This window comes from Aliiroseovarius salicola (assembly GCF_027891095.1).
Classification (GTDB): Bacteria; Pseudomonadota; Alphaproteobacteria; order Rhodobacterales; family Rhodobacteraceae; genus Aliiroseovarius; species Aliiroseovarius salicola.
Genome location: NZ_JAQIIO010000002.1, coordinates 393,813 through 449,786, shown reverse-complemented (window position 1 = coordinate 449,786; position 55,974 = coordinate 393,813). Strand labels below are relative to the sequence as shown.

Genomic DNA, 55,974 nt, shown 5'->3' with positions numbered 1-55,974 from the left:
GGCGCTATATTTCAACGCCGACTATCATCTGGTGCAGCTGTCCGTGGCTTTGTATCTCTTTATGAATGGCGCGCTGCAGATTGTGGTCGGGCCCCTGTCGGATCGGTTTGGGCGCAGACCAGTGATCCTGTCCGGCTTTGCCATCTACATCCTTGCGACAATGGGATGTATCTTTGCACCAACCATTCAGATCTTTCTTGGCTTTCGAATGCTACAGGCCACGGTTGCCGTTGGCATGGTGATCTCGCGCGCAGCGATCCGCGACATGGTGCCGGGTGAGCGAGCGGCTTCGATGATCGGCTACGTGACCATGGGCATGTCACTGGTGCCAATGCTGGCCCCGACACTGGGTGGCTTTCTGGATCAACTCTATGGTTGGAAAGCGAATTTCTGGCTTCAAAGTCTCACAGGGCTGCTGGCTCTTGCGTTGATATGGCGCGATATGGGTGAAACCTCACAACGCCAGTTCGGCGGCTTTCGTGCTCAATTCCGGGCCTATCCTGCGCTACTGACTTCTCCCCGATTCTGGGGCTATTGCCTGAGCGCCACCTTCACCTCCGGCGCATTTTTCGCCTATCTCGGCGGCGCACCATACGTGGGAAGTGAGATCTATGGGATGGAGCCTTCGCGTCTTGGGATATTCTTTGGAGCCCCTGCTGCGGGTTATTTGATCGGCAATTTTCTATCTGGGCGCTTCTCAATCCGCATGGGCATGACGCGAATGATCATGGGAGGATGCCTGATCACTGCGGCAGGCATGGCCTTGTCGATCGCAATATTCGCCCTTGGTGCCGGTAATGAATACGTGTTTTTTGGCGTCATGATCCTGGTTGGCGTCGGCAACGGGCTGACCCTCCCCTCAGCAAACGCGGGCATGATGAGTGTTCGCCCGGAGCTGGCAGGAAGCGCTGCGGGTCTTGGCGGCACGCTGATGATGTGCGGCGGCGGCGGCATTTCCGCATTGGCAGGGATGGTTCTGGGGGACGGTCAGTCGGCCATGCCGCTGTTATGGCTGATGTTTTTCTCAACCTCCATCGCAGTCTTGTCGATGCTAGTGGTCTTGAGACGGGAACGAACACTTGGCTTGAGATAGCAATGCCGGGTCACTTTCTGTTTTGACGAACCTGCTTTGCAAATGTTAGGAAATTCGCAAGAAACATTTGCAAACTCGTCAATTCCCGAATGCGACAGGAGGGACAATCATGGCCACCCAAAAACTCTACGCTGGGGTCAAACTGCGTGAAATCCGGTCGCGGTTGGGACTTACACAGAAAGTGTTTGCCGAAAAACTCGGGGTCAGCCTGCCCTACCTGAACCAGATGGAGAACAACAATCGCCCCGTATCGACCGGTGTGGTTCTGGCGCTGGCGCAGGAGTTTGGATTCGATGTTGCAGAGCTGTCCACCGGGGACGCCGAGCGGTTGGTCAGCGATATGCGTGAGGCGTTTGCGGATCCTGTCTTTTCAGACGCCCCTCCGCTCGCGGATCTGCGCCTCGCGGCATCAAATGCCCCCGCACTTGCGCACGCCCTTCTGGAATTGCACCGGGCCTATCGCATGGGGCACGAACGGCTGGCCGCCCTTGATGAAAGTATGGGCGAAGAGCAATTGGGGGAATTGCGATCCACCCAGGCCTCTCCCTGGGACGAGGTGCGTGACTTCTTTCACTATTGCGACAATTACATTGACGCGGTCGACCGCGCCGCAGAACATTTTGTAACAAATGCGATTTCTCGTGGTTTGGGCAAATATGCAATGGCCGAAGAAACCCTGACCGAGCGCGGGATCACAATTCGGCGCGAAGACAGCAATACCACCCGTCAATACGACCCTGAAAACAAGGTCCTCACCCTGTCGACCCGCCCTCCACGTGCCACGCAGGAGTTTCAGCTCTTGATGCAGGTCGCTCTGATTACTCAAGATGCTCTGCTTGAGGCCACGCTGGATTTTGCCCGGTTCCAGACCGACGAGGCGCGCTCGATCGCCAAACTGGGGTTGGCCAATTACTTTGCAGGGGCAACCCTTCTGCCCTATAGCACCTTTCTTGAGGCAGCCCATGAGACGCGGCACGATCTGGAGCGTTTGGCCGACCGGTTTGGGGCGTCAATTGAACAGGTTGCCCACCGGTTGTCGACACTTCAGCGACCGGGTGCAAAAGGTATCCCGTTTTTCTTTGTGCGTGTGGATCAGGCGGGCACCATCACCAAGCGCCACTCAGCCACACGGCTGCAATTTGCCCGTTTCGGCGGCGCCTGCCCGCTTTGGAATGTGCATCAGGCTTTTGAAACCCCCGGCCGCTTCCTGCGTCAGCTGGCCCAAACCCCGGATGGGGTGAAATACTTCTGCCTTGCTCGCAATGTCACAAAATCCGGCGGCACCTTTGCCTCGCCCGTTCGACGCTATGCCATCGGTCTTGGCTGCGAGGTGAAACATGCAGGTGCCTTGGTCTACGCGGACGATTTCGACATCTCAAATGACGCCGCCTATGAACCGATTGGAGTCAGTTGCCGAATCTGCGAACGAGCGCATTGTCACCAACGCTCGGTTCCTCCCCTTGAACGCAAACTCAGGGTCGATCCATACTCCAGGGGAGTTTTACCCTATGAGATCGAGCGATAATGAAACGATTGCCTGCCGCCCTTCTGATTTTGTTTCTTGCAACTTCACTGACCTCTCTGCCAGCATCCGCAGGACCATCACCGTTTGAAGCAGTACTGTTTCAATTTGACAAAAGCCGCACAGACCCGGCCCGTAGCAAAAGCAAGCATGTTGCAAAATACATGCGTGAAGAACAGCTGGATGGTCTGGTGCTTTGGGTGTCCGAAGCGCGCCGCCCTGGTCCCTGCTTTCTTTTTTTCCCCGGCTCGATTGGAAATCTGGACGACAGGGCGTGGAAGCTCAATTGGTTTGCCGAGAAGGGTTATGGCGTCGTGGCCATGGGCTATCCCGGATCATCGGGCAGCAAAGGGCGCGCCAGCTCTACTGCAATCATGCGGGCTGCGCATAAAACCTGGAAGGCTGTTCCGTCGCTATTGGGAGAGTGTCCGGTTGTGGTGGTGGGCGCGAGCCTGGGCTCTGGTGTGGCCACCCGCCTCAGCTATGAGTTAACGCAGAAAGGAACCCCACCCGCGGGTCTGGTTTTGCAAGCCCCGTACCGCTCGATCCATGCGCTGGTGTCCCACCAAGCCCCTAGTCTGGCACCGTTTTTTCGCGGCAATTTTGATCCGTGGCCGACAGAGAGGTTTATCAAACATTTAAAACTGCCCCTTTTCATAATGCATGGCGGGCGCGACACAGCGGTTCCGGTGGCGCAGGGGCGGGCTGTTTTCAAAACCTCACCATCAAAAAACAAACAATTGGAAATCCGGAAAAAACTGTCTCATGGCAAAATCTGGGCGGGCAAGGGCGTTTTGAAAAAAATGGAGCGTTGGTCGAAAGACCTTCAATAGCCCCGGCAAAAAAGACCCCGCTGCAAGCAGCGGGGCAAGGGAGGTATTCTTCTGTGCTAGACGCTTGCGCAATCAGGCGCTGAGCATCCGGTATATCTCGTCCTTCAGCGCGGCTCGTTTTTTGCGCATGTCCTCTTCGGTGAACTGGTCTGTCGGCTCCACGTTGGTTTCTGCACGGTGTACCGCGCGGTTCACCTCATGATAGTCATCTGCCAGCTTGGAAAAATGGGCATCCGACGCCTTCATGTCCGAGATCTTGTCTGCGTGTTCCGGAAATTCTTCATGCAACTCGTGGGGGGTGTGGGACATTCGCGGCTCTCCTCTCGCTTTGGTCAAATAGAGTGTGCGCCGAAGGGCGAGTCGGGACTTTGACGCGGATCAAAAAAACGAATTATCGTTGATTTTGAAAGTGACGGATTTAAGGGGCGCTGCCCCTCGGCCTGAAGGCCTCACCCCGAGGTATTTCCGGCAAGAAAAAAGGGCGGCCGATAAAAGCCGCCCTGTTTTGTCATCGCTTAGATCATCGCTGGCTGGTTTCCCAGTCGGGATTGATCCAGGGACCTTCGTTGGCGCGTGGCAACTTGCGGCCCAGAATGTGATCTGAGGCTTTTTCTCCCACCATGATTGAGGGCGCATTGAGGTTGCCATTGGTGATGCGTGGGAAAACTGAGCTGTCAGCAAGCCTCAGCCCCTCGACACCAATCACGCGCATTTCCGGATCAACCACCGCAGTGGGGTCATCCGCGCGCCCCATGCGGCAGGTGCCACATGGGTGATAGGCGCTTTCGGCATGTTCGCGGATGAAATCATCCAGTTCGTCGTCCGACTGATAGTTCACCCCCGGCTGGATTTCGTGTTTCACGAAAGGCTCAAACGCGTCTTGTGCAAAGATCTCGCGCGTCAAGCGCAAACAGGTGCGGAAATCTTCCCAATCCTGATCGGTCGACATGTAGTTGAAGAAGATGCGCGGTGCTTCCTTCGGGTCAGACGATTTGAGCGTGATTTCACCGCGAGAAGGCGAGCGCATCGGGCCGACATGGGCCTGGAACCCATGCCCCTCGGCCGCCGCCTGCCCGTCATAGCGCACGGCGATGGGCAGGAAGTGATACTGGATATCTGGGTATTCGATGCCCTCACGCGAGCGGATGAAAGCAGCGCTTTCGAACTGGTTCGATGCCCCCAGGCCTTTCTTGGTGAACAGCCATTGAGCACCCAGCACCCCTTTCCAAAAGAGGTTCCAGTATCTGAACAGCGTGATTGGCTGTTTCGAGGCATATTGCATATAGACCTCGAGGTGGTCCTGAAGGTTCTGGCCTACTCCAGCGCGATCCGCCACAACCTCGATCCCATGTTCTTTCAGATGCGCCGCCGGACCGATGCCGGAAAGCATCAGGAGTTTCGGCGAGTTGATCGAGCTGGCAGCGATGATCACTTCGCCCTGCGCCTTGATCACTTCGATTTTGCCACCACGTTCCACTTCAACCCCGGTGGCGCGACCGTCTTCGATCACAACCTTGCGGGCAAAGGCTCGCACGACCTCGCAATTTCCAGTCTTCTGCGCAGGGCGGACATAGGCATTGGCAGCGGACCAACGACGGCCTTGCCAGACAGTCTGCTCCATCGGGCCAAAGCCTTCTTGTTGCTGGCCGTTATAGTCGCCTGTCACCGGGTAGCCTGCTTGTTGACCTGCCTCGACAAAGGCATGGAACAGCGGGTTTTTACGCGGACCGCGGGTAACATGAAGCGGGCCATCGGATCCGCGCCAGTCACTGTCTCCGCCATGGCCCCCATCATGCCAGGATTCCTGCCGTTTGAAATAAGGCAGCACATCGGCATAGGACCAGCCATCCGCCCCCTGTTCAGCCCAATGGTCAAAGTCGCGCGCATGGCCGCGCACATAGACCATCCCGTTGATCGAACTCGACCCGCCGATCACCTTGCCGCGCGGGGTCACAAGTGTACGCCCACCCAAATGCGGCTCGGGTTCGGTCATGAAGCCCCAATCATAGGTCTTCATGTTCATCGGGTAACTCAGGGCCGCCGGCATCTGGATGAAGGGACCTGCATCCGTGCCACCATGCTCGATCACGATCACCTTTTTCCCCGCTTCTGCGAGGCGATATGCCATGGCGCAACCTGCGCTTCCAGCCCCAACGATCACGTATTCTGCTTGCATTATCTGATCCTTAGAACGGCGCTTCGATCTGGCTCATCCGCACATAGACGGTTTTGAGCTCGGAATAGTGGTTGATCGCGGCTTTGGAGTTTTCACGGCCCACGCCCGACATTTTCGACCCACCAAACGGGGCCTCTACGGGCGCGTCGTTGTAGGAGTTGATGAAGCAGGTACCGGCTTCGAATCCGGCCACAACGCGGTGGGCGCGGGTGATGTCTTGGGTAAAGACACCCGCGGCGAGACCAAACTCAGTATCATTGGCGCGCGCCATCACTTCCTCTTCGTTGTCGAAATCCAACACCGCCATGACTGGGCCGAAAATCTCCTCGCGGGCGATGGTCATGTCGTCGGTCACATCGGCAAAGACTGTGGGTTTCAGATAGAACCCGTCGCCCTCGATCCGCTCACCACCAAAGGCCACGCGCGCGCCTTCTTCTTTGCCCTTGGCAATATAGTTCATCACGATGTTAAGTTGCCCTTCGCTGACCATCGGACCGAACGAGGTATCGGGGTCCAGCGGATCGCCGATCACCGCGTTTTCCAGACGTTCTGCCAGACGCTTGAGGAAAGCTTCCTTGATGCCTTTCTGCACAAACACGCGGGTGCCGTTTGAGCAAACCTGACCGGTGGAGTAGAAGTTGCCCAGAATAGCCCCAGACACGGCGTCATCCACATTGGCGTCATCAAAGACGATCATCGGGGATTTGCCACCCAACTCCATGGTCACATGTTTCATACCTTCGGCGGCGGCGGCGTAAACCTTGCGACCGGTTGGCACCGATCCGGTGAGAGAGACTTTATTGACACCCGGATGCGACACCAGTGCTGCGCCCACATCGCCATATCCCTGCACGACGTTGTAAACACCTGCAGGCGCCCCCGCCTCGACGAGAATTTCGGCCATTTTCAATGCACAGAGAGGCGTGGTTTCCGAAGGTTTGAACACCATCGTGTTGCCGCAAGCCAGTGCAGGCGCACCTTTCCAGCAGGCGATCTGAGTCGGATAGTTCCACGCCCCAATGCCCACGCACACGCCCAGCGCCTCGCGTCGGGTATAGACAAAATCGCCCCCAGGAAGCTGGATATGCTCACCAGTCAGCGAACCCGCCAGGCCGCCGAAATATTCCAAAGCATCTGCCCCCGAAGTGGCATCCGCCACCGAGGTTTCCTGATAGGGCTTGCCGGTGTCATAGGTTTCCAAGACTGACAGTTCGTGGTTGCGCTCGCGGATAATGTCGGCGGCACGGCGCAGGATACGGCCGCGTTCAGTGCCTGACATGGCTTCCCATTCCTTCTGGGCTGCGCGCGCTGCCGCCAAGGCTTTCTCCACAATTTCATGGGTGGCGGAATGCAGCTTTGCGACCACTTCGCCGGTGGCGGGGTAAATCACTTCGATCGGCGCACCATTGGTGTCTTCAACATATTCGCCGCCAATGAAGTGGCTGGCTTTGGGTTGGATTTCGATATTCATTTTTTTGCCTCCGGCGGGGATATTTGGGGTCAGAAGAAAAGACGTTCAGGGTCACTCGCCGCGCGGGAACCGTTTGCTTTCTTCCAGATTGTCGAGATTCATGTGGTTGCGCATGTAGCGTTCGGATGCTTGTTGCAGCGGCTGGTAATCCCAAGGGAAATAGGCGCCATTGCGGAGCGCCTCATAGACCACCCAGCGGCGGGCCTGACTTTCACGCACTTCGTTATCGTAAGCGGCCAGATCCCAGCGCGCTTCGGATTTCGCCCGCAGAGTTGTGAGCGTGCCTTGATGGGCCGGTTCATCGGCCAGATTGTTCAGCTCATGCGGGTCGGCTTCGAGATCGAACAGTTGATCCGGGTCGAGCGCACAGCGGTTGTATTTCCACTTGCCATAGCGCAGCGAGACCAGCGGCGCATAAGATGCCTCAGCAGCATATTCCATTGCCACGGGGCTTGTGCGCGCTTCGCCTCTGGCGAGCGGCAGCAGGGTTTCACCATCCACCCAGGGCATGACTTCATCCAACGACACGCCTGCCAGATCGGCAAGGGTTGGAGTGACATCGAGCGTGGAGACCGGCGTTTCGATCAGACCCGGTTCCAGTCCCGGCGCCGAGACCATCAGCGGCACACGCGCCGAGCCTTCGTAGAAGTTCATCTTGAACCACAGGCCTCGTTCGCCCAGCATATCACCGTGATCCGAGACAAAGACGATGACCGCCTCTTGCCGGGTGGCTTCGAGGATGTCGAGCATCTCGCCTACCTTGTCGTCGAGGTAGGAAATATTGGCGAAATAGGCGCGGCGAGACTTGCGAATGTCTTCTTCGGTGATGTCGAAACTACGCCAGTCATTGGCATCAAAGATGCGTTTCGCATGCGGGTCGTGATCTTCGTAATCCCATGCGGGAATTTCCGGCAGAAGATGTTCGCAATCTTCGTAAAGATCCAAGTATTTGCGGCGTGCCACATAGGGGTCATGCGGGTGGGTGAAGCTCGCGGTCAGGCACCACGGACGGTCGTCATTACCGCGCGACAAATCATAAAGCTTGGCGCAGGCGTTATAGGCAACCTCGTCGTCATATTCCATCTGGTTGGAAATCTCGGCGACCCCAGCACCCGTCACGGATCCCATATTGTGATACCACCAGTCGATCCGCTCGCCGGGCTTGCGATAGTCGGGCGTCCAGCCGAAATCGGCGGGATAGATATCGGTCGTCAGTCGCTCCTCGAAACCATGCATCTGGTCGGGGCCAACGAAGTGCATCTTGCCGGACAGCGCGGTGTAGTAGCCTGCACGGCGCAGATGGTGGGCATAGGTCGGAATGTCCGAGCGGAACTCAGCGGCGTTGTCATAAACGCCCGTTCGCTGTGGAAGTTGGCCTGACATGAAGCTGGCCCGGCCCGGCGCGCAGAGCGGCGAGGCGGTATAGCTGTTCTTGAACCGCACCGATTTTTCGGCAAGCTTTTTCAGGTTTGGCGCGTGCAGCCAATCAGCAGGCCCGTCTGGGAAGAGCGTGCCATTACATTGATCCACCATGATGATGAGTATGTTTGGTTTGGACATCGGAGCACCTCCCTATCTTGTTGAGTTTTTAGAATTACAGATCAATTCCCGCGGGCTTTCAGCATCGCGTCGACAAAGTCGAGCACCTGTGCAGTGGCGCGTTTGCCGCTTGGCGTTTCTTCACGCAGAGCATGCCGAATGAACTGACCGTCAATCTGGGCGGCGATCATGTCGGCCAGATCATGGGCATCTTGAAGCGCGTCTTCGCCGAGAATCGGTCTTAGCCCGTGCACGAGATTTGAATGAAGCCGGTGTTGATAGACCGTCAGGAGGCGCCGCGCGCCGTCCATCGACTGGCTGAGCACATAGAAATTCAACCACGCTGCAATGACTTCGGGGCGAAAGTTGCCAGCTTCGAAATTTGCGCGAATGATTGCTTCTACCCGATCACGCGGGGTTTTGGCTCCCAATAAAGCTGCGCGCACCTGCGCCCCGTAAACCGAGAGAATATGGCGCATTGCGGCAAGGAAAATCTGGTCTTTCCCACCAAAGTAGTGATGCGCCAAAGCCGAAGACATGCCCGCCCGTTTGGCGATCTGGCTAACCGTCACGTCCAGAGAACCCACGCGCCCGATCTCACTTATCGTTGCGTTTACAAGGGCTTCCCGCCGAATTGGTTCCATTCCCACCTTGGGCATTTCACGATCCTCGAAAGATTTCTTTTGACAGGCTTGCGTTTTTTTAATTGACTCGTCAATCAATAAAAAACAGAAATCAATGCCAATGAACGCGGTTTCACCCCGGCTAACGCTGGGATAGGGTCGCAATCAGGCGCAAAGGAGACGTTTTCCTCCTTTCTCTTGAACGACATACGAAACCGCACAAACACTGGGAGTGAAAAATGAAATTGAAATCCACCCTCTCCGCCCTGGCCCTGATGGCCACCGCGAGCACCGCCATGGCCGATTGCGGCACAGTGACTTTCTCTGATGTCGGCTGGACCGACATTACCGCCACCACCGCCGCGACCACCGTGGTGCTGGATGCACTGGGATACGAGACCGACATCAAAGTTCTGTCGGTACCGGTGACCTACACGTCGCTGGCCAAAGGTGACATCGATGTTTTCCTTGGCAACTGGATGCCGACCATGGAAGCCGACATCGCCCCATATCGTGAAGCTGGCACCGTCGACACCGTGCGCACCAATCTTGAAGGCGCGAAATATACGCTGGCGGTGAACAAGGTTGCAGCGGATCTTGGCATCAAGGATTTTGCGGATATCGCAGCACAAGCCGACGCTCTGGACGGCAAGATCTACGGCATCGAGCCGGGCAATGACGGCAACCGCCTGATCCAGTCGATGATCGATGGCGACGCGTTTGGTCTGAACGGATTTGAAGTGGCTGAGAGCTCGGAACAGGGGATGCTGGCCCAAGTGGCGCGTGCAGACAAGAAAGAAGAACCGATTGTCTTCCTTGGCTGGGAACCACACCCGATGAACGCCAACTTTGAAATGTCCTACCTGACCGGTGGTGACGATTACTTTGGCCCCAACCTGGGTGGTGCCGTGGTCGATACCAACACCCGTGCAGGCTACGCGACCGAATGTGCAAACACCGGTAAACTGCTGCAAAATCTGGCATTCTCGCTTGCTATGGAAAATGAGATCATGGGAGCGATCCTGAATGATGGTCAGGATCCGACTGAGGCTGCCAAAGCTTGGCTCGCAGCCAACCCGGATGCCTTCATGGGCTGGCTTGATGGTGTGACCACCAAAGACGGTGGCGATGCCGTGGCTGCTGTAAAAGGCGCACTGGGCCTCTGATCCAGCTTGAAACCTGCCCCCTTCCACCTTTCATCCTGACTGGTGGAAGGGGGTATTCTTTGCTCTTCCAAAGTTAGCGCCCCAATGACCCTCACGATGCTCGCCTTGTTTCTTCCAGCCTGTTTTGCGCTGAATGTGGCCCCCGGGCCGAACAATGTGCTGGCTTTCGCCAACGCGTCGCGTCTGGATTTCTGGACAGCTTTTGCGGGGGGGATGGGACGGATGCTTCCGTTTGCACTGATGATTGCGCTTGTGGGGCTTGGGCTGGGGGCAATCCTTGCCGCATCTACGGCTGCATTTACCGCAGTTAAATATCTAGGGGCCGCGTATCTGGCCTATGTGGGTTGGCGCATGTGGCGCGCGCCAAAACCCGAGACCGACATCACTGCGGCGGGCAGTTCCGTTAGCACGTTGATACGTCGTGATTTCCTGATTGCGATCGGCAATCCAAAAGCGATTGCGATCTTCACCGCTTTCTTCCCGCAATTCACCGACCTCAGCCAGCCACTTGCGCCACAATATGTGACGTTGGGCGCTTTGTTTCTGGGGTTGGAGGTTCTGGCCGTGGCGCTTTACGCTGGCCTTGGCGCGGGCATGAAGGGCTTTCTCACTCCCATCCGCCTCTATCGTCTGAACCGAGGTGTCGGTGGGTTTCTCATCTTCTCCGGCCTGACAATGGCCCTCAGCGAAAGGCCCTGACCCTTGGAATGGTTGACCGACGCTAAAATCCCCGTTGGCAAGAGCATTGCCAACGCCTTCGACTGGCTGACCGACGCGTTCGGCCCGTTCTTCGACACTGTGGACGATGTGCTGGGAAATGGCATTGACGGGTTTCTCTGGCTGTTACAAGCCCCACCCGCGATCCTGATTGTGGCACTTTTTGCGGCCCTCACCTGGTATCTTCAACGCAGCTGGGGCCGGGTGGCCGTGGTGGTAATCTGTTTCGCCTATGTGCTCAATCAAGGATATTGGGAAGAAACCACTGAAAGCCTGACCCTAATCGTATTTGCGGTGATCTTCTGTATGGGGGTTGGGGTGCCGATTGGTATCTACGCCGCCCACCGGCCCCGGTTCTTCAAAGCAATCCTGCCGGTTCTGGACATGATGCAAACCATCCCCACGTTCGTTTACCTGATCCCGATGATCGTGCTTTTTGGTATCGGCATGGTGCCGGGCCTTGTGGCGACTTTCATCTTCGTGCTCCCCGCCCCTATCCGTTTGACCCAATTGGGTGTCAGCCAGGTGCCAACTGCCCTGACCGAAGCGGGTGAAGCCTTTGGCGCGACAAAGATGCAGACTTTGCTGAAAATCGAACTTCCATCAGCCTTTCCACAAATCATGACCGGCCTGAACCAGACCATCATGCTATCGCTCTCGATGGTGGTAATTGCCGCCCTTGTGGGTGCGGATGGTCTTGGTGTGCCGGTGGTCCGGGCTCTTAATACCGTGAACGCCTCATTGGGATTTGAAAGTGGGCTTGTCATTGTGGCGGTCGCCATCGCCCTTGACCGTATGCTGCGTGTGGAGAGCTGATCATGACTGCTGTAGAATTCGATAACGTTTCGATCGTCTTTGGTGACAAACCACACTCGGCCTTGCCAGCCATGGATGAAGGTAAAGAACGCAATGAGGTGAAGGCCGAAACCGGTCAGGTTCTGGGCGTCCACAATTGCTCGCTCTCGGTGGATGAAGGCGAAATCCTGGTGCTTATGGGCCTGTCGGGATCCGGCAAATCCACCCTATTGCGCGGGGTGAATGCTCTGAACCCCGTTGTGCGCGGTTGCGTGCGCGTCAATGATGGCAACGGGCTGGTGGATGTCACAAATGCCGGTGCAAATACCCTACGCCGCATCCGCCAGAACCACGTCGCCATGGTGTTTCAGCAGTTCGGACTTCTGCCTTGGCGCACTGTGCGCGAAAATGTCGGGCTGGGGCTGGAACTGGCCCGCTTGGACAAGGCCGAACACAAAGCCCGTGTGGATGAACAGCTCGAACTGGTGCATCTCAGCGACTGGGCCGACCGCAAAGTTGGGGAACTTTCTGGCGGGATGCAGCAGCGTGTGGGTCTTGCCCGTGCCTTTGCTACACAAGCGCCGATCCTTTTGATGGACGAACCCTTCTCGGCGCTTGATCCGCTCATTCGGGCCCGTCTTCAAGACGAGCTTATCGAGCTTCAGGAAAAGCTGAAACGCACCATCATCTTCGTGTCCCACGACCTTGATGAAGCGTTCAAGCTGGGGGATCGGATTGCCATCATGGAAGGCGGACGCATTGTGCAGTGCGGCACTCCGCGTGATATTTTCACCGGTCCGGTAAATGAATATGTGGCCGATTTCGTTGCCCATATGAACCCCCTTGGTGTGCTGACGGCCCGTGACGTGATGGAACCCGCCACTGAAACCCTACCCCTTCAGGTCGGCAAATTCACCCCGGTGCGAGAGATCCTCGAAATAATGACCGACACGGAAAACCGGGTCTCGGTCCTACACCAAGGTGAATTGATTGGAGAGGTCAGCCGCGCCCAGGCAATCACCGGCATTCTGGACCCGCGCGGCGTCGGCGCGTGAAACTAGTAGCCACAGGCGGTCCTGCATTGGCAGGCCACCGCCTGTCTGGCTGGGCCTTCGATAATCAGGATTTCTGCCCTCCTTACTAGCTGTTATGGTGCAGATGTCTATCGGGGGCCCCACATGTATCGTCCTATATCCGTTCTCCTGTCTCTTCTGGTTCTGGCTGCCTGCGCGACTCCTCAAAAACAATGCATAGCCAAGGCATCGCTGCCCCTTCGCAAAGCCGAACGCAAGGCCAAGGAAATTGAAGGCAATCTTGAGCGCGGCTATGCGGTGCATCGTCAGACCATTCTGGTTCCCACCGTCGATTTATGCAAAACGCGAGACGGGGCAGCCTATCGCTGCTTCGAACACAAACATCGCATCATTGAGACCCCGGTGGCGATCGACGCTGAAGAGGAACGGCGCAAGCTGGCAGCCTTGAAAATAATGATCGCAGAAGAGGTGCCGAAGGTGGCATTGGCCACTGAAACCTGCATCGCCCAATACCCAGAATGAATTCAGCACCGAGCCGATCCACACCTCGGGTGGCCCTTGTGCTCGGTGCGGCATTGCGCCCTGACGGGCTCCCCTCCCCTGCCCTAATGCGGCGCGCACGTCACGCGGCGGAGCTATGGCATCAAGGCAAAGCAGAGCAGATCATCGCAAGTGGGGGGATGGAGCAATCGGGGCGCAGCGAAGCAGAGGCCATGCAAGAGGTTTTGATCGCTGAGGGGGTGCCCGAGAGCAATATCATCTGCGAAAAATTAGCCCGGAATACGTGGGAGAACCTCTCCCTGTCTCGTGAATTGCTACCGGATGGGGCCATGGTGGTTCTGGTGACGGATCGGTATCATGCTTTCAGGGCAGGTCTGATGGCACAAAGATTGAGAATGGACGTTGAGTTTGACTGTCCGCGCACGCCCCGAACCCCTGTATGGGTACGCTTCAAAGGGTATACTCGGGAGGCCTTTGCCCTTCTTGTTTTCCTGTTCCGACTGGCTGTTGGGAAGTTCTGAAAGCAGGCCTGAGAGAATTCAATCTTGAGACTATTTCGCCACCGTTACGTGCACAGATGTACCAAGGCTACCACGCCCGTAGATACGCACAAAGACCGTTGCCCCACCTTCGACCAGATTGCGTGCGGCACGCGGATCGATCTTGCCATTCATAACCATCTTTTCCATTACGGCCCGATTGTCGATCGACCCGAAAAACGGGTCCCATTCGTCGCCGGATTGGCTAATTCCATAACGGTGATAATTGGCCCGGTCCTGCCGTAAAATCTGCCAGGGCTCTCTCAGCCGCGCACCCTTGGAGTTGGTCAAATCCTGTGGTCCGATATAGGCAACATATGCGCCAATCAAATCGTCAGCGTGAGCCTGCTGCGTTCCCCCGAATAAAACCGCGGCGAACAGAGAGACAAAGCATATGGATTTAAAGATGCGCATACTGTTTCCTTTTCCCGTTACCTTGAAGCGCCCGACCGTCTGCGTCAATCACCAGCCGCGTCATTCAAGCTCTGTAAGTGGAGCAATTTAACCTGCGTCAGGATAACCGCTTCTCAGCCTCCGGTCACGGTCAGGCCCAGCAATCTCCAGGCTTGCATTCCTCCACGATAATAGTGGATCCGATCCGCTGGATATCCGGCCTTGATCATACGACGAATGGCGGTCGGAGACTGGCCACACCAATTGCCGTTGCAAAACAGCGCAACGGTTGTGGCCTCGTTACAGTCGAACCCATCAAAATCAAGCTCGCATCCCAGCTCATCCAACCGGTCAGCCGCTTCATTGTAAGGGATCGAAATGGCTCCGGGTATGGTGCCGCTTGCATGGTGATCTGGCACTCGGCTATCGACGACGACCACGTCGGGATCCTGAAGAAAGCCCAGCATTTCAAGCTCACCAATTGGTGTCACACCCGGCGCCGGGATCATCGGCTGCACACAGAAATTTGGACAATTGCGTGAGGTCCGCGCCCATTCTCCGACAATCTGATTGCCCGTGTCCTGAATACGCTCAATCACCACATTGCCTTCGCCGGCGGGTACCGTAACCGAAGGCAGATCACGTTGAATATTTACCTCACCTGCAGTGGCCGGGGCCGTTGCCAAAACCAAGGCTGTTGCAAGAAAAATCTTATTCATAAAGCTGTCCTGATGTTTTCGAGCAAATCACGTCAGTTGTAGGTTTCAATTACGTCGTACATCACCGGTTCGAAATTCTTGCAAAGCTCCGCAATCTTGCGATTGCGCTCCCGCATTTCTGGGGTGCGTAGCATGGCTTGAAAATCTTCACGCTTTTGCCATTGCGAATAATTAGCGATCCGGGTCTGAGCGTCATTCACATGCAGGCCCGCGCCCATGAAACCGGGTTGTTTCGAGATGAAATTCTCATAGGCATCGGTCAGGGCATCCAATAGGTCCTGACAGGTGCCGGGGGTCATTTCAAACGTGGTGATGACGGTTTGATAGTCGGGGGCTTTGCTGATCTTCGGCATGGCTTCCTCCTTGTTATAAGGAAAGCCTAGCGCGGGTCTTCAAAGATATGAACAGTTTATTCGCCACATGGAACAAAACACTGGCCTGATCAGACGGGATCAGTCGAACACATCAAAGATTTCCTTCAGGATCGATTTGCGCTTTTTCTTGCGATAATATTTTTCGCGTTTGTCGTATTTATCGTCATAGCGGCGTGTGTCGTCGCGATCCTCACGCCATTTCTTTTCTGAGCGTGGCTCGTGATGCCGTTCCGATCGCGAGTCAGAGTGCCGTTCGCCCTGATGGTCCGATGCGGGTGGCGGTGGCGGGGTGGGTTCCCCCAAATAGGGGTCGGGATCATCCAGTTCCACAGCCGGGGTGGCTTTTTCTATGATCTTGTCCAGCTCACCTCGATCAAGCCACACGCCACGACATTTCGGGCAATAGTCAATCTCGACACCATGGCGCTCGGCCATCAACAACTCGGCTCCGTCAACGGGACATTTCATCAGATGATCCTCCTTTGCACGCCATATGGGCATGCAAAAGGCGGGTCACAAGAACCCGCCTTTTGCAATTTTCAAAGTTGTGAAACCCGCTTAGCGCGTCACATGCACGCAACAGGGTGCATGGCGTACCACTCTGGCTGCAGTCGACCCCAAGAAGAAATCCGTCAGTCCCGGACGGTGAGAGGCCACCACGATGCAATCAATCTCATTATGCGTGGCGTAATCTACAATTGCATGCCCTGCATGACCTGAGATGACCTTGGTTTCGACCCCTTCCAGATCGCCTAGCTCCGATTGCAACCGGGCTTGGAGTTGACGTGCATTGTCCTCAATCTGGCCTTCCGGCAGGTATTGCGCCACATAGGACGGGATTTCTTCCATGATGTGAAGAGCAGTGATCTTAGCCCCTTCATCCGCCAATACCTTTGCAATTTTCAGCGACTGATTGCTGTCACGTTCGTGATCAAGTGCAATGGGGACGAGAATATTCTTGTACATGGCAGCACTCCTTTTCTGCGCGTGGTTCCTTGTTCGATACAAGTTTAGGAGTCACCAGGAAGCATCACCATGATCGAAGTCAAAGATTGATCCGAGCAGCACCCCCGCAACCATCTGTATCACAGCGTAAATCAAACCCACTTGCGGTTTCGCCCACTCCTCTACTGCTGCACCCACAATCACCTTGTTTGCTTGACTCTGTGGATAAGACTCACTACATCCAGCCCGAACTCCGGGAGTCCTGTCGCTTCCGGTCCCTTGGCTCATGCCGGGATCGCCCCCTGTCAGCGCGTTGCGCCCACAGGGGCAACTCGCGTTGACCTATTGGGAACCCGCTTGGATATGCACCCGCACGCCCTTATCTAGGGGCTAACGAAACGGCGAAAGGAGCCGCAAATGTTTGAGAGCCTGTCAGATCGCCTCTCCGGTGTCTTTGACCGCCTGACGAAACAGGGTGCGCTGTCCGAAGATGACGTGAAAACCGCATTGCGCGAAGTGCGTGTGGCGCTGCTTGAGGCGGACGTCTCGCTGCCCGTTGCCCGTGACTTCATCAAGAAAGTACAAGAGGCTGCCACCGGTCAGGCCGTGACCAAGTCGGTCACCCCCGGTCAGCAAGTCGTCAAGATCGTGCATGACGCGTTGGTGGATGTGCTGACTGGCGAAGGTGAGCCCGGAGCGCTGAAGATCGACAGCCCGCCTGCCCCGATCCTGATGGTTGGCCTGCAGGGGGGCGGCAAGACCACCACCACCGCCAAGCTCGCCAAACGGCTCAAGGAAAAAGACGGCAAGCGCGTTCTCATGGCGTCACTCGACATCTATCGCCCGGCTGCGATGGACCAGCTGGCTGTGCTTGGCACACAGGTTGGCGTGGACACATTGCCGATCGTGAAGGGCCAGAAGCCCGCTGACATCGCAAAGCGCGCCAAGCAACAGGCCACCATGGGCGGTTACGACGTCTACATGCTCGACACCGCAGGTCGTTTGCATATCGACGAAGTACTGATGGGCGAAGTCGAGGAAGTCTCCAAGATTGTCGATCCACGCGAAACCCTTCTGGTGGTCGACGGTCTGACCGGTCAGGTCGCCGTTGAGGTCGCACAGGAATTTGACGACAAGGTCGGCATTTCGGGCGTAGTCCTGACCCGGATGGATGGTGACGGGCGCGGCGGTGCGGCCCTGTCGATGCGCGCGGTAACCGGCAAGCCGATCAAATTTGTCGGTCTGGGCGAGAAGATGGACGCGCTCGAAACCTTCGAGCCAGACCGGATCGCAGGCCGCATCCTTGGCATGGGCGACATCGTGTCCCTCGTTGAGAAAGCCCAGGAGACTATCGAAGCCGAACAAGCCGAGCGCATGATGAAGCGCTTTGCCAAAGGTCAGTTCAACATGAACGACCTGAAGATGCAGCTTGAGCAGATGATCAAGATGGGCGGCATGCAGGGCATCATGGGGATGATGCCGGGCATGAAGAAGATGGCCAAACAGGCCGAAGCCTCTGGCATGGATGACAAGGTGTTGAAACAGCAGATCGCCCTCATCCAGTCGATGACCAAACGCGAACGCGCCAACCCAGGCTTGCTTCAAGCCAGCCGCAAGAAACGCATTGCCGCCGGTGCAGGCATGCAGGTCAGCGATCTGAACAAGCTTTTGAAAATGCAGCGCCAGATGTCCGACATGATGAAAAAGATGGGCAAGATGGGCAAAGGCAAAATGCTGAAACAGGCCATGGGTGGCATGTTTGGCAAAGGTGGTGGCATGCCCGACATGGGCGGCATGGATCCATCCAACATGGACCCGAAAGCTCTGGAAGCGGCCGCCAAGGCCATGGGTGGCAAACTGCCCGGTGGTTTGGGTGGTCCGGTTGGTCTGCCCGGTGGTCTCTCTGGTTTTGGCAAAAAGAAGTAAGCCCGGATGAGCGTCATGATCGAAACCCCGCGCCTGTTGTTGCGCCAGCCCGAAATGGGTGACTGGGAGGCCTTTGCGGCCTTCCTGGGGTCTGATCGTGCGGGTTTCATCGGCGGTCCCTACAGCGACCGCAACGCTTGGCGCGCCTTTGGGCATATGGCCGGACATTGGACACTTCTGGGATTTGGCTTGTTTGTAGGTGTCGACAAAAGCACTGACAAACCCGTGCTCTCCGCAGGCCCTTGGAAACCTGTTGGCTGGCCGGAACCTGAAATTGGTTGGTCGGTCTGGAACAAAGAGATCGAAGGCAAGGGGCTTGCGTTTGAGGCTACTCTGGCCACACGCAGCTGGGCCTATGAGACCTTGGGCTGGGAAACCTGTGTCAGCTATATTGACAACGACAACACCCGTTCAAACGCCCTTGCCGAACGGCTTGGTTGTGTGATCGATCCAAAGGCACCGCGATTTGAAGATGAAGGCGACGACTATCAGGTCTGGCGCCACCCCGCCCCCGATGCCGATGGCAATCCGGAGGCTTACGCATGACTCGCCTCACGAACATCCCCACCCTCTCCACCGAACGTCTGACCCTGCGTGTGCCGGTGGAAGCGGATTTTGAACATGTCGCTACCTTCTTTGCCTCAAAAAAGCACAGCTGGGGCTTTGGCGGTCCACTGGATCGTACTGAGGCATGGCGTTGGTTTGCAACTAACCTCGGTCATTTTGCGCTGAAGGGATTCGGCTTCTGGTTCCTCGACACCGCCGAAGGTGAGACTGTCGGCATGGTGGGCCTTTGGGGGCCGGAAGGCTGGAACGAAACCGAGCTGGGCTGGGTCATGTTCGAAGGTGCGGAAGGCAAAGGCTACGCCCGTGAGGCCGCAGCGGCCGTGCGTGCTTACGCCTATGACACGCTGGGCTGGGGGCCTCTTTGCTCCAACATCTTCCCAGGCAACGACCGTTCCGTCGTGCTGGCCGAGCGTCTGGGCGCCAAGCTGGAAGCTGAATGGGAAAGCCCGACCCACGGGACTGAATTGGTATATCGCCATCCTTCAAAACAGGATCTGGCGGGCATGAAGGAGATGACCGAATGAGTGACGCCGTGACCCGCGCCGCCGAGCTGCTCAAGGAACATCGCGAGTCGATTGATCGGCTGGATGCAATCCTGGTCTACACGTTGGGGGAACGATTCAAACACACGCAGGCCGTGGGAAAGTTGAAAGCCAGCCACGATCTGCCCCCGTCAGATCCGACACGGGAAGCGAAACAAATTGAACGGTTGGAAGATCTGGCGAAACGCGCCGATCTCGATCCCGAATTCGCCAAGAAATTCCTGAACTTCATCATTGATGAGGTCATCAGGCACCACAAGAAACACCAAGAATAACCGGGGATACCAACCTCGGGAACCGAAACAACAAACACTGAAATTGGGGCCGCGCTGACCGTTCAGACAACGCCTCTCAATAGCTAAAAAAGGAAAACTCTCATGGCTATGAAAATCCGTCTTGCCCGTGGTGGCTCGAAAAAACGTCCCTTCTACCGCGTTGTGGCTGCTGACTCGCGTATGCCGCGCGATGGTCGCTTCATCGAAAAGCTGGGCACCTACAACCCGCTGCTGCCGAAAGACAGCGAAGATCGCGTAAAACTGGACATGGAACGTGTTCAGCACTGGCTCGATCAAGGCGCTCAGCCGTCGGACCGTGTGTCGCGCTTCCTCGAAGCTGCTGGCGTTCTGGCCAAGAAAGAGCGTAACAACGCCAAGAAAGCCGTTCCTGGCAAAAAAGCCCAAGAGCGCGCTGAAGAAAAAGCTGCCAAGGCTGCTGAAGCCGCCGAAGCAGCTGCTGCTCCGGCCGAGGAATAATCCCTCACACGGACTTGGGTGGAGAGATCTGGGATGCACGCCTTTTCAGACGAGTTTCAATCGGATCTCGAAACCCTGATGCGGTGGCGGCGCGACGTGCGCCGCTTCCGTCCAGACCCGGTGGATGAGGTGCTCTTGAACGAGTGCCTCGACGCCTTTTTGATGGCCCCCTCGGTGGGGCTTTCAGAACCCTGGCGGGTGATCAGGGTGGAAAGTGACGCGGCACGGGCCGCAGCACTTGCCAATTATCAGGCAGCAAACATGACTGCCCTTGCCGGATATTCCGGTGAAAAAGCAAAGATTTACGCAGGATTGAAACTGTCTGGGATGCAAGATGCCCCGGTGCAGTTGGCAATCTTCTGCGACGAAACCACCGAAAAAGGGTCTGGTCTTGGTTCAGGAACCATGCCCGAGATGCGACGCTATTCGGTGGTCTCTGCCATCATGCTCTTCTGGCTGGCGGCACGGGCGCGAGGACTGGGACTGGGCTGGGTTTCGATCCTGGATCCAGAGCAGATATGCCGCGATCTTGATGTGCCTGCCAATTACAGTCTGGTTGGGTATTTCTGCCTGGGCTGGCCGGAAGACGTGGCCGAAAGCCCGGAGCTGGAAGGCACCGGCTGGGAGGCGCGCCGAGGCAATCTTCCTCTGGAAGTAAGGTGATGAAATGGGTTTGATTTTCCGGCCTTTCCGAACCATCCTCTTGCTGGGAACTATGTTCCTTGCAGGCTTCTATTTCGAACGCTTCTTGAAATGGGATGCATGTCTTGATGCCGGAGGTGTTGTTCGGAACGGTATTTGCACGGGTGTAGAATGAAAAACGATCGGATATGTGTTGGGGTGCTTGCAGGTGCCTTTGGTGTACATGGAGAAGTGCGCCTGAAGAGCTATTGTGCCGAACCGACCGACATCGCGGATTACGGCCCGCTTTGGAGCAAGGACGGCAGCAAAAGCTATCAAGTCACCCTGACCCGTCCAATCAAGAATGGATTTGCAGCACGTGTCAGCGGGATCTCAAACAAGGAAGACGCCGACGCCGCCCTTGGGGTCGAACTTTTTGCCGACCGCGATGCCCTGCCCTCGCTGCCGGATGACGAGTTTTACCACGCCGATTTGATTGGCATGATTGTGCAGGACACCGGAGGACAAGAGCTTGGCCGGGTCAAAGCCGTGCACAATCATGGTGCGGGTGATGTGCTGGAGGTGCTTGGACCGGGGATGCGCACCGGCGCCCTTCTCCCCTTTACACGCGCTGCCGTGCCCACGGTTGATCTGGCCTCGGGACGAATTGTGGCGGACCCGCCAGAAGGTGTGTTTCCCGAAAGCGAAAACGACGCTTCGGAACCGTCTTAAAGATCAAACAGATCCTGCGCGAGCCGCAAGGTTCCCTTCAGCCGGCGCTGCTGGCGAGGGCTCCGATCTTCGCGCCGTTTCGGGATCGCTTTCCAATCATCCAGTAGAATGATCGGCAAAATGTAAGCTAGTGCCGGGTCTTCCCGGTGCTCTTCGCCGTAACCGCGCCAGAACGCCTCCAGCGGATCTTTTCCCGGCAATGCGTCGAAGTGATTGGCATAGCGCACCAGCAACCGTGCCAAATCATGCGCGGGCGGGACAAAGGACAGTGGAGCGAAATCGATCGCCCAACACTGGGTGTCGGACAAAAGCAGATTGCGCAAATGCATGTCCCCATGGCTTGCACAAACACGTGTGGTCTGACCTCGCACAGCTTCGCCCATGCCGGGCAGTTGATCCGAGCAGGAGAAAAAAAGGTCACGACGGGGCACGTCCGGGTCGCGCGCCGTGACTAGCTCTTGCATCTGCGCGCCCCAGTTCAGCATGGCGTCCGGGTTGATCGCCCGCGTTTCCTTCAGGGTTTGGGCATGAAACTTTCCAAGCCATACGCCACAGCGTTCCACGATGGACGCGCTGTCCTCCAGACCTATCTCAGCCAACTCCAACAACTCATGCGCGGGTCTACCCGGCACATAGTTCATGACGGCCAAACGCTGCTCAGGATCTGCGGCGAGGATGTCGGGCACAGACGTCTCTCCAAGAACCGAAAACGCAAATTTCTGCGCGTCCACCTCAGCGGCAAATGCGTCAACCGACTTGCCCCGCATTTCATGTTTCAAAACCACTTTCCGATCAGGAAGCGTCAGGCACAGCACAATCCGCTCGGCATGGGCGTCAGATCGAGACGCCAGAATTTGGTGGGGCACCTCTGTGGGCCAACCGTTATGTCGGGCGAGATCAGGCCAGTGTGCCAGCGCTGACCGGAGCAGGTCCTCTTCACTGTTCACTACATCATTCACCACTGATCCACCTACCTTGCCCACCGCGCGCTTCACGGTTTGCATTCCTTCCGATCTGTCGTAGACAGCGCCCATGTCCGACGTCAACAAAAATACCCCGCCCGAAGGCTCTGCCAGCAAGACCGGCAAATCCAACGCCAAATCGCATGGCCGCCTGTCGATTTCGGCCAGCGTGCAACCGCGCGAGTTGATGAGCCATTCACCAAGGTTGGCGGGGGCCTGGACCGCAAAGATCATCACCCTGTTTCCCGACGCCTTTCCCGGCGTGCTTGGGGAAAGCTTAACAGGAAAGGCATTGAAGGACGGGAAATGGGCGCTTGAAACCGTTGATCTGCGCACATTTGGTGTCGGCAAACATCGCAACGTGGACGACACACCGGCAGGTGGTGGCGCGGGCATGGTTCTGCGCCCCGATGTGTTGGGACGCGCAATTGAGGTTGCGCAATCCGGCGCGCCGCTTGATCGCGCGCAATGGCCGATCCTTTACATGTCGCCACGCGGCAAACCGCTTGATCAAGCCATGGCGCATCGTTTTTCTCAAGCTCGCGGTATGACGGTTCTTTGTGGTCGCTTTGAGGGCGTCGACGAACGCGTTCTGGAACATTACGGCATCGAAGAGGTGAGCCTCGGCGATTTTGTCCTGACCGGGGGCGAAATTGCCGCACAGGCGATGCTTGATGCCACTGTGCGCCTGATCCCCGAAGTCTTGGGCAACGCGGAAAGCATCGAAGACGAGAGCTTCTCTCATGGACTTCTGGAACATCCGCAATACACCCGCCCGGCCGAATGGAAAGGACGCAAGATCCCCGACGTTCTGATGTCGGGCCACCATGGCAAGATCGCTGAATGGCGCCGCGAAATGAGCGAAGAGATCACCCGCACGCGCCGCGCCGACCTTTGGGATGCGCATCAGGCGCGCAAGGATAAGAAATAAGCAGATCCAGATCTGTCAGCCGGTGCGGTGGTATTTCCGCCGTGCTTCCTGTTCGATCGACAGACGCAATTGCAGATCCGCAAGCTTTGCCATCGCGGATTTGCGCGCGTCCGGATCTTTGGCTCTGCCCAACGCCTTCTTTGCAGCATCGACGGCTTTCTTGAGTTCGATCTCGCGCGGGAGCACACAAGCCTCCGCCATGATGCGAAAGCCCGCTGCATCGGTGGTATTGCCATCGTCCATCGACAACGGTTTGCCAGCACCTTTCAGGTCGTCCAGTGGCCTTCAGCCTGAGCCTTCAGGATCTGCCATTCCGATATGTCACGCCACTTCATCACACCCTCCTTGCGCTTCTAATATGGCATATGGAATATGCGGCACTAATCTCCAGTTCCATTTATAACCACCCCAAGGCAACCTCAATCTACCCGACGCAAATTGGTTGCAGCCTCATTCTATTCCCCCGCAGTGACCGCCTCCATATTGCCGCGCAGCTCCGTCTCCCATTCCGACTGCATGTCGCGAACCCGCGCCACATAGGGTTCATTCTCCTGAGGAGGAATGTTGATGTCATAAAGGTCTGCAAGTTCCAGCATCGTCTTTCGATCCATATCATTGAACGCATCAACCAACCCCTGTGCCGTTGTACGTGAATGGCCCAACGCTTCGAAAGCCGACCGGGTGGCGCGCAGCGAACTGTCAAAGACCTCCCGGATGATGTCGCGACATCCCACGGACCAAAGATCATACACGTGCCAACGGTCGATGGCGCGGGCAATCACATGCACATTTGGATGGTGTTCCGTCACATAACGCACCAATCCGGTGATCGCTTCCTTGTCATCGATTGCAACAACCAGCACCTTGGCTTCGTCGATCCCCGCAGCATGTAGAAGGTCAGGGCGGGTAGCGTCGCCAAAGAACACGTGCAGCCCAAAACGGCGCAGTATGGCAAGCTGTTCGGCGCTGTAATCCACCACAGTTGTCTCATACCCCGCACCGCGCAGCGCCCGGTTTACAATGCCGCCAAATCGCCCGTGCCCTGCGACGACAATCTGTGCTTCGCTGTCAATCTCATCCGCTTCCTGTTCCTGTTGGCGCGAATAACGCGGCGCGATGACCCGGTCATAGAGAATGAAAAGTGCAGGAGTGAGCAGCATGGTCAGCGCCACCACCAAAAGCAGAAGGTCAGCGATATGCCCTGGCAGCACAAAATTCGCCACAGAATAGGAAATCAACACAAAGCCGAACTCCCCCGCCTGCGCCATCCCCAGACCAAACAGCCACTTGTCTCCTCCTGTCAGGCGAAACGCACGTGCCAACGACAAAAGCACAATCGCCTTGAGTGCAATCAACCCGAAGGTCAGCCCCAACACCAACCCGAGGTTTTCCCAAAGCAGGGCAAAGTCGATGCTCGCGCCCACCGTGATAAAAAAGACGCCAAGGAAAATGCCGCGAAACGGGTCAATATCGCTTTCCAACTCATGCCGGAACTCATTCCCTGCCAGAACGACGCCTGCAAGGAAGGTGCCCAGCGCAGGTGACAGGCCAACCATGGTCATCAACAGCGCGATCCCCAGTACGATCATCAAGGCCGTGGTCACGTAAAGCTCGCGCAGACGGGCACGCGCCACAAAGCGAAAGATCGGCCCCACCAGATATTGACCAGCCGCGATCACCCCACCGATGGCGGCAAGCGTGACCAGAGCGGTTTGCCAACCGTTCAGCCCTTCGACCAGAGACAGGTTCAGTCCCGACCCGTGATCATCATGCCCGGCCCCGAGATGCGCCGCCTCCATCAGCTCCGGTAGCGCAAGCAGCGGCACCAATGCGAGCATAGGTATCACTGCAATGTCCTGAAACAGGAGCACCGCAAAACTCGACTGACCCCCATCACTTTTCAATAACCCCTTTTCCTTGAGGGTCTGGTTCACGATCGCAGTGGAGGAAAGTGCGAAGATCAAACCTATTGCGAGACCCACGGTCCAGGTCTGCCCAAAAGCCATAGCCACAGCCATGACCAGCGCCGTTGTAACCCCGACCTGTAGCCCTCCCAACACAAAGATCCGTCCGCGCATCTGCCACAGCGCTTTCGGGTTCATCTCGAGGCCCACGATAAACAGCATCATCACCACGCCGAATTCGGCAAAATGTTGAAGCGACACGACGTCGGCACCCACCCATGTGAGAAATGGACCGATCAGGATACCAGCGATCAAATAGCCCAGGACAGACCCCAGTCCAAATCGGCTGGCAATTGGAACCGCCAGTACCCCCGCCAGAAACAAAACAAAAGTTATCAGCATGAACTCAGGTGTCATCGCGCACTTCCCTCGCTTATTTAGGGAAGGTTAGCGCAGTTTTTCCGTTGCAACGTCACCTTTTCGCCCACAGGAACCGTGCAATGACGCGCAATAAGTCCGACCTGTCCTTTAGGACACGCTCGAATTTTAACACCCCTGACCACTTTCGGGCGTTGGATAAAACAAACTTTGATTAGATTTTTGTTTGCAATCAGCCATTTACCGCGGCGTCAATTCGCGGATACAAGCGCCCTTGGCGCTGCACTTCTCTGGCCGACATCCAAATGAAGGATAAGGTTGCACCCCCTCAACTATTGCCTACTCCTCAATAGGTTTTTGCCCAGATAAAAAAGGGGTCTGGCAAGACGCAGAACACTTGATCCCCCGCCGCCATTGGCCTATACCGCCTCTGTTCACCGGTTCAATGAGTCGTGTGGACCTGTTTTGTTTGGGCCACGTTCTTTCCGTGGGTAGATCCGGCGAGGCAGCAAAAAGAAACGACGACGTATTCTCCCGCGGGCGCATATGCGAACCCGATGAAGGCGCGGAGCTCTGGGCGGCAGAAACCTTTGCGGAAAAACCGCAAGCAGATTTAGGAGAGATCAGATGGACCTGATCGCACAGCTCGAAGCGGAACAGATCGCTTCGCTGGGGAAAGACATCCCCGACTTCAAAGCCGGCGACACTATTCGCGTAGGCTTCAAGGTGACCGAAGGCACCCGCACCCGTGTGCAGAACTACGAAGGCGTTTGCATTGCCCGTAACAACGGCAAAGGCATCGCTGGCTCGTTCACCGTTCGCAAAATTTCCTTCGGTGAAGGTGTGGAACGTGTGTTCCCGCTGTTTTCGACCAACATCGATTCAATCACCGTTGTACGCCGTGGCCGTGTGCGCCGCGCCAAACTGTACTATCTGCGTTCGCGTCGCGGCAAATCTGCCCGTATCGCAGAAGACACCAACTACAAGCCCAAGAAAGCCTGAGGAGCGTCATTATGAAAAAGGATATCCATCCCGATTACCACATGATCGACGTGAAAATGACCGACGGCACGATCATCCAGATGAAATCGACCTGGGGTGCCGAAGGCGACACGCTCGCTCTCGACATCGACCCGACTGCCCACCCGGCATGGAACGGCGGCAGCTCGAAACTGCTCGACACCGGCGGCCGCGTGTCGAAGTTCAAATCAAAATACGAAGGTTTTGGCTTCTAAGTCAGACTTCTTTCGAACAGAAAACGCCGTCCCTCGGGGCGGCGTTTTTTGTTGCATTCACCCCGTGAGTGCAACCACACGCCAATATGATTATGAAAAAACCTCTTTCCGTTTCCGCAATCTTGGCATGCCCCCAGGCCGCACATTCAACTGAGATTTCAGCCAACGGACATGAAGACCCTGTCATGCACATAAGCGTTTGACGAAAGCGAAGTGTCCCAAACTCTCAAACCGCAACCGCAACCGCGAACAGGTTTCCAAGTTACTCGTGGTGACCACATAAGAGCTGGCAAAATCGCCTCAATCTTCCGGGAGCCGTGTCTTACACCAGCCGATATTTTCCCGCCTGATCCGGCAACCAAGCTTCGACCGCTGCCGTGGCCACCACATGCAGTTGATCGCCGCTTTGCGTGTTCATACCACCTTTGACCGCGACCACTTCTGCGCGACCGCGGGGCAGTTCGGCGCGGACCACCTCCAAATCCACCTTTTCGGGTTCGGCCACGCCAATCGTTACCGCCACACGCATTTCCGTGTGATCAATACCAAGGTTTGAAAACAGGGTAATCGACGAGTGATGCAGCGCATCCTGCACAGCCCGGCAGGCCGCTTTGGTATAATCCTGCCCGTAAAGATCATTGCCGGTGCCCATTTCGAGAATCATGCGTTTCTCAGCCATCACACAGCCTCCATGTCAAAAGAAACCGCAATGGCTGCATTGGCAATCACCGTGTGCCCGGCAGAGGGTCCATTTGCCGGTTTTGGCACGTCCAACCCACCATGTTTGGCGGTCACACTGATTTGGCCATAGGGGAAAATCGCTGCCAGTTTGGATGTATCCACCTGATCCGGAGCCTGCACGGCCACCTCGACATCCACGATCATGTTTTCTTTTTCAAAGCCAAACAACTCGGCCATATTGACCGAATTGTGCCACAGCGCATCCTTGATCGCGCGGGCGCACGCCTCGGTGTAATCCATCCGACGCAGGGAGGACCCCATGCCGAATTCCACCAGAACTCTTGTCTTCGCCATGACGCCCCTCCTCGGTTTTCCAAGGTCTACTCGATATCAGCCCTCATCATAGGGCCACATTCCTGCAATCAAAGGGGGATTTGGCCTGCATTCCCCCTCTTCCCCCGGTCTCATAACGCAATTATAGTCCCCTTAACCTGACGAAGCTGCAGGCATAACAACCGGGGATACAGGCGTGGCACATATTATTGTTGTGGGGAATGAAAAAGGCGGGGCCGGCAAGTCGACCGTCTCGATGCATGTGGCTACCGCACTGGCACGATTAGGAAAATCGGTTGGTGTTCTGGACCTGGATCTGCGTCAGAAAACTTTCGGCCGGTACATGGAAAACCGCCGCGCCACGATGGAGCGGATTGGTCTGGATTTGCCGACACCACATTATCAGGACTTGCCTGAGATTGATCAGTCTGCGCTGCAACCCGGAGAAAACCCCTACGATCGACGTCTTTCGATTGCGGTGTCCGGCATGGAAGTGGATCGCGATTTTATTGTGATTGACTGCCCTGGATCGCATACACGCCTCAGCCAAGTGGCCCACTCGCTGGCTGACACTTTGATCACTCCGATGAATGACAGTTTTGTCGATTTTGACCTCCTGGCGCATATCGACCCTGAGACAAACAAAGTGATCGGGCCATCGGTCTATTCGGAAATGGTCTGGAACGCCAGGCAACTGCGCGCACAAGCGGGGCTGAAGCCGATTGATTGGGTGGTCGTGCGCAACCGCCTTGGCGCACAGATGATGCACAACAAAAAGAAAGTTGGTGCCGCACTGGATGATCTGTCGAAACGGATCGGTTTCCGCGTCGCCCCCGGCTTTAATGAGCGGGTGATCTTTCGCGAGCTTTTCCCCCGTGGCCTGACATTGCTGGATTTGCGGGATGTTGGGGTAATTGGACAAATGAACATCTCGAACGTCGCGGCGCGTCAAGAACTGCGCGAGCTTCTTAAATCACTCAACCTGCCGGATGTCGAAGTTCGGATCTAAGGTCGGGTGGCTTCATCCAATTGCATGAGTGGGGACAAAGGCGTGGGTTTTCCGCGCCTTTTCTCTCTTTGATCAGACGGCGCTCGGTTTCGCGAGGCAAATAGAGCTTTCAAGGGGTGCGATGCGCGGCTAACCTCCTCACATGTTTCGTTATCTCGCTTTGCGTGCCCTATCTCTGGGGCTCAGCCTCGTGGTCGCCTCCTGGGTGATTTTCGCGATGATCGAGCTTGTACCAGGTGACCCGGCATCTTTCATGCTTGGCTTAAATGCCGAGCCAGACACGGTGGCAGCTCTGCGCGAGGAACTTGGGTTAAGCGGATCCGCCCCGACCCGGTATCTGAACTGGGTTTCCGGGATGGTCACAGGGGATTTCGGCAGGTCATATACCTATCGCGTTGAAGTGTCCGAACTGGTCTGGGAACGCATGCAGGTCTCATTGCCGCTTGCGCTTTTTGCTCTCATCCTGTCGACGACTATCGCCATACCCGTCGGGATGCTGGCCGCAAGCCGACGGGGCGGCATTGCGGATTACGGTATCATGGGGGCAACACAGTTGGGCATCGCGGTGCCAAACTTCTGGTTTGCAATGTTGCTTGTGCTGATCTTTTCCATTCAACTTCGTTGGTTTTCCGCTGGTGGATTTCCCGGGTGGGACCAAGGGTTTTGGCCGGGAGTGAAAGCTTTGACCCTGCCAGCTGTGGCGCTCGCACTGCCGCAGGCATCCATTCTGTCACGTGTAATGCGGTCATCGCTATTGGAGGTGCTGCATCAGGACTATATCCGCACAGCCCGCGCCAAAGGTCTAAGCATGGGACAGGCCACGCGCCGCCATGCGCTGCGCAATGCGCTGATCCCGGTGCTGACCATCCTTGGGCTGCAATTTTCTTTCCTTCTTGCTGGCGCCATCATCATCGAGAACGTGTTTTTCCTTCCCGGTCTGGGTCGGCTCATTTTTCAGGCGATCACTCAACGCGACCTGATTGTGGTGGAAAGCGTGGTGATGCTGTTGGTCTTTGCGGTGATCCTTGTGACCTTTCTTGTGGATCTGGCCTATGCGTTGGTCGACCCCCGGCTAAGGAGGCGCCCATGACCCGCCTGCCCCCTCAGCTTTGGTTGGGTGCCGCGCTGACTGCCGTCTTTCTGGCCGCAGCCCTTCTGTCATTTCTCTGGGTGCCACATGATCCTAACGCGTTGAACATTGCCGCTAAACTGCGCGCACCCTCGACTACACACTGGCTGGGCACGGATCATTTTGGTCGCGACCTTGTATCGATGTTGATGGTCGGTGCACGCACTTCGATGGCCGTCGCCTTGATCGCTGTTGGGATCGGGATTGGAATTGGTGTTCCGCTTGGTCTGGCCGCGGCCGCCCGACGCGGATCTTGGCTGGATGAGCTGATCATGCGTGGCAACGACCTGATTTTCGCCTTCCCCTCACTGGTCATCGCCATCCTGATCACAGCGATTTTCGGCCCGTCCGCCACCAACGCAATCCTCGCCATCGGCATCTTCAATATCCCGGTCTTTGCCCGTGTGGCCCGTGGCAGTGCGCTGACGATCTGGACACAGGATTTCATTCTGGCTGCCCGTGTGGCGGGAAAAGGTGCGGCAAGGATCAACGTGGAGCACATCCTTCCCAACATTACAAATTTGCTGATTGTTCAGGGCACAATCCAGTTTTCCCTAGGCATATTGGCCGAAGCCGGGCTGAGCTATGTCGGACTTGGCGCGCAACCTCCCACCCCCAGCTGGGGACGGATGCTGGCGGATGCACAAACCATGATCTACACCGAACCACGTCTGGCGATGGTGCCCGGGCTGACCATTGTCCTGATGGTTCTTGGGCTTAATCTGATGGGAGACGGGTTGCGCGATATGCTTGACCCCCGTCTACGCCGTCTGCGCGAGGGGGCCGCATGATTGAGATCCGCGATCTGTCGCTGACCATCCACGGCACCCCCATTCTGCGGGACGTAGACCTGTCCATTGCGTCTGGACAGGTGGTTGGCCTCGTTGGTGAAAGTGGGTCTGGCAAGTCGTTGACGGCGCTTGCCTTGATGGATCTTCTGCCTCACGGATCCAAGGCAGGTGGGCAGATCTTGATTGATGATACTCCCTTGCCGACACAGGCAGCCGAGGGTCACGATCGCGCCATGTGTAAGATCCGGGGCAACCGGATTTCGATGATCTTTCAAGAGCCGATGACCGCCCTGAACCCGGTCAAGACCATTGGCGAACAGGTGGCGGAAACGCTGATCCTGCACGGGGCTGCCACTCGTAAAGACGCCCTGCGGATCGCGTCAGAGAAACTCACCCGGGTGGGGCTTTCCCCCGATCGCTTTCCGCTAGACCGCTATCCCCATGAACTGTCGGGAGGGCAGAGACAGCGGGTCTGCATCGCGCAAGCCATTGCGCTGCACCCGGATCTGCTGATCGCGGACGAGCCCACAACCGCGCTGGATGTGACCACGCAGGCACAAATCCTTGACCTTCTGCGTGAACTGGTGGCCGAAGAAGAGATGGGATTGCTTTTGATCACCCATGATCTTGCCGTGGTCGCTGGCATGGCCGATCAGGTGGCAGTGATGAAGGCGGGTGAAATCGTCGAGCAAGGTCCGACGGAAGGCCTCTTCCGGACCATGTCCCACCCCTACACGCGGCAACTCCTATCCGCATCCGAACATCAACCGGATCGCGTCGACAGGGCGCAAGACATTCCGCTTCTTGAGGTGCGGAAAGCGATCCGCGACTACCCCCTACCCCGAACACGCCTATTCGAACCCCGCCCACAGTTTCGTGCCGTGAATGGGGTGAGCTTTCATCTGAACAAAGGCGAAAGCTTGGGGCTGGTAGGGGAAAGTGGCTGCGGAAAATCCACTCTGACCCGCGCAATTTTGGGGCTTGAACCATTGCAAGGTGGAGATACCCGCCTGAATGGAAAAACGGTAGGGCCGGATATGGATCCCGCGCGCCGAAGTGGAATGCAGGTTGTGTTTCAAGACCCCTATGCCAGCTTCAACCCGCGCTGGACCGTGGAGCGGATCGTGTCCGAGCCTTATCACCTGACAGGGCGCCCAGAGAACTGGCGCGATCATGTCGCGGATGCGCTGTCGGATGTGGGACTGACCGAAGAGGCCATGCACCGATACCCACACGAGTTTTCGGGGGGACAGCGCCAGCGCATCGCCATTGCCCGCGCCCTGATATTGGAACCCGAACTGATTGTGCTGGATGAGGCCGTATCCGCTCTGGATGTCTCGGTGCGCGCCCAGATCCTTGACCTTTTGGCAGATCTTCAACGTCGCAAGGGGCTGGGGTTTCTCTTCATCAGCCATGACCTAAGTGTGGTCCGCAACATCACCGATAGGGTTCTGGTGATGCGTGCAGGTGAAATCGTTGAAGAGGGGCCAACCGAGACAGTCTTCGCAAATCCGACCCACCCCTATACAAAATCACTGATCGACGCCGCCCCAGTGATCCCACCAGACTGGAAGGAAAACCCATATGGAACAGCTTTGGTTTGACCCAACCGAGATCCTGATTGGCGGAGAATGGCGCCCAGCCGCAGGGGGTGTTCTGCCCGTAGAAGATCCTTCTACAGGTCGGAAGTTTGCTGAGATCGGTCGCGGGAATGAGCGCGACATTGATGATGCGGTCAAGGCAGCTCAACATGCCCGAGACAGTGCGTGGGGGCGTTTGACCGCCGCCGAAAGGGGCCGCATCCTGACCCGGATCGGGCAGTTGGTACTGGAACGCATTGACACCCTTGCCGCGCTGGAAGCCACGGATGTGGGCAAACCGCTGACTCAGGCCCGCAATGATGCCATCGCTCTGGCACGTTACATGGAATTTTATGGCGGCGCGGCAGACAAGGTGATGGGCGAAACCATCCCATACCTCGATGGCTACACCGTCTACACCCTGCGCGAACCTCATGGGGTGACTGGGCATATCATCCCGTGGAATTACCCAATGCAGATCATTGGCCGCTCGGTGGGGGCGGCGCTTGCCATGGGCAACGCCTGCGTGTTGAAACCCGCCGAAGAGGCTTGTTTGACGGCTCTGGGTTTTGCCCGGATCGCGGAAGAGGCCGGGCTTCCTGCCGGGGCTTTGAATGTGGTGACCGGGTTGGGGCGTGAGGCTGGAGCCGCCCTCGCGGCACACCAAGGCGTCGATCACCTCAGCTTTACCGGCTCAGTCCCGGTGGGATCTTTGGTGCAATCTGCGGCTGCTCCCAATGTGGTTCCGGTCACTTTGGAGCTTGGCGGCAAGTCCCCTCAGCTGGTCTTTAACGACGCCGATCTCGACGCTGCCCTGCCCTTCCTCGTTGGGGCGTGCATTCAGAATGCAGGTCAGACCTGCTCTGCGAGTTCTCGTATCCTTGTCCAGCGCGGTGTGTATGATGAAGTGGTCGGACGGATGGGGGCCGCATACGATGCGCTTCGTGTGGGGCCAGCCATGTCTGACCTGAACGTCGGGCCACTGATCTCGGCACGCCAGAAAGAGATTGTTGAAGGGTTCATGCAAAAAGGCGCAGATCTGCACGTGGCCGGGCGGGGCCAGATCACCGATGTGCCAGAAGGTGGACATTACGTGACCCCAACCCTATTTGCTGACGTCGCCCCCGATCATGTTCTGGCGCAGGACGAAATCTTTGGCCCAGTGCAGGTGGTGATCCCGTTTGACAGCGAAGAAGACGCCGTGGCGATTGCAAATGGCACCGATTACGGGCTGGTGGCCAGCATCTGGACCGACAGCGGTGCGCGTCAAATGCGGCTTGCCAGACGCCTGCGAGCTGGTCAGATCTTCATCAACAATTATGGCGCGGGCGGCGGGGTTGAGCTGCCCTTTGGGGGCGTTGGGAAATCCGGCCATGGCCGTGAAAAAGGGTTTGAAGCGCTTTATGGATTTTCCACCCTCAAGACCGTGGCCGCAAAACATGATTGATCCAACGGTCAAGACGGACGCCATGCCGGGGATCGAGATCTGACGTGGCAAAACTGGTGATCTCTAACGCGGATGCGCGTCGGTTGTGGATCTGGACCAACGGATTGTCCTCCACGCCAACGGGCCCGTGTGACCTGATGGGGATCGTGAACCGGCTGGGCTTTGTGCAGATCGACACCATCCGCAATGTGACCCGCGCACATAATCACATCCTCTGGTCGCGCAACCAAAACTACCGCGAAGGGGCAATCTGGTCGCATCTGAAAAACCGTGAACTGTTTGAGCATTTTACCCATGATGCCAGCCTGATTGCCGGTGAGGTTTTGCCCTATTGGGCGAAACAGTTTCGCAGGCTGGGCGCACATGTGGCGCGCCATGAATGGTATCAATCGCGCCTGGCAAAAGACCAAATTGCCCAGATCGTGGACCGCATCCGCCGCGAAGGCGCGCTGTCCACTCATGCCTTTGACACAAAGGTCGAAAGCCGCGAGATGTGGGCGCGTCCACCGCATAAAAAGGCGTTGGATCAGCTTTGGTACGCAGGGGATCTGGCCACCTGTCATCGCAAAAATTTCGTGAAGTATTATGATCTCGCTGAGAGGGTTTTTCCCGAGCATGGTCCCATTGAAGACGTTCAAGCCACGGATTGGCTTTGTCATCAGGCATTGGATCGCCTGAGCTTTGGCACAGCAGGCGACATCCAGCGGTTCTGGGACGCGATGGGCGCGCAGGAGGCAAAAGGATGGGTGGCACACCAACGCGAGCTGGTTGAAGTAGAGGTGATCTGCGCTGATGGCACGTCCCACCCAGTGTTTGCCCATCCCGAGATCGTGACACGGTTGATGAAGGCCCCTGCCCCGACGTCGCGCCTGCGATTGCTCAACCCATTTGACCCGATGATCCGTGACCGCAAGCGGACAGAGCGTCTTTTCGGCTTCGAATATCGCAACGAAATGTTTGTGCCCAAAGCAAAACGGGTTTGGGGCTACTACGTCTATCCCTTGCTCGAGGGCGCGCGGTTTGTGGGACGCATTGAACTCAAGGCTGACCGCAAAACTGGCCTTCTGATTGTCACGGGTTTCTGGGCGGAGCCAGGGGTGAAATGGGGGCCGCAACGTCGCGCAAAACTCGAGGCAGAACTTGCCCGATTTGCGCGATTTGCTTGCCTGAGCGAGATCACATGGAACGTGCCTACCGCGTGAACCTTGCATTGCTGGCAAGACAGGCGCAGGTTGAGGGCAACGAATTGAAACATTGCGCAAATTCGGCGCAGAAGAGGACACCCGATGCGACTGAAAGGAAAACGTGCCATCGTCACCGGAGCTGCTTCGGGGTTCGGTGCAGGAATTGCTCGGAAATTTGCCACTGAAGGCGCGAAAGTGATGGTTGCCGACCTGAATGGCGTGCAGGCTGAAAAGATCGCGGACGAAATCGGCGGCATCGCCCAACGGGTCGATGTATCGCGCAGCGACAGCGTCAAGGAAATGGCCAATGCAGCCAATCTGGTCTGGGGCGGCGTTGACATAGTGGTCAACAATGCCGGGATCACCCATCTTCCCAAACCCATGGAAGAGGTAGACGAAGACGAGTTCGACCGGGTGTTTGCCGTGAACGCCAAATCCGTCTATCTGACGGCCCGCGCTTTCGTACCAGCCATGAAGGCATGCAAAGCGGGAACCATCCTGAACGTGGCTTCAACCGCTGGCCTGAGCCCTCGCCCCAACCTCAACTGGTATAATGCGTCAAAAGGTTGGATGATCACCGCGACCAAGGCGATGGCCGTGGAGCTGGCCCCCTATGGGGTGCGGGTGAATGCGATCTGCCCTGTGGCTGGTGACACACCGCTTCTGGCAAGTTTCATGGGGGAGGACACACCTGAAATGCGAGAAAAATTCCTGTCCACGATCCCGATTGGTCGGTTTTCCACACCAGAAGACATGGGCAATGCAGCGTGTTTCCTGTGTTCGGATGAAGCGAGCATGGTGACGGGAGTTGCAATGGAAGTGGATGGCGGGCGCTGTATCTGAGGCAAGCTGGGGGTTTCACACCCCCAGACCCCCATGGGATATTTTCAGCAAGAGGAAAGTGACATGACACCGGGAACGCGGAACTTGATCACCGATGTGGCGGGATTGCGCGTTGGCAATGCCGAGGATCATGACATCAAGACTGGAACGACCGTACTTCTGGGGGATGTCCCATTCACGGCGGCCGTGTCTGTGATGGGGGGTGCCCCCGGCACGCGAGAAACAGACCTTCTGGCACCGGACAAGCTGGTACAGCAGGTGGATGCGCTTGTTTTGTCTGGGGGATCTGCCTTTGGTCTGGATGCGGCTTCAGGCGTAGTGGATGGGTTGCGCGACAAGGGGCGTGGATTTCAGGTGGGTGATCATCGCGTGCCGATTGTGCCGGGCGCCATCCTGTTTGATCTGCTGAATGGCGGCAACAAGGGGTGGAGCGACAACCCGTATAAAAAGCTCGGACGGGCAGCATTGAAGGCTGCGTCAGAGGAATTCATGCTCGGCTCAGTCGGAGCTGGCTGCGGCGCAACGGTGGGCAAGGCGGCGGGTGTCGCCCTCAAGGGAGGGCTTGGGTCGGCCTCTGTTGTATTGGAAAGTGGGATTACCGTAGGCGCTTTGGTGGCCGTGAATGCGCTTGGCGCGGTGACCATGGGAGACGGGCCAGAGTTCTGGGCCGCGCCTTGGGAGATGCAGGGCGAGTTTGGGGCCCTTGGCATCGGCAGGCATGATCCGACCGAAGAACCACGACCCGAAGCGGGGTTGGGTGAGAACACGACCATTGCCATCATAGCAACGGATGCGGATTTGACGCAGGCCCAGGCCACGCGTCTGGCAACCGCTGCCCATGATGGGATGACCCGTGCAATCCACCCCAGTCACACACCGTTTGACGGCGATCTGGTTTTTGCTGCCTCAACTGGGAAGATTCCCCTGCCCTCAGGAGATTTTGATGCGCTTCGGCTGGGACATGCGGCGTCAATCTGTCTCGCGCGGGCCATTGCGCGAGGGGTTTATTCAGCCACCGCAGACACGAGTGATACACTCCCAACATGGGCCAGTCGATTCGGCTCACATAAATAGACGCCAAACAAATTGAGGTTGAAATGAAATATTTTGCCAAGATTGTCTGCATTGTCGTGGCACTGTCACCTGTCGCCGCACAGGCAGATGATGTCACAGATACGTTGGAAAGTGCCATCACGGCCTATGGCGAAGGGGATCTGAAATATGCGCTGGAAGAGTTGGAATATGCCAAGCAGCTCATCCAATCCCAAAACACCGCATCACTTGCTAAATTCCTGCCAGATGCGCCCGACGGATGGAGCCGTGAGATCTCGACAGAGATGACCGCCGGGATGGGTTTTCTTGGTGGCGGCGCGGGGGCAGAAGCCACCTATACTATGGGAAGTGACTCATTTTCTATCGTCATCATGGCAGACAATCCGATGGTCGGCGCTCTTGCCGGCATGATGGGGAATGCCGGACTGCTGGGCATGAAGCTCCAGCGCGTTGGCCGAATGAAATACCTGGATCAGGACGGAGAGCTCTCCGGTGTGATCAACAATCGGATCCTGATCCAGGCCGAAGGGGCGGCGTCGGATGTTATGATTCCGGTCCTGGAAACGATCGACATCAAAGCTTTGTCAGACTACGGAAATTAAACCGCTAAATAGCTCGTTCCCCGAACTTCGACGCCCGCAACTTTATTTCAGATCAGCTGAGGATCAGACCTCAACAGCCTTGCTTTCCACAGCCTTGGGACCATTGATCTCGATCCGACGCGGTTTCAGTGCTTCAGGCACTTCACGGGTCAGATCGAGATGCAACATGCCAAGTTCGTGGCTGGCACCGCTCACGCGGACATGTTCGGCCAAATGGAAGCGGCGCTCGAAGGCGCGGGTCGCGATACCGCGATGCAGATAGGTACGGTTGCCGTCTTCCGGTGCTTTCTTGGCTGTGATGAAGAGGGCATTTTCCTTGACCTCAACATTCAGTTCATCCTCTGCGAATCCGGCAACAGCAATCGAGATGCGCCAGGCATCATCGTCAGTTTTTTCAATGTTATAAGGGGGGTAACTGTCACGGCTGACATCGTTGGTCAGAACCCGGTCCATCAAATCGGCAATCTGGTCAAAACCGACAGTGGCACGGTAAAGGGGTGACAGGTCAAAATTACGCATGGGTGTCCTCCTAAAAGCGACAATATGTTGGGCCTTCCCTCATGGGACAGGCAGTGTTTAGGGCCCGCCAGGCGGCACCCGTAATGAGGATGTATGCGCAAATTTTAGGGGTTCAAGAGGTGGAATGTATGATCAGGGACGCACAAATTTGGCGCCGCTGCCGCGAGCGCTCTCGATCTGAATTCGGCGCACGGGCACCTGCGCTGTGGGGCGCACGCTTTGAAACACACCATCTCCCGAAGCAAGAATGGATTTGAGTTCTGCAAGTGGTGTTTCAAGACCGGTACCCAGTGACACGGGAATATCGCGAACCATTGCCTTGGCTGACACGACAGAAACGATCCTAGCCTCCCCCTGTTCCAGCACAAATACCGGAGCACCAGAAGATCCGTAATCGACTTCGCATGACAACACCAATACGCCGGATTGACGGGCCAGAACCTTGCAGGTTTCCTGTAAAGCGGGGCTTTCAGCGCGATCATGGGCATAAGACACAACGCCCACTTCTGCCCCTTTTCGGGGGCGATGGAATGTGGCGAAGGGTTTGACGGAATGTTTTCGGATCGGCTGATCAAGCTCAAGCAGCGCCAGATCGTTCACCACTCTTGTCGCATCGTTTAGACCATCAAAGGTAAATTCCGGATGTACCACCGCGCGCTTAACTCCGCGATAGGCCGAGGCACGACCATTGCGCCATCCGGCAAGGAACTCGATCTCGGTGGCGTCGTATTGCTGACCGCTGGACTTGTCGAACATGCAATGTCCTGCCGTCAGCACGAGGTTATCCGCAATCAGCGCCCCTGTGCAGAAACTCTCTCCGCCCATATTCAAACGCCCCACACCTTCCCAACCCCGGCTGTCATCGCCGGTCATGAGCTTGCGCAACGGGGACGGATCAGATGCTCCCAACGGACCTGTTAGCCACAGGATGGCCGCAAAGAACGCGATAAGTAGTCTCATGTTTCTGCCTCAATGCCGGGGCATTCCTACCCTCTATATGCCGCAGCTTAGGGGCAAATTTGGGGCAGGCAAACGAAAAAAGGTGAACAGGCCTTTAATCGCCCCTTAATTTTTGCGGCTGCGGCCCACCAGTTGCCCAGTCAATCAGCTCAACCGTATGAACAATTGGCAGATCTGTGCCCGAGCCAATTTGCATCATGCAGCCGATATTCCCAGCGGCAATGATCTCGGGCGTCTTGGCTTCCAGCGTTACCACCTTCCGGCGCTTCAATTCTGCTGAGATTTCCGGCTGCATCAAATTATAGGTCCCGGCAGACCCGCAACAAAGATGAGCATCCGTCGGCTCCACCACCTCAAACCCAACGCGCTTTAACAGGGTCTTCGGATGAGTTTTAATCTGCTGGCCATGCTGCAACGAACACGCCGCGTGATAGGCAACGCGCTGCCCCATCTGCCCCTCAGGCAGTTCCAGCGTCATGAGAAGCTCGCTGATATCCATCGCCAGTTCCGATACTTTCGCAGCGTCTTCGGCAAGCGGGTCATTGCGGAACATGAACCCGTAATCTTTCACCGTTGTCCCGCAACCAGACGTGTTGATCGCGATGACATCAAGCCCGTCACCACGCAGTTCGCGTGTCCAGGCGTTGATATTGGCGGCAGCCTGTGCATGGCTTTCATCCACCTTCCCCATGTGGTGCGTCAGCGCCCCGCAACAGCCCATTCCCCGCGCAATGACGACTTCACACCCCAACCGGGTCAAGAGACGAATGGTGGCATCGTTGATGTTGGTATCAAGCGCCTTTTGCGCACAACCGGTCAGCAGGGCCACCCGTTTTTTTCGCGCTCCCTTGGCTGGGAAAACCTGAGCCAGATCGTTCTTGGAAGGGCGTGGAAGCTTTGGCGGGGCCATTTCCAGCATTGCTTTCAGGCGTGGATCAGGCATGAAACGGCGCAAGGGGCGTGCAAATCTGGCCAGCCTCAGAGCCGCGCGAAACCGCTGCGGAAATGGAATGATCCGCGCCAGTGTCCAGCGCAAAAGCCGATCCATCAAAGGGCGTTTGTAAGTGGCCTCGATGTGCGCCCGTGCGTGATCAACCAGATGCATATAGTGCACCCCGGATGGACAAGTGGTCATGCAGGCAAGACAGGACAGGCAACGGTCCACATGCTCAACCGTTTTCGTGTCGGCAGGTCGCCCCGCCTCAAGCATATCCTTGATCATGTAGATCCGCCCGCGCGGGCTATCCAACTCATCCCCCAGCACCTGATAGGTTGGGCAGGTCGCGGTACAAAATCCGCAATGCACGCAGGATCGCAGGATTTCGTTGGCTCGATGGAGGGCCGGATCTTTCAACTGCTCTTCGGAAAAGTGAGTTTGCATCTGCTCAGGCTCCCATCAAGCCGGGGTTCAAAATTCCGCGTGGGTCAAACTTCTGTCGCAGCCCCAGTTCGAGCGACGCCACAACCGAATGGCGCGGCTGGAATGATGGCATTTCCCGCCTGACGCGCTCGTCGGCCTTGATCAAAGTCGTGTGCCCATCTTCAAAGCTCATTGCCTCATGCATTGCCGCAATCAAAGCCTTGGCGCCGCGCGTCAATTCATCCTCAGAGGAATCCCCCCTGTCATTTTTTGCGTTCTTGCACAGGTCTTCCTCACTTGCGGCTGTCCAGATCAGACCGCCCCCCCAATCAAGGTAATGTGTGGCCGCCCAGACCTGAGAAATGGATTCCACAAACGCGGGCGCTGCTCCGGGTTTGATCGAGCTGCGCGTCACAAAGGGCATTTCAGCCAGATGCGTCATATCCCGGATATCACGCCACAACTGTTGGGATGCGTCAGGATCGCGTTCGATCCGCGCAGCGCCGAAACCAGACAGCAATCCCGCCAACGCATCTGCGCGATATTTGACCGACGCAGAGCTGCCTTCAAGCCGAAGATGCAAATGCCGCGGTGCCTGGTAATGATACGGGCCAAAATACGCCCCCGTCACATCATAGGGGGACCCAAGCGCCTTGGACATAAGTGGAACCGCCAGACCGGGATCAAGACCCTCAAAGCTCAATGTCGCAACAGCTTCAGGGCGTGGCAGCACTTTCAGGCTGACCTCGGTCAACACACCAAGTGTGCCGCGACTTCCAGCCATCAATTTTACCAGATCATAGCCGGTCACGTTTTTCATCACGCGACCGCCGTTTTTCAGGATGCGCCCGGCCCCATCAACAAATCGCACGCCAAGCAGACTATCACGACAAGCCCCGACCGACGACAACCGGCGCGGACCAGACACATTTCCCGCAATAACCCCGCCAATCGTCGGAGTGCCGCTGGTCCCCAACAACCGACGATGATCCATTGGCTCAAAACCCAGCATCTGGTCATTCTCGGCCAGCAATGCCTCAATCTCCTCCACCGGGGTTCCGGCTTTGGCAACCAGCGTCAACGCCCCCGGCTCATAAAGTGTCACTCCGGATAACCCCGCCACGGACAGAACTTCGCCATCGACCGGAGCACCGATCTGCCGCGTGCCGCCACCTTGAATGCGCATAGGGCCAGTCGCATCTGCGACCAGCTCCGCCAATTCTATTTCACTCTCAGGTCTCATCATTTTCTTCTGGCCATAAATATCCTGGGGTGAGCACCGTCCGGCGCGAGGGGCAAAGCCCCTATTCCGTTCGCCGGGTTTCTGTCGCTTCAAGAGGAAACACTTTCGCCGGGTTCAAAATCCAACTTGGGTCAAACACGTCCTTGATTTGCAACTGCGCTTCCAGATCTTCTGGCGTGTATTGCGTGCCCATCAGATCTCGCTTTTCGACCCCCACACCATGCTCTCCGGTCAGGCAGCCCCCGACCTCGACGCAGAGCTTAAGAATGTCTGCCCCAAAGGCCTCGCATTTCTCAAGATCCCCCGGCTTGTTGGCATCAAACAGGATGAGTGGATGCATATTTCCGTCACCCGCGTGAAACACATTTCCCACATCCAGCCCATATTGCGCGCTCATCTCTCCTATCCGTTTGAGAACATGAGGTAATTCACTAACTGGGATCGTGCCATCAAGGCACATGTAATCGTTGATCTGCCCCATCGCGCCAAAGGCGGATTTCCGGCCAAGCCAAATCTTGGCACTTTCCTCAGGCGATGCGCTTTCGCGTATCTCCACCGGATCATGGGCCTTGGCGATCTCAATGATCCGCCCAAGCTGTTCGTCTATTTCTGCTACAGATCCTTCCACCTCAATGATCAATAGTGCTTCGCAATCCGGGTATCCCGCACCGGCAAAGGCTTCGGTGGCACGAATGCAGGGGCGGTCCATGAATTCGATTGCCACCGGAAGGATACCGGATTTGATGATATCTGACACGCATTGCCCGGCCACCTCATTGCTGTTGAACCCAATCAACACGGGGCGAGCGCCTTCCGGGCTGGCAAGGATACGCAGTGTCGCCTCTGTCACGATGCCCAACTGGCCTTCGGATCCGCAGATCAGACCAAGAAGGTCCAGCCCACCTGCATCCAAATGCGCCCCGCCGATCTCAACCACCTCCCCATCCGCCAGAACCATTTTCACCCCAAGAAGGTTGTTGGTGGTGACGCCATATTTCAGGCAATGTGCGCCCCCTGAGTTCATCGCGATATTGCCCGCAATGGCACAGGCCAGTTGCGAGGAGGGATCCGGGGCATAGAAAAAGCCCTCTTCTTCAACCGCCCCTGTGACCGACAGGTTTGTACGCCCCGTCTGGACGCGAATGAAGCGGTTGTCGTAGTCGGTTTCCAGCACATCGTTCATGCGTGCCACCCCAAGGATGACGCTGTCTTCGGTGGGCAACGCGCCGCCCGCCAAAGACGTGCCTGCTCCCCTTGGCACCACCGGTATGCCTTCGGCGTGGCAGATCTTCATCACGGCAACCACTTCTTCGGTGGACTTGGGAAGCACCACGCAAAGCGGCGGACATTTATAGGCTGTCAGCGCATCACATTCATAAGCTCGGGTTTCCAACGGATCATGAATAACCACCCCATCGGACAAGACCTTCTGTAGCTGCGCAACAACCTGAGTTTTGCGGGACAAAATGGCTGGATCCGGTCTTGGCATCTGCATTGCGGCACCCCATTTTATAATTGGTAAAGTTTTAGAACCAATTTGTAGTTTTGGCAAGCGCCAGAAAACGGGCTATGCAGGTTTCATGAGTATGATGGACCGAATTTCCCTATTTTCACCGCTGGATGGCCTCGCTGTCCTGATCATTCTGTCTAGCTGGGTCGCAATTGGCTGGCGGATCGAGAACCCGTCACCGGACCGACCATCAGTGTCGAACCTGATGGCGCAGTTCCGAAAGGACTGGATGGCTCAGATGGTCACGCGCCAACCCCGGATCTTTGACAGTTCGATCCTGTCGACCTTGCGTCAGGGCACCACGTTTTTTGCCTCGGCCACAATGATCGCTATTGGCGGTGGGCTGGCGCTTCTGGGGCGTATGGAAGAGTTGCGCGGAGTGGCACGGGATTTGACACAAAACGACGCCCCCGCATTGGTTTGGGAAGTCAAAATTTTGCTTGCCCTACTCTTTCTCACCAATGCCTTCCTGAAATTTGTCTGGTCACACCGGCTTTTCGGGTATTGTGCCGTTATGATGGGCTCAGTGCCTAATAACCCGGAAGACCCCCTTGCCTATACCCGTGCGGACATGGCTGCATCGTTGAATATCACCGCGGCCAAGAGCTACAACCGAGGTCTTCGCTCGATTTATTTTGCGATGGCTGCTCTTGCTTGGCTGATCGGTCCGGCGGGTCTGTTGCTGGCCACGGGGGTCACGGTATTGGTCTTATGGCGGCGCGAATTTGCGTCGCATTCCCGCTCGGTCCTGATTGAAGGAGATTAAAAATGTTCGCCCGAATGACCTTTGCGCTTCTGATATTCCTACCTCTGCCGTCGCTTGCTGATGCCCCACTGGTGGAGCGCACGGAGATCAGCGAAGGCCGGATCTCCGTGACCCTGTCCCATCCCGATACGGGATGGGATCATTATGCTGATGGTTGGGAAGTCTTCACCCCGGATGGCACTTCGCTTGGACGGCGTGAGCTGGCGCATCCGCATGTAAACGAACAACCTTTCACCCGATCTCTTGGAAATGTCGTGGTGCCGGAAGGCGTTACAGAATTGCACATCCGGGTGCGGTGCAATGTGGATGGTTGGGCGGACCAGATGTTTATCCTGCCTTTGCAGTAAGGTCTTCCAGATCGTCTGAACGACGCCCTTCGAACCACCACCCCAGAACCAGCGCACCTGCGGCGACCATCAACCAAATCCAAGCAGGCAATGCCGGGCGAACGCGAAGATCGCGGCTGACAAAAGCATCGCGCGGAGTATAGCCGATCCAGCCGTTCCCGATCGCGCGTTGCCCCACACGTACCCGACGCAGTCGCGGCATACCGTCTTCCAACGCCCAAACGCCCCCTCCGGTCGGCGACGTCAAATCCCGCAGCATGTCATCCCGAGGCAATGGGTCAGCAAATTCTACCGGGGCTGCATCTCCCTTGATGGCCACCGCCTGCTGATCGCCCTGCGAAAACCGATAAACCCCCAGTGGGGCATCTGCATAATTTTCATTGGACAGCAGAGCCGAAAACCGACCTCCTCCCTCAGATTGCATCTGCAAGCTGAAACCGTTGCCGTCCGGAGCTTCCACCTCAAGTGCCGCTGGCTCATCTGCAAGGGTCTGGCGCGTCACAAGAATATCGCCTTCTGGGGTTTCCTCGGCATTCAACGCCTCTTCTTCCAGCTCCGGTTCACCCATCATCCAATGGGCCAGACGGCGCAGAAGTTCCAGCTGCGGACCACCTCCATCATAGCCTCGGGCCCAAAGCCAGACCTGATCCGAGCCGATCAGCGCCACACGGCCCTCTGCCACGCGACTCAATGCCATCAATGCGCCTCCGTCCGGGGTTTGCATCACCACTTGTTCCGTATCCGGTTCTAACTCGAGATGCCTCAGCCAGGCTCCCCAAGTTGGGGCGCCTTCACTCTGAGACAAACCTTGAGTAACGGGGTGACGCCGACCAGTATCCGTCAATTCAGGTCGCATGGGAGAACTGATCACCTGACCCGAAGGACGAGCCGGCAACACCTCCCCAAGAGGAGAACGCGACAGGCTTTCGACGCTGGCAAATTCCGGTCCTGCCGCAACCAGCACCGCCCCTCCACGCTCTACATATCTTCGCACGCTCTCCAGATAAGCTCCGGGCAAAATCCCGCGCAGGCGATAACGGTCAAAGATGATCAGATCAAATTCGTCGATCTTTTCTACGAACAGTTCCTGTGTGGGAAATGGGATGAGGCTAAGTTCATTGACCGGAACGCCATCCTGTTTTTCCGGAGGACGCAGAATGGTGAAATGCACCAGATCGACAGATGCGTCGGATTTCAAAAGGTTGCGCCAAGTCCTTGTGCCGGGATGGGGTTCGCCAGAGATCAACAACACGCGCAGACGATCACGGATGCCGTTGATGCGTAGCGCCGCTTGGTTGTTGCGATCTGTCAGTTCACCTTCGAGCGGTTCCAGCATCAGATGAACCACGGTTTCACCTGCATGATCCAGAACCAGCGGCAACTCCATCTCAAGACCAACTGGAATGTCATGATGACTAGCCGGGTCCCCATCAATTGAAAGGGAAAGACGCGCCGAGGCGGCAGGAGCAGACCCAAGTGCATCAACGCGCAGATGCACGCGGACCTCTTCGCCGGTCACTGCAAATCTCGGGGCCTGTGTGATGGTCAGGCGACGGTCCCAATCCTGTCGCGATCCGGTTTGCATCAGATGAGCCGGAGCAGGAAGCTCCGCAAATCGCGCCCCTAGACGGGCGGCATCATGGAATACCCCATCCGAAAGGATGACCACCCCTGCCAGTTGAGCCCTCGGAATATCTGCTAACGCTTGATCCAGCGCCGGTGCCAGCAGCGACCCCTGTCCGTTGGCTGCATCTGGTACGGGTTTGACAACAAGCTCTACACTCTGAGCGGCAGCCGCCTCCCTCAAACGGTTCAGGGCGGCGTCCCGGCGCGCTGATCGCCCCGGCAGGGACTGCGAAGCCGTTTCATCAACCATCACCAACAGAATGTCGGGCAGCGGATCACGCGTTTCTTCCTGCAAACTCGGCCCCGCCAGCGCGACAAGCACCGCGATCAGGGCAATCGCCCGAAACATCCAGCCCACCAGCCCTTGCCAAATCGCGAGGAGCAGTGCCAGCACACTAAGCACGGACAGTGTCACCAGCGCTGCCCATGGCACAAGAGGGGTGAAAAAGAGGGTTTCTGTCATCGCTCGCCCCTCATTGCCCCAACCGCTGCAACAGCGCGGGGACATGAACCTGATCGGATTTGTAGTTCCCGGTCAGCACATGCATCACAAGATTGACCCCAAAACGCAGCGACAACTCGCGCTGCCGTTCACCGGCATTTCCGCGCCCAACGGGCAGCATGGGGCGCCCATCCTCACGAACAGCCCAGGCACCTGCCCAATCATTGCCGCCAATGATTACGGGCGTCACCCCATCATTGAGCAACCGAAAGGGAACGCCCTCAGCGGCTGCGGCACCGGGAGGAGCGGCTTCGGCCCATGCAGTACCATTGTAGCGACCGGGGAAGGTGTCGATCAGATAGAATGCGCGTGTCAGAACATGGTCCGAGGGGATCGGATCCAGTGGTGGCAGGCTCAGAGGCGCCGCGAGGAGTTGCAATTTGCGAGATTCTGCGCTGTTTCCACCTCCGGCACCGGCGTCTCTTGTATCGAACAGGATCAGCCCTCCGGTCGCCAGATAGGTCGCCAGGCGTTCATAGGCCTGAGAGGAGGGCAGAGGTTGGGTTGCCGACACAGGCCAGTAGAGCAATGGAAAAACCGACAGGTCATCTTGTTCCAACGCCACGCCAACAGGAGGGGCGGGTTCAACCGAACTGCGGCGGGAAAGCGAAAGCGAAAGCCCTGTGAGGCCCGCCCGTGCAAGTGCATCCAATTCGGGATCCCCGGTCAGTACATGTGCGAGTGTGACCTCTGCCGCCGCAGCCATCACCTGATCCGGCACCGAAGGTGAAACCGACTGGTCTGCCGCGTCTTCGTTTTGACCATCCGCAACTTGCGCGACACCCGCCTCTGGCGCGGCGAGACCGAGTGCTACAATGACAAACCCCGCCCGTGCCGCCTGACCGGATCTCAAACGCCCGGATATCCAGAGCGTGCCCGCAATATCCAGAAGGACCAGAGCCAGCGCGGCTCCAAGCACCCAACCCGACAAATCCCGGACGGTTGGTTTATCCTGCCATACCGGCACCACTTGCCTTGGCCAATTCGTGGGCGAAAGTGTGGCGCCGATGTGTAAACTGTTGATCACCAGCTGACGCGTGCCATTGCTGTAGATCCCCGGAGGCGCATCGGCCGAGGGCTGACCATTCACAGCGTCTGCCAAGGCGTTCAATGGGGTTGAGAGAGGGGACGTTTCGCGGACCAAAGCCCCTTGTGCCGACAGTTGGGCATCACGCAGCCACGGAGCGGACACCACGCCGGTATCTTCTGTCTGCAACCCATTCTCAGGGTCAATGGAAGGCGTAGCGAGCGTTGCTTCGGTCAGCCTCAGCAGCATCTCGACAAACAGACCCGAAAGGACAAGGTTCGACCACTCAGCATTTGCCCCCACGTGCACCAGAACCACCTGCCCCGATCCGAGCAGCTTGCGCGTCACGAGAGGCGTTCCGTCCACAAGCCGGGCAAGCGTGCGCTCTGCAAGCTCAGGTCCCGGTTCCGCGAGCACCTGGCGCACCACGCTGACCTCCTCTGGAATCTCAAGCCCCGAAAAGGGACCGTCAGTCGGGAATGGGGCCAGAAGCTGAGGTGCGCCCCAGCTCATCGCGCCCCCAACAGCGCGCCCGCGACCACGCAGTCGCACTGGCAGAAGAATATCTTCGACCGCATCAACAATGCCTGCCTGATCAGCCTGAGCAGCTGCAAGACGTGGACCGGCAAAGCGCAACAAAAGACCACCTTCTGCCACCCATTTCGCCAGTGCCCTCTGATCCGGTTCCGAAATATCGGGCACATCCGGCATGACAACCACATGGGGGCTTGCACGCACCGCATCACCGATGCCGCGCGCTTCGACAATTTCGGTGCTGGGGGCAAGCGCCGCGCGCAGGAAATGATCTGGTGACAAAAGCGCAAGTGTTTCGCTTTCCCCGGCCCCAACAAGTGCAACCCTTCGACGGGTCAGGCTTTCGCCAACCAGTGCCACCTGACCGGCGCTACGGGCTTGCCCACCAATGGCCAGCTCAAGCCACTGCACACGGTGACGCAGCTCTGGCGGCAAATTCAGAACAATGTCTTTTTCGGTCGTGCCAATCGCAAATTCGGCGGGCTCTTCGACAAGCGCCCGTAGCTGCCCAGCAGGGTCGCGCCCGTAGCCGGCAACCACCATGTCTTGCGCAGGACCAGCACGATGTCGCAACGCCCGAAGCTCAACATCCTGGCCCTCAAGGACAGGAGGTGTCAGGCCAAACACGATGCGATCCGGTTGCCAGATGGCAACCTCGCCAACCGCCTCTCGCAGCGCATATAGCTCTCGCCGACCATCGCGCTTCACCCCATCAGACAACCAGATGGATTCCCCTTCAGGCAAATGTTGCAGCACACCAAGATCATAGGGGGCATCCCAAGCCACGGGCGACATCGCCGCCAACCGTTCGCGCCAGATTGAGGCGGGGGCCAGCTGCGCCGCCTCTTTGAAATGCGCCTGCTGGATGGCGACAACGCGCCCTCCCTGCTGGGCTTGTTGAAGCAGGTTATCCACTTCCTCTACACGAATTGACCAATCCGATGCCGCAGGCCAATAGCTGTCGATCAGGACAATCAAGGGTTTATCAGATTGCCTTGCTCGTTCGCTTGTGTCCTCAGGTGACAACACCGGACCAGCAAACCCAATGATCAGACCGGCCGCCGCCAGAAGGCGTATCAAGATCAACCACCACGGGGTCTTTTGCGCTTCGATCTGTTGGTCCTTAAGCCCAAAGAGCAAGACAACGGCAGGAAACTTTTGCCGAACCGGTGCAGGGGGGACGGCCCGCAAGAACCACCACAGGAGGGGAAGCGCGACCAATCCCAAAAGCAACCAGGGTGCGGTGAAGCCCAGTGCCCCCATCACCGTCGCGCCCCCAGCGCATGGTAAAGCCACAACAGCACTGAACTGGGAGAAGTTATCGTATCATGGCAGTGATAGACCCATCCCGCGTCCCGGCACATTTGCGCAAGCGCTTTCTTGCGCCCCGCCAGACGCTCAAGATAGGGCGCCCGCAAATCCGCCGCTTCTTGCGTTTCGAATTTCGGATCCCCTTGCATATCCAGAAACAGGCTGCGTCCGGCAAATGGAAATCGCTCTTCAGCCGGATCCAACACCTGAATGAATGCTCCGCGTATGCGTGAACTGGCCGCATCCCCCAACAGGTGTTCGTAGATTTTCGGATCTGCAAGCCCATCCGTCAGAAAAAGTGCGCGTGAACGCCGCGGCAAACCGGAGGGGCGCGGCGGTGCTTTGTCGAGATCCGTCAACCGGGATGGCAACCCATGTTCACCGCGCAATGGCGGGCGATCACTTCCGGGGAAACCAACCCGCTCGCCAGCCCGAAGAAAAAGGAGGGCCGCAGCGAGCGCAAGAAGCTTGGCGCGGTCAGATTTGCTGGCTCGGCTTGGATCTGAGCTGAACGCCATCGAACGCGCTGGATCGCACCAGATCATCACGGTCTGGGCAGCTTGCCATTCGCGGTCGCGGATAAAGGCCTGATCTGATCGGGCTGAACGGCGCCAATCGATGCGGTGGGCCGGGTCCCCCGGTTGCGCCGGTCTGAATTGCCAAAAAGCATCACCTTGTCCCGCCCGCCTCCGCCCGTGATCACCAAGCTGCACCGTATCCGCCAGATGCCGCGCCGCTACCATCAGGGGCGGCAATCCCTGAGCGGTGGCCGCTGCCCGACTTAGCACAGAGGGCGCGGTTGGGGTCATGCCGCCTGCTCCATCCCGGCCAGAACGCTGTCAATCAGATCTGCCAGCATCACCCCTTCCGCACGCGCGCCATAGCCAAGCGCCATGCGGTGAGAGAGAACCGGATGCGCAAGTGCCCGCACGTCGTCAGCTTCGGGTGCGAACCGCCCATCCAGAGCTGCGCGCGCCCGAACCAGTAGCATCAGGGCTTGTGCGGCACGCGGCCCCGGGCCCCAGCTGACGGCTTGCCTCAAGGGTTCAGGGGAGGCCGGATCATCCGGGCGGCAACTGCGCACAAGATCAAGGATCATTTCAACCACGCTTTCACCCACAGGCATCAGGCGGATCAGCTCTTGCGCCCTAATCAAGTCCTTGCTGGTGAGAACGGCTTTGGGCGTGGCTTCTATTTCACCTGTTGTGGCAAGAAGAATTGCGCGTTCATCCGCTCGCGCCGGATAGTCGACATTGATCTGCATGAGAAAGCGATCAAGCTGAGCTTCCGGCAAAGGATAAGTGCCCTCTTGTTCCAGTGGGTTTTGCGTTGCCAAAACGTGGAATGGTTCAGGCAGGGAGTGCGTGTGCCCTGCCACCGAAACCTCACTTTCCTGCATCGCCTGCAATAGGGCAGATTGGGTGCGGGGGCTGGCCCGGTTGATTTCATCCGCAAGCAAAAGCTGGCAAAAAACCGGCCCTTTGACGAAACGAAAATGCCGCGCACCGGTATCACTTTCCTCAAGCACTTCAGCGCCCAGAATATCGGCGGGCATCAGATCCGGCGTGAATTGGATGCGACGGTCTTTCAACCCCATGACCGTCCCCATCGTATCCACCAGACGTGTCTTGCCCAGCCCCGGCAATCCCACTAGAAGCGCATGCCCGCCAGAGAGCAGTGCCGACATGGCCTGCTCCACCACAAGATCCTGACCAATGATATGTTGGGTGATCTCGATTTTGGCGTCAGCCAGCCTTTCGCTAAGCGCTTCAAACTCGGTGACAATGTTCTGGTCCATAAAATCCTCCGCTCCCCTCAGAGGCGCCGGAAAAAGCGCAGGGGGATCAAGCTCGTGCTTCACCTTGATCGGCAAACACTTTAGCTTGTATTTAAGTCCGATTTTTCGCGGGGAACAAATGACAAAAGCGGCAACTGACGGGAAATCGCCAATGAAGCCCTCAAAAACCACGCCTGATCAGCTGGCAGACGCCGTGCAGGGCGCCGCAAAAAAGGGGATACCACCAGTGCATCTGTGGCACCCGCCCTTCTGCGGCGACATGGACATGCGGATCGCGCGGGACGGACAATGGTTTCACGAAGGGCGCCCAATTACCCGCCCCGGTCTTGTCCGATTATTTGCCTCGATCCTGCGCAAGGATGACGATGGATATATGTTGGTCACGCCGGTCGAGCGGTTTCGGATTAAGGTCGACGATGTCCCATTTGTGGCAGAAGACTTGGAGGTCAACGGCACCGGACGAGATCAGGACCTTGCCTTTACCACAAATGTGGGGGACGTGACCCATGCGGGCCCAGAGACCAAATTGAGAATTGAGCAAGACGAAGTGACTGGCGAACCCACACCTTATGTGCTCGTGCGGGGTGGGCTCGAAGCTCGGATCGATCGTAAGACATTCTATCGCTTGGTTGAATTAGCCTGCCACGAAGAACAGGATAACGGGCGCTGGTTCGGCCTGTGGTCAAATGGTGTGTTCTTCCGCATCTCCCACTCAGATGATCTGGAGGATTGATGCCCCGTTTTGCCGCCAATCTCACGCTGCTCTTCAAGGAGCTGCCATTTCTTGAGCGGTTTGAAGCTGCGGCAGAAGCCGGTTTCAAGGCCGTTGAGGTGTTGTTTCCCTATGATGACGCCGCCCAACTGGTCACGCGGCAGTTGACTGCCAACGGGCTTCATATGGTGCTGATCAATACACCACCGCCCAATTATACGGGCGGCGCACGTGGATTTGCGGCCACACCAAATGGACAGGCCCGGTTTCAGCATGATTTCAAACGCACGCTACGCTATGCGCAAGAATTTAAGGCCAGCCACATCCACATCATGGCCGGCAAAGCCGAAGGGCTAGTCGCGCGCAAAACCTTCGTCGAGAACCTGAAATGGGCCGCCGCCCATGCGCCCCGCCAGAGCCTGACCATCGAACCGATCAATACGGTCGATATGCCGGGGTATTTCCTCAATTCATTTGACCTTGCTGCCGATATTCTGGCTGAAGTTGGCGCACCAAATCTGGGGATGCAATTCGATGCCTATCACGCGGATAGGATCACTGGAGACATTCTTGATTGCTGGGCCAAGCATCGCCATCTTGTTCGCCATATCCAGATAGGCGGCATCCCTGACCGACATGAACCAATCCGGGGTGAGTTTGACTATCCCGCATGGTTTCGGCAGCTGGATCTCGAAGGTTACAATGGCTGGGTCAGCGGCGAGTACCACCCTCGCGGCCGGACATCATCCGGGCTGGGCTGGATGTCTGCTGTCAAATGCTGATTTTGAGGCTAAACTCATTTTCTCATCCATTCTGACAGGCTCCTGACAGATGACTGTCAGGTGGGGGCTACCGCGCCCCACCAATTCTCTGCGCTCCTTCACACGGACAGTCAGCGCCTTCCATGTCGAGCGTGACATGCCCAATTCCAAACCGTTCATGCAACGTGGATTTAACCGCAGCCTTCACCCCTGATGCATCCGGCCAGTTTTCATCGGTCACAACCACATGTGCCTCGAGTGATGTGACGTCTTCACTGATCTGCCAAAGATGCACATGGTGAATATTTTCAACGCCTTGTACTTCTTCCATCGCGGAAACAACCTCTTCCGCATCCAGTCCGGGAGGCGCGCCCAACATCAAGATCCGCGCCACGCCCTTGAGCTCAGCCAGCCCCATCCAGATGATATACCCGGCAATACCCAGCGTGGCGATCGGGTCTGCCAGATGCCAGTCGAAGGCCACAATCAGGATGCCAACGATGATGACGGCCACGGACCCCAGCGCATCGGCAACGTTGTGCAGGAACGCAGCCCGGATATTTGCACTGTCTTTCGCCATGCGCCAGGTCAGAAGTGCTGTAATCGCATCCACCACAAGCGCCACACCAGCAACGATGATTACTAACCACCCTGCCACCTCGGGTGGTTCGAAAAACCGCATGATGCCTTCATACGCCAGATAGAGACCTATCACGATTAGCGTAGTCAGGTTGATCAACGCGGCCACGAGTTCCACCCGTTTGTAACCAAATGTCATCTGCGCATCCGTCGGCCGGCGCGCAATCTTGCGGGCAAAGAAGGCAATCGCCAGCGAGGCGGCATCAGACAGGTTGTGGATCGCATCGGCGATCAGCGCCACTGAACCGGATAGAAGACCACCGACGATCTGAGCAACGGTTAAAAGCACATTGACCGCAACAGCCAATCCAACCCGCATATCCCCGGCTTCCGGGTCGATGTGATGATGGTGGCCATGAGATTGGCCATGTGCGTGGGAATGATCATGCGGCATGTCACCTACCTTCGAATCCTATGTCCGTGCACCTTGCGCTGTGTCTAAACAGATCATAATTGCTCTAGTAACTAGAGGTTCAAGAGGTTTTTCATGTTTTCAATCGGAGAGCTGTCACGCCGCACCGGGGTCAAGGTCCCAACCATTCGCTATTACGAGCAAATGGGGTTGATTGCCGCTGATGGACGGACGACAGGAAATCAACGGCGCTTTTCACAGGACGGATTGGAAAGGCTTAGCTTTATCCGCCATGCACGTGATCTGGGGCTGCCACTCGAATCCATCCGAGTTTTGATCGAGATGGATCCACAAAACCATATAGAAAGCCACCGAATCGCGGCCGCTCATCTGGCAGATATTCGCGACCGGATTGCCCGCCTGCAGCGGCTTGAAACTGAATTGGTGCGGATCAGCGAAAGCTGCGACGGGGGTGAGGACTGTTCTGTTCTCACAGCCTTCGGTGATCATGAGCAATGTTCCGGGGGACATTGACGCCCCCGAGACATGCCCCTGCCCCAGCACTACACGCAAATGATTACCTCAGTGCGCTTCAGCCCAGTTCATGCCCACACCCGCATCCACCGTCAGCGGCACGTCGAGCTTGATAGCAGGTTCGGACGCCCCTTCCATCACACCCCGGACCACATCGATCACATCCTCCACCGCGGCCTCGTCCACCTCGAAGATCAATTCGTCATGCACCTGCAACAGCATCTTGGCGGGCAGTTTGGCAATCGCGTCCGGCATACGGATCATCGCACGGCGAATAATATCAGCCGCTGTTCCCTGAATGGGTGCGTTGATCGCAGCGCGTTTAGCAAATCCTGCATGGGGGCCTTTTGCACCGATCTCAGGCGTATGGATCTGGCGACCAAAGAGAGTTTCCACCCGTTTGTGTTCCTTGGCGAATGCCACCGTTTCATCCATGTACGTGCGAATGCCCGGAAAGCGTTCGAAATAGCGGTCGATAAAGCCCTGCGCCTCGGACCGCGGAATGCGTAGGTTACGGGCAAGACCGAAACCGGAAATGCCATAAATCACACCAAAGTTGATCGCCTTGGCCTGACGACGAATATCTGGTGTCATCTCATCCATAGGCACATCAAACATCTCGGATGCCGTCATTGCGTGGATGTCCTGCCCATCGCGGAATGCCTGTTTCAGCGCATCGATCCCGGCCATATGCGCAAGAATTCTAAGTTCGATCTGGCTGTAGTCGAGGCTGATCAGCTTTTTGCCATCGGGAGCCACAAATGCCTCACGGATACGGCGTCCTTCTTCGCTGCGAACCGGAATGTTCTGCAAGTTCGGGTCGGTCGAGGCGAGACGCCCGGTGTTGGCGCCCGCGATGGAATAAGAGGTATGCACCCGGCCCGTGTCCGGGTGGATGTGGTCTTGAAGCGCATCCGTGTAGGTGGATTTCAGCTTTTGCAGCTGGCGATAATCCAGCACCCGCGCTGCAAAAGGGTGTTCAGCGGCAAGGTCTTCCAGCACATCAGCGGGTGTTGACCATTGCCCGGTCTTGGTTTTCTTGCCACCCTCGAGCTCCATCTCACCAAAGAGGATTTCACCCACCTGAGCGGGGCTTTGCACGTTGAAATCGCGCCCCGCAATTTCGTGTAGTTCGGCTTCGTATCCCGCCATTTTCTGCGCAAAAGCGTTGGACATGCGTGACAGCACATCGCGGTCAACTTTGACCCCGGTCATTTCCATATCCGCCAGCACCGGCACCAAGGGGCGTTCGAGGCGTTCGTAGACACGTGTCACCCCGGCCACATGCAGGCGCGGCTTGAGATATTGCCACAAGCGCAGGGTGATATCAGCGTCTTCGGCGGCATATTTCACCGCGTCCTCAATAGGCACCCGGTCAAAGGTGATCGCGGATTTTCCGCTGCCTAAAAGGGTCTTGATCGAGATCGGCTTGTGATCAAGGTAACGCTCGCTCAGCGTATCCATGCCATGATTGTGCAGCCCGGCATTTTGCGCATAGGACATCAGCATCGTGTCGTCGATCGGCGCCACTTGCACGCCATAGCGGGCAAAGATCTTGGCATCATATTTCATATTTTGGCCGATTTTCAGGATCGCCGCGTCTTCAAGCACGGGTTTCAGGATCGCCAAGGCGTCTTCCAATCCCATCTGCCCCTCAGCCAGATCATCCCCACCGAAGAGGTCGTCAGATTGGCTGGATTTATGCGTAAGCGGGATATAGCAGGCTTCGCCCGGTTCCACACAAAGCGAAATCCCCACAAGGTCGACCCGCATTTCATCCAGCCCGGTGGTTTCCGTATCGATTGCCACATAGCCGCGGCTCTTGATCGTT

59 protein-coding genes (2 of these 59 running past the window's edge) are annotated in these 55,974 nt (G+C 57.1%); 33 read left to right on the top strand and 26 right to left on the bottom strand.

What is annotated here, in order from left to right:
• The 3 genes from O2N63_RS05895 to O2N63_RS05885 all read left to right on the top strand — a co-directional run.
• A protein-coding gene (locus tag O2N63_RS05895; protein WP_271053302.1) for a multidrug effflux MFS transporter crosses the window boundary here: on the top strand, positions 1 to 1,093 show its 3' portion. The gene continues 140 nt to the left of window position 1, outside the view; the window shows 1,093 of its 1,233 coding nt (coding positions 141-1,233); the start codon falls outside the window, past its left edge; the stop codon is at positions 1,091 to 1,093.
• A gap of 109 nt (positions 1,094 to 1,202) precedes the next feature.
• Entirely contained in the window at positions 1,203 to 2,618 is a 1,416-nt protein-coding gene (locus O2N63_RS05890; protein WP_271053301.1) for a helix-turn-helix domain-containing protein, read from the top strand.
• Positions 2,619 to 2,779: 161 nt separating this feature from the next.
• Positions 2,780 to 3,448: an alpha/beta hydrolase gene (locus O2N63_RS05885; protein WP_271053300.1), complete on the top strand. Its 669-nt coding sequence runs from the start codon at positions 2,780 to 2,782 to the stop codon at positions 3,446 to 3,448.
• A 72-nt stretch (positions 3,449 to 3,520) separates the two neighbouring features.
• Here the strand turns inward: O2N63_RS05885 and O2N63_RS05880 are convergent, their stop codons facing one another.
• The 5 genes from O2N63_RS05880 to betI form a co-directional block, all read right to left on the bottom strand.
• A complete protein-coding gene (locus tag O2N63_RS05880; protein WP_271053299.1) occupies positions 3,521 to 3,757 on the bottom strand; it encodes a YdcH family protein in 237 nt (78 codons plus the stop codon).
• A 211-nt stretch (positions 3,758 to 3,968) separates the two neighbouring features.
• Positions 3,969 to 5,624 (bottom strand): choline dehydrogenase, encoded by a 1,656-nt coding sequence (betA, locus tag O2N63_RS05875; RefSeq protein ID WP_271053298.1) that lies wholly within the window; start codon positions 5,622 to 5,624, stop codon positions 3,969 to 3,971.
• A gap of 10 nt (positions 5,625 to 5,634) precedes the next feature.
• Positions 5,635 to 7,095: a betaine-aldehyde dehydrogenase gene (gene betB, locus O2N63_RS05870; protein WP_271053297.1), complete on the bottom strand. Its 1,461-nt coding sequence runs from the start codon at positions 7,093 to 7,095 to the stop codon at positions 5,635 to 5,637.
• A gap of 51 nt (positions 7,096 to 7,146) precedes the next feature.
• Positions 7,147 to 8,655, bottom strand: coding sequence for a choline-sulfatase (gene betC / locus O2N63_RS05865; RefSeq protein ID WP_271053296.1), 1,509 nt, complete (start codon positions 8,653 to 8,655; stop codon positions 7,147 to 7,149).
• 41 nt (positions 8,656 to 8,696) lie between these two features.
• On the bottom strand, positions 8,697 to 9,293 hold the full coding sequence (gene betI / locus O2N63_RS05860) for a choline-binding transcriptional repressor BetI (protein WP_271053295.1): 597 nt from the start codon (positions 9,291 to 9,293) through the stop codon (positions 8,697 to 8,699).
• Between the two features lie 203 nt (positions 9,294 to 9,496).
• On the opposite strand from betI, the gene O2N63_RS05855 reads away from it, so the two are divergent.
• The 6 genes from O2N63_RS05855 (at position 9,497) to O2N63_RS05830 (ending at position 13,991) form a co-directional block, all read left to right on the top strand.
• A complete protein-coding gene (locus O2N63_RS05855; RefSeq protein ID WP_271053294.1) occupies positions 9,497 to 10,423 on the top strand; it encodes a choline ABC transporter substrate-binding protein in 927 nt (308 codons plus the stop codon).
• Positions 10,424 to 10,507: 84 nt separating this feature from the next.
• A complete protein-coding gene (locus O2N63_RS05850) occupies positions 10,508 to 11,122 on the top strand; it encodes a LysE family translocator (protein WP_271053293.1) in 615 nt (204 codons plus the stop codon).
• Between the two features lie 3 nt (positions 11,123 to 11,125).
• Positions 11,126 to 11,956 carry a choline ABC transporter permease subunit gene (gene choW, locus O2N63_RS05845; RefSeq protein ID WP_271053292.1) on the top strand — a complete coding sequence of 277 codons (831 nt, stop codon included), beginning with the start codon at positions 11,126 to 11,128 and terminating at the stop codon, positions 11,954 to 11,956.
• Between the two features lie 2 nt (positions 11,957 to 11,958).
• Entirely contained in the window at positions 11,959 to 12,990 is a 1,032-nt protein-coding gene (choV, locus tag O2N63_RS05840) for a choline ABC transporter ATP-binding protein (protein ID WP_271053291.1), read from the top strand.
• Between the two features lie 123 nt (positions 12,991 to 13,113).
• Positions 13,114 to 13,491 carry a hypothetical protein gene (locus O2N63_RS05835; protein WP_271053290.1) on the top strand — a complete coding sequence of 126 codons (378 nt, stop codon included), beginning with the start codon at positions 13,114 to 13,116 and terminating at the stop codon, positions 13,489 to 13,491.
• Complete coding sequence (locus O2N63_RS05830; RefSeq protein WP_271053289.1) at positions 13,488 to 13,991, top strand: YdcF family protein; 504 nt, start codon at positions 13,488 to 13,490, stop codon at positions 13,989 to 13,991. The genes O2N63_RS05835 and O2N63_RS05830 overlap by 4 nt, the downstream gene beginning before the upstream one ends.
• Before the next feature lie 30 nt (positions 13,992 to 14,021).
• Here O2N63_RS05830 and O2N63_RS05825 read toward each other — a convergent pair whose 3' ends face one another.
• The 5 genes from O2N63_RS05825 to O2N63_RS05805 all read right to left on the bottom strand — a co-directional run bounded on the left by O2N63_RS05825 (position 14,022) and on the right by O2N63_RS05805 (position 16,461).
• Complete coding sequence (locus O2N63_RS05825) at positions 14,022 to 14,423, bottom strand: hypothetical protein (protein ID WP_271053288.1); 402 nt, start codon at positions 14,421 to 14,423, stop codon at positions 14,022 to 14,024.
• A 113-nt stretch (positions 14,424 to 14,536) separates the two neighbouring features.
• Entirely contained in the window at positions 14,537 to 15,121 is a 585-nt protein-coding gene (locus O2N63_RS05820) for a rhodanese-like domain-containing protein (RefSeq protein ID WP_271053287.1), read from the bottom strand.
• A 32-nt stretch (positions 15,122 to 15,153) separates the two neighbouring features.
• Positions 15,154 to 15,474, bottom strand: coding sequence for an antibiotic biosynthesis monooxygenase family protein (locus tag O2N63_RS05815; RefSeq protein WP_271053286.1), 321 nt, complete (start codon positions 15,472 to 15,474; stop codon positions 15,154 to 15,156).
• Between the two features lie 99 nt (positions 15,475 to 15,573).
• A complete protein-coding gene (locus O2N63_RS05810) occupies positions 15,574 to 15,963 on the bottom strand; it encodes a TFIIB-type zinc ribbon-containing protein (RefSeq protein WP_271053368.1) in 390 nt (129 codons plus the stop codon).
• Between the two features lie 90 nt (positions 15,964 to 16,053).
• Positions 16,054 to 16,461: a universal stress protein gene (locus O2N63_RS05805; RefSeq protein WP_271053285.1), complete on the bottom strand. Its 408-nt coding sequence runs from the start codon at positions 16,459 to 16,461 to the stop codon at positions 16,054 to 16,056.
• Positions 16,462 to 16,857: 396 nt separating this feature from the next.
• Here O2N63_RS05805 and ffh point away from each other — a divergent pair, with 396 nt between their 5' ends.
• From ffh to rimM, 7 genes are all read left to right on the top strand, one after another.
• Complete coding sequence (gene ffh, locus O2N63_RS05800; protein ID WP_271053284.1) at positions 16,858 to 18,366, top strand: signal recognition particle protein; 1,509 nt, start codon at positions 16,858 to 16,860, stop codon at positions 18,364 to 18,366.
• A 6-nt stretch (positions 18,367 to 18,372) separates the two neighbouring features.
• Entirely contained in the window at positions 18,373 to 18,912 is a 540-nt protein-coding gene (locus tag O2N63_RS05795; protein ID WP_271053283.1) for a GNAT family N-acetyltransferase, read from the top strand.
• The gene (locus tag O2N63_RS05790) at positions 18,909 to 19,457 is read left to right on the top strand and encodes a GNAT family N-acetyltransferase (protein WP_271053282.1); all 549 of its coding nucleotides are present in this window, start codon (positions 18,909 to 18,911) and stop codon (positions 19,455 to 19,457) included. Before O2N63_RS05795 ends, O2N63_RS05790 begins: the two co-directional genes overlap by 4 nt.
• Positions 19,454 to 19,750 carry a chorismate mutase gene (locus O2N63_RS05785; RefSeq protein WP_271053281.1) on the top strand — a complete coding sequence of 99 codons (297 nt, stop codon included), beginning with the start codon at positions 19,454 to 19,456 and terminating at the stop codon, positions 19,748 to 19,750. The genes O2N63_RS05790 and O2N63_RS05785 overlap by 4 nt, the downstream gene beginning before the upstream one ends.
• A gap of 102 nt (positions 19,751 to 19,852) precedes the next feature.
• Positions 19,853 to 20,227: a 30S ribosomal protein S16 gene (gene rpsP, locus O2N63_RS05780; RefSeq protein WP_271053280.1), complete on the top strand. Its 375-nt coding sequence runs from the start codon at positions 19,853 to 19,855 to the stop codon at positions 20,225 to 20,227.
• A 33-nt stretch (positions 20,228 to 20,260) separates the two neighbouring features.
• Positions 20,261 to 20,890 carry a 5,6-dimethylbenzimidazole synthase gene (gene bluB / locus O2N63_RS05775; RefSeq protein ID WP_271053279.1) on the top strand — a complete coding sequence of 210 codons (630 nt, stop codon included), beginning with the start codon at positions 20,261 to 20,263 and terminating at the stop codon, positions 20,888 to 20,890.
• A gap of 150 nt (positions 20,891 to 21,040) precedes the next feature.
• Positions 21,041 to 21,580, top strand: coding sequence for a ribosome maturation factor RimM (rimM, locus tag O2N63_RS05770; RefSeq protein ID WP_271053278.1), 540 nt, complete (start codon positions 21,041 to 21,043; stop codon positions 21,578 to 21,580).
• On the opposite strand, the gene O2N63_RS05765 is transcribed toward rimM, so the two are convergent.
• Complete coding sequence (locus O2N63_RS05765; protein WP_271053277.1) at positions 21,577 to 22,584, bottom strand: phosphotransferase family protein; 1,008 nt, start codon at positions 22,582 to 22,584, stop codon at positions 21,577 to 21,579. The genes rimM and O2N63_RS05765 overlap by 4 nt on opposite strands.
• A 28-nt stretch (positions 22,585 to 22,612) precedes the next feature.
• Between O2N63_RS05765 and trmD the strand changes: the two genes are divergently transcribed.
• Entirely contained in the window at positions 22,613 to 23,473 is an 861-nt protein-coding gene (gene trmD / locus O2N63_RS05760) for a tRNA (guanosine(37)-N1)-methyltransferase TrmD (RefSeq protein ID WP_271053276.1), read from the top strand.
• A gap of 15 nt (positions 23,474 to 23,488) precedes the next feature.
• On the opposite strand, the gene O2N63_RS05755 is transcribed toward trmD, so the two are convergent.
• Together O2N63_RS05755 and O2N63_RS05750 are read right to left on the bottom strand one after the other, a co-directional pair.
• On the bottom strand, positions 23,489 to 23,716 hold the full coding sequence (locus O2N63_RS05755) for a hypothetical protein (RefSeq protein WP_271053275.1): 228 nt from the start codon (positions 23,714 to 23,716) through the stop codon (positions 23,489 to 23,491).
• Between the two features lie 212 nt (positions 23,717 to 23,928).
• A complete protein-coding gene (locus tag O2N63_RS05750) occupies positions 23,929 to 25,794 on the bottom strand; it encodes a monovalent cation:proton antiporter-2 (CPA2) family protein (protein ID WP_271053274.1) in 1,866 nt (621 codons plus the stop codon).
• Between the two features lie 588 nt (positions 25,795 to 26,382).
• Between O2N63_RS05750 and rplS the strand changes: the two genes are divergently transcribed.
• Together rplS and rpmE are read left to right on the top strand one after the other, a co-directional pair.
• Positions 26,383 to 26,757 carry a 50S ribosomal protein L19 gene (gene rplS, locus O2N63_RS05745; protein WP_271053273.1) on the top strand — a complete coding sequence of 125 codons (375 nt, stop codon included), beginning with the start codon at positions 26,383 to 26,385 and terminating at the stop codon, positions 26,755 to 26,757.
• 11 nt (positions 26,758 to 26,768) lie between these two features.
• The gene (gene rpmE / locus O2N63_RS05740; protein WP_271053272.1) at positions 26,769 to 26,990 is read left to right on the top strand and encodes a 50S ribosomal protein L31; all 222 of its coding nucleotides are present in this window, start codon (positions 26,769 to 26,771) and stop codon (positions 26,988 to 26,990) included.
• 322 nt (positions 26,991 to 27,312) lie between these two features.
• Here the strand turns inward: rpmE and O2N63_RS05735 are convergent, their stop codons facing one another.
• Positions 27,313 to 27,669, bottom strand: a complete 357-nt coding sequence (locus tag O2N63_RS05735) for a Lin0512 family protein (RefSeq protein WP_271053271.1) — start codon at positions 27,667 to 27,669, stop codon at positions 27,313 to 27,315.
• Positions 27,669 to 28,025 (bottom strand): Lin0512 family protein, encoded by a 357-nt coding sequence (locus tag O2N63_RS05730; RefSeq protein ID WP_271053270.1) that lies wholly within the window; start codon positions 28,023 to 28,025, stop codon positions 27,669 to 27,671. Before O2N63_RS05730 ends, O2N63_RS05735 begins: the two co-directional genes overlap by 1 nt.
• Before the next feature lie 175 nt (positions 28,026 to 28,200).
• On the opposite strand from O2N63_RS05730, the gene O2N63_RS05725 reads away from it, so the two are divergent.
• The 9 genes from O2N63_RS05725 (at position 28,201) to O2N63_RS05685 (ending at position 37,642) form a co-directional block, all read left to right on the top strand.
• The gene (locus tag O2N63_RS05725) at positions 28,201 to 29,013 is read left to right on the top strand and encodes a division plane positioning ATPase MipZ (RefSeq protein ID WP_271053269.1); all 813 of its coding nucleotides are present in this window, start codon (positions 28,201 to 28,203) and stop codon (positions 29,011 to 29,013) included.
• 142 nt (positions 29,014 to 29,155) lie between these two features.
• Positions 29,156 to 30,103: an ABC transporter permease gene (locus O2N63_RS05720; RefSeq protein WP_271053268.1), complete on the top strand. Its 948-nt coding sequence runs from the start codon at positions 29,156 to 29,158 to the stop codon at positions 30,101 to 30,103.
• Positions 30,100 to 30,933 carry an ABC transporter permease gene (locus O2N63_RS05715; RefSeq protein ID WP_271053267.1) on the top strand — a complete coding sequence of 278 codons (834 nt, stop codon included), beginning with the start codon at positions 30,100 to 30,102 and terminating at the stop codon, positions 30,931 to 30,933. Before O2N63_RS05720 ends, O2N63_RS05715 begins: the two co-directional genes overlap by 4 nt.
• A complete protein-coding gene (locus tag O2N63_RS05710; RefSeq protein WP_271053266.1) occupies positions 30,930 to 32,537 on the top strand; it encodes an ABC transporter ATP-binding protein in 1,608 nt (535 codons plus the stop codon). Before O2N63_RS05715 ends, O2N63_RS05710 begins: the two co-directional genes overlap by 4 nt.
• A complete protein-coding gene (locus O2N63_RS05705) occupies positions 32,518 to 33,960 on the top strand; it encodes an aldehyde dehydrogenase family protein (protein ID WP_271053265.1) in 1,443 nt (480 codons plus the stop codon). Before O2N63_RS05710 ends, O2N63_RS05705 begins: the two co-directional genes overlap by 20 nt.
• Before the next feature lie 44 nt (positions 33,961 to 34,004).
• The gene (locus O2N63_RS05700; RefSeq protein WP_271053264.1) at positions 34,005 to 35,162 is read left to right on the top strand and encodes a winged helix-turn-helix domain-containing protein; all 1,158 of its coding nucleotides are present in this window, start codon (positions 34,005 to 34,007) and stop codon (positions 35,160 to 35,162) included.
• A gap of 84 nt (positions 35,163 to 35,246) precedes the next feature.
• Positions 35,247 to 35,987, top strand: coding sequence for an SDR family oxidoreductase (locus tag O2N63_RS05695; protein WP_271053263.1), 741 nt, complete (start codon positions 35,247 to 35,249; stop codon positions 35,985 to 35,987).
• 63 nt (positions 35,988 to 36,050) lie between these two features.
• Positions 36,051 to 37,061: a P1 family peptidase gene (locus O2N63_RS05690; RefSeq protein WP_271053262.1), complete on the top strand. Its 1,011-nt coding sequence runs from the start codon at positions 36,051 to 36,053 to the stop codon at positions 37,059 to 37,061.
• 23 nt (positions 37,062 to 37,084) lie between these two features.
• Complete coding sequence (locus O2N63_RS05685; protein WP_271053261.1) at positions 37,085 to 37,642, top strand: hypothetical protein; 558 nt, start codon at positions 37,085 to 37,087, stop codon at positions 37,640 to 37,642.
• A gap of 63 nt (positions 37,643 to 37,705) precedes the next feature.
• Here O2N63_RS05685 and O2N63_RS05680 read toward each other — a convergent pair whose 3' ends face one another.
• The 5 genes from O2N63_RS05680 to O2N63_RS05660 form a co-directional block, all read right to left on the bottom strand.
• Complete coding sequence (locus tag O2N63_RS05680; protein WP_271053260.1) at positions 37,706 to 38,161, bottom strand: Hsp20 family protein; 456 nt, start codon at positions 38,159 to 38,161, stop codon at positions 37,706 to 37,708.
• 132 nt (positions 38,162 to 38,293) lie between these two features.
• Complete coding sequence (locus O2N63_RS05675; RefSeq protein WP_271053259.1) at positions 38,294 to 39,121, bottom strand: trypsin-like serine peptidase; 828 nt, start codon at positions 39,119 to 39,121, stop codon at positions 38,294 to 38,296.
• 94 nt (positions 39,122 to 39,215) lie between these two features.
• Positions 39,216 to 40,502, bottom strand: a complete 1,287-nt coding sequence (glcF, locus tag O2N63_RS05670) for a glycolate oxidase subunit GlcF (protein ID WP_271053258.1) — start codon at positions 40,500 to 40,502, stop codon at positions 39,216 to 39,218.
• Positions 40,503 to 40,506: 4 nt separating this feature from the next.
• Complete coding sequence (locus O2N63_RS05665; RefSeq protein WP_271053257.1) at positions 40,507 to 41,724, bottom strand: FAD-binding protein; 1,218 nt, start codon at positions 41,722 to 41,724, stop codon at positions 40,507 to 40,509.
• 61 nt (positions 41,725 to 41,785) lie between these two features.
• Entirely contained in the window at positions 41,786 to 43,219 is a 1,434-nt protein-coding gene (locus O2N63_RS05660) for an FAD-linked oxidase C-terminal domain-containing protein (protein WP_271053256.1), read from the bottom strand.
• Between the two features lie 85 nt (positions 43,220 to 43,304).
• Between O2N63_RS05660 and O2N63_RS05655 the strand changes: the two genes are divergently transcribed.
• Together O2N63_RS05655 and O2N63_RS05650 are read left to right on the top strand one after the other, a co-directional pair.
• Positions 43,305 to 44,000 (top strand): DUF599 domain-containing protein, encoded by a 696-nt coding sequence (locus O2N63_RS05655; protein WP_271053255.1) that lies wholly within the window; start codon positions 43,305 to 43,307, stop codon positions 43,998 to 44,000.
• Positions 44,001 to 44,002: 2 nt separating this feature from the next.
• On the top strand, positions 44,003 to 44,347 hold the full coding sequence (locus O2N63_RS05650; RefSeq protein ID WP_271053254.1) for a hypothetical protein: 345 nt from the start codon (positions 44,003 to 44,005) through the stop codon (positions 44,345 to 44,347).
• Here the strand turns inward: O2N63_RS05650 and O2N63_RS05645 are convergent.
• From O2N63_RS05645 to O2N63_RS05630, 4 genes are read right to left on the bottom strand one after another with little or no spacing between them, the layout of a single operon-like run.
• Positions 44,328 to 46,436: a DUF7408 domain-containing protein gene (locus O2N63_RS05645; RefSeq protein ID WP_271053253.1), complete on the bottom strand. Its 2,109-nt coding sequence runs from the start codon at positions 46,434 to 46,436 to the stop codon at positions 44,328 to 44,330. The two genes, O2N63_RS05650 and O2N63_RS05645, sit on opposite strands and share 20 nt — an antisense overlap.
• A 10-nt stretch (positions 46,437 to 46,446) precedes the next feature.
• Entirely contained in the window at positions 46,447 to 49,299 is a 2,853-nt protein-coding gene (locus tag O2N63_RS05640; protein WP_271053252.1) for a DUF4159 domain-containing protein, read from the bottom strand.
• Complete coding sequence (locus tag O2N63_RS05635) at positions 49,299 to 50,156, bottom strand: DUF58 domain-containing protein (RefSeq protein ID WP_271053251.1); 858 nt, start codon at positions 50,154 to 50,156, stop codon at positions 49,299 to 49,301. The genes O2N63_RS05640 and O2N63_RS05635 overlap by 1 nt, the downstream gene beginning before the upstream one ends.
• Positions 50,153 to 51,145, bottom strand: a complete 993-nt coding sequence (locus O2N63_RS05630) for an AAA family ATPase (protein WP_271053250.1) — start codon at positions 51,143 to 51,145, stop codon at positions 50,153 to 50,155. Before O2N63_RS05630 ends, O2N63_RS05635 begins: the two co-directional genes overlap by 4 nt.
• Before the next feature lie 118 nt (positions 51,146 to 51,263).
• Between O2N63_RS05630 and O2N63_RS05625 the strand changes: the two genes are divergently transcribed.
• Both O2N63_RS05625 and O2N63_RS05620 read left to right on the top strand, forming a co-directional pair.
• Positions 51,264 to 51,878, top strand: a complete 615-nt coding sequence (locus O2N63_RS05625) for a DUF1285 domain-containing protein (RefSeq protein ID WP_271053249.1) — start codon at positions 51,264 to 51,266, stop codon at positions 51,876 to 51,878.
• Complete coding sequence (locus tag O2N63_RS05620) at positions 51,878 to 52,639, top strand: hydroxypyruvate isomerase family protein (RefSeq protein ID WP_271053248.1); 762 nt, start codon at positions 51,878 to 51,880, stop codon at positions 52,637 to 52,639. The genes O2N63_RS05625 and O2N63_RS05620 overlap by 1 nt, the downstream gene beginning before the upstream one ends.
• Positions 52,640 to 52,706: 67 nt before the next feature.
• Here O2N63_RS05620 and O2N63_RS05615 read toward each other — a convergent pair whose 3' ends face one another.
• Entirely contained in the window at positions 52,707 to 53,651 is a 945-nt protein-coding gene (locus tag O2N63_RS05615) for a cation diffusion facilitator family transporter (RefSeq protein ID WP_271053247.1), read from the bottom strand.
• 93 nt (positions 53,652 to 53,744) lie between these two features.
• Here O2N63_RS05615 and O2N63_RS05610 point away from each other — a divergent pair, with 93 nt between their 5' ends.
• On the top strand, positions 53,745 to 54,143 hold the full coding sequence (locus O2N63_RS05610; protein ID WP_271053246.1) for a MerR family transcriptional regulator: 399 nt from the start codon (positions 53,745 to 53,747) through the stop codon (positions 54,141 to 54,143).
• A 48-nt stretch (positions 54,144 to 54,191) separates the two neighbouring features.
• Here O2N63_RS05610 and polA read toward each other — a convergent pair whose 3' ends face one another.
• Positions 54,192 to 55,974 carry the 3' portion of a DNA polymerase I gene (gene polA / locus O2N63_RS05605; protein ID WP_271053245.1) on the bottom strand. 1,025 nt of this gene lie beyond the right edge of the window, so only the last 1,783 of its 2,808 coding nucleotides appear in the window; the start codon falls outside the window, past its right edge; its stop codon occupies positions 54,192 to 54,194.

Coding starts and splice junctions, on each gene's coding strand:
- O2N63_RS05890 (WP_271053301.1), top strand. CDS start 1,203: ATGGCCACCCAAAAACTCTACGCTGGGGTCAAACTGCGTGAAATCCGG.
- O2N63_RS05885 (WP_271053300.1), top strand. CDS start 2,780: ATGCGTGAAGAACAGCTGGATGGTCTGGTGCTTTGGGTGTCCGAAGCG.
- O2N63_RS05880 (WP_271053299.1), bottom strand. CDS start 3,757: ATGTCCCACACCCCCCACGAGTTGCATGAAGAATTTCCGGAACACGCA.
- betA (WP_271053298.1), bottom strand. CDS start 5,624: ATGCAAGCAGAATACGTGATCGTTGGGGCTGGAAGCGCAGGTTGCGCC.
- betB (WP_271053297.1), bottom strand. CDS start 7,095: ATGAATATCGAAATCCAACCCAAAGCCAGCCACTTCATTGGCGGCGAA.
- betC (WP_271053296.1), bottom strand. CDS start 8,655: ATGTCCAAACCAAACATACTCATCATCATGGTGGATCAATGTAATGGC.
- betI (WP_271053295.1), bottom strand. CDS start 9,293: ATGCCCAAGGTGGGAATGGAACCAATTCGGCGGGAAGCCCTTGTAAAC.
- O2N63_RS05855 (WP_271053294.1), top strand. CDS start 9,497: ATGAAATTGAAATCCACCCTCTCCGCCCTGGCCCTGATGGCCACCGCG.
- O2N63_RS05850 (WP_271053293.1), top strand. CDS start 10,508: ATGACCCTCACGATGCTCGCCTTGTTTCTTCCAGCCTGTTTTGCGCTG.
- choV (WP_271053291.1), top strand. CDS start 11,959: ATGACTGCTGTAGAATTCGATAACGTTTCGATCGTCTTTGGTGACAAA.
- O2N63_RS05835 (WP_271053290.1), top strand. CDS start 13,114: ATGTATCGTCCTATATCCGTTCTCCTGTCTCTTCTGGTTCTGGCTGCC.
- O2N63_RS05830 (WP_271053289.1), top strand. CDS start 13,488: ATGAATTCAGCACCGAGCCGATCCACACCTCGGGTGGCCCTTGTGCTC.
- O2N63_RS05825 (WP_271053288.1), bottom strand. CDS start 14,423: ATGCGCATCTTTAAATCCATATGCTTTGTCTCTCTGTTCGCCGCGGTT.
- O2N63_RS05820 (WP_271053287.1), bottom strand. CDS start 15,121: ATGAATAAGATTTTTCTTGCAACAGCCTTGGTTTTGGCAACGGCCCCG.
- O2N63_RS05815 (WP_271053286.1), bottom strand. CDS start 15,474: ATGCCGAAGATCAGCAAAGCCCCCGACTATCAAACCGTCATCACCACG.
- O2N63_RS05810 (WP_271053368.1), bottom strand. CDS start 15,963: ATGAAATGTCCCGTTGACGGAGCCGAGTTGTTGATGGCCGAGCGCCAT.
- O2N63_RS05805 (WP_271053285.1), bottom strand. CDS start 16,461: ATGTACAAGAATATTCTCGTCCCCATTGCACTTGATCACGAACGTGAC.
- ffh (WP_271053284.1), top strand. CDS start 16,858: ATGTTTGAGAGCCTGTCAGATCGCCTCTCCGGTGTCTTTGACCGCCTG.
- O2N63_RS05795 (WP_271053283.1), top strand. CDS start 18,373: ATGAGCGTCATGATCGAAACCCCGCGCCTGTTGTTGCGCCAGCCCGAA.
- O2N63_RS05790 (WP_271053282.1), top strand. CDS start 18,909: ATGACTCGCCTCACGAACATCCCCACCCTCTCCACCGAACGTCTGACC.
- O2N63_RS05785 (WP_271053281.1), top strand. CDS start 19,454: ATGAGTGACGCCGTGACCCGCGCCGCCGAGCTGCTCAAGGAACATCGC.
- rpsP (WP_271053280.1), top strand. CDS start 19,853: ATGGCTATGAAAATCCGTCTTGCCCGTGGTGGCTCGAAAAAACGTCCC.
- bluB (WP_271053279.1), top strand. CDS start 20,261: ATGCACGCCTTTTCAGACGAGTTTCAATCGGATCTCGAAACCCTGATG.
- rimM (WP_271053278.1), top strand. CDS start 21,041: ATGAAAAACGATCGGATATGTGTTGGGGTGCTTGCAGGTGCCTTTGGT.
- O2N63_RS05765 (WP_271053277.1), bottom strand. CDS start 22,584: ATGCAAACCGTGAAGCGCGCGGTGGGCAAGGTAGGTGGATCAGTGGTG.
- trmD (WP_271053276.1), top strand. CDS start 22,613: ATGTCCGACGTCAACAAAAATACCCCGCCCGAAGGCTCTGCCAGCAAG.
- O2N63_RS05755 (WP_271053275.1), bottom strand. CDS start 23,716: ATGGACGATGGCAATACCACCGATGCAGCGGGCTTTCGCATCATGGCG.
- O2N63_RS05750 (WP_271053274.1), bottom strand. CDS start 25,794: ATGACACCTGAGTTCATGCTGATAACTTTTGTTTTGTTTCTGGCGGGG.
- rplS (WP_271053273.1), top strand. CDS start 26,383: ATGGACCTGATCGCACAGCTCGAAGCGGAACAGATCGCTTCGCTGGGG.
- rpmE (WP_271053272.1), top strand. CDS start 26,769: ATGAAAAAGGATATCCATCCCGATTACCACATGATCGACGTGAAAATG.
- O2N63_RS05735 (WP_271053271.1), bottom strand. CDS start 27,669: ATGGCTGAGAAACGCATGATTCTCGAAATGGGCACCGGCAATGATCTT.
- O2N63_RS05730 (WP_271053270.1), bottom strand. CDS start 28,025: ATGGCGAAGACAAGAGTTCTGGTGGAATTCGGCATGGGGTCCTCCCTG.
- O2N63_RS05720 (WP_271053268.1), top strand. CDS start 29,156: ATGTTTCGTTATCTCGCTTTGCGTGCCCTATCTCTGGGGCTCAGCCTC.
- O2N63_RS05715 (WP_271053267.1), top strand. CDS start 30,100: ATGACCCGCCTGCCCCCTCAGCTTTGGTTGGGTGCCGCGCTGACTGCC.
- O2N63_RS05710 (WP_271053266.1), top strand. CDS start 30,930: ATGATTGAGATCCGCGATCTGTCGCTGACCATCCACGGCACCCCCATT.
- O2N63_RS05705 (WP_271053265.1), top strand. CDS start 32,518: ATGGAACAGCTTTGGTTTGACCCAACCGAGATCCTGATTGGCGGAGAA.
- O2N63_RS05695 (WP_271053263.1), top strand. CDS start 35,247: ATGCGACTGAAAGGAAAACGTGCCATCGTCACCGGAGCTGCTTCGGGG.
- O2N63_RS05690 (WP_271053262.1), top strand. CDS start 36,051: ATGACACCGGGAACGCGGAACTTGATCACCGATGTGGCGGGATTGCGC.
- O2N63_RS05685 (WP_271053261.1), top strand. CDS start 37,085: ATGAAATATTTTGCCAAGATTGTCTGCATTGTCGTGGCACTGTCACCT.
- O2N63_RS05680 (WP_271053260.1), bottom strand. CDS start 38,161: ATGCGTAATTTTGACCTGTCACCCCTTTACCGTGCCACTGTCGGTTTT.
- O2N63_RS05675 (WP_271053259.1), bottom strand. CDS start 39,121: ATGAGACTACTTATCGCGTTCTTTGCGGCCATCCTGTGGCTAACAGGT.
- glcF (WP_271053258.1), bottom strand. CDS start 40,502: ATGCAAACTCACTTTTCCGAAGAGCAGTTGAAAGATCCGGCCCTCCAT.
- O2N63_RS05665 (WP_271053257.1), bottom strand. CDS start 41,724: ATGAGACCTGAGAGTGAAATAGAATTGGCGGAGCTGGTCGCAGATGCG.
- O2N63_RS05660 (WP_271053256.1), bottom strand. CDS start 43,219: ATGCAGATGCCAAGACCGGATCCAGCCATTTTGTCCCGCAAAACTCAG.
- O2N63_RS05655 (WP_271053255.1), top strand. CDS start 43,305: ATGAGTATGATGGACCGAATTTCCCTATTTTCACCGCTGGATGGCCTC.
- O2N63_RS05650 (WP_271053254.1), top strand. CDS start 44,003: ATGTTCGCCCGAATGACCTTTGCGCTTCTGATATTCCTACCTCTGCCG.
- O2N63_RS05645 (WP_271053253.1), bottom strand. CDS start 46,436: ATGACAGAAACCCTCTTTTTCACCCCTCTTGTGCCATGGGCAGCGCTG.
- O2N63_RS05640 (WP_271053252.1), bottom strand. CDS start 49,299: ATGGGGGCACTGGGCTTCACCGCACCCTGGTTGCTTTTGGGATTGGTC.
- O2N63_RS05635 (WP_271053251.1), bottom strand. CDS start 50,156: ATGACCCCAACCGCGCCCTCTGTGCTAAGTCGGGCAGCGGCCACCGCT.
- O2N63_RS05630 (WP_271053250.1), bottom strand. CDS start 51,145: ATGGACCAGAACATTGTCACCGAGTTTGAAGCGCTTAGCGAAAGGCTG.
- O2N63_RS05625 (WP_271053249.1), top strand. CDS start 51,264: ATGACAAAAGCGGCAACTGACGGGAAATCGCCAATGAAGCCCTCAAAA.
- O2N63_RS05620 (WP_271053248.1), top strand. CDS start 51,878: ATGCCCCGTTTTGCCGCCAATCTCACGCTGCTCTTCAAGGAGCTGCCA.
- O2N63_RS05615 (WP_271053247.1), bottom strand. CDS start 53,651: ATGCCGCATGATCATTCCCACGCACATGGCCAATCTCATGGCCACCAT.
- O2N63_RS05610 (WP_271053246.1), top strand. CDS start 53,745: ATGTTTTCAATCGGAGAGCTGTCACGCCGCACCGGGGTCAAGGTCCCA.